The following is a 48,429-nucleotide window of genomic DNA, read 5'->3' on the forward strand; positions in this document are numbered from 1 at the left end:
ATATTGTAATTAACAACGGTTCGGAATTTATTGTAGCTATTGCCGGTGAAATGATGCGTATGCCCGGACTACCAAAGGAACCGCAAGCTAAAAACATTAAAATTGTTGATGGAAATATTGAAGGATTGAGCTAAGTGGTTTTTATTCTAAACATTTATTATACTATTACTGTCTGATTGGTGATTGGTGAATTGTGATGGGTGATGGGTGAGTTTTGAGTTAATATTTGATAATTCTAATTTCTGACTTTGGTTGCTGAGCTCGCCGAAGCACTAATTTCTAACTTTACCTACCAACAGCCAAAAGCCAAATATATATTTATCTGACAACAATATCATAAAACAAGCCCGACACTGAGAAGAGTCGGGTTTTTTTATTTATTGTGAGATTTAGGAATAATGAAATAAAAAAACTCTTATGTGGGGTAGCTTTGTTTCAAGCAGAGCCGATACACTCCATAACCCACATAAGAGCTTATGCAAAAATAATAAATATTTATAAACAAGCAAATAAAAAGAAACGAATTTGTCGTACAAACTTAGGACAAGTTAGGAAACAAAAAAACTGCCTTTTCAGCAGTTTTTTTTGTTTAAAATTATAAAGTCATGAAAAAGTAGCGATCTCGATAGGATTCGAACCTATGACCCACAGCTTAGAAGGCTGTTGCTCTATCCAGCTGAGCTACGAGACCTTGTAAATTTTTTGCAAATATAATATTATTTTAAAATATGTCAACAAATTCTAGTTTTTCTTTCCAATTTTTATCAAACCAATCTATTGGTAGAATGATGTTTCCGAAAGCATAATACTGAATTACGTAAACGTCTTTTGTTGTGCTGAGTGTGGCATGCATCCTGTCGGGGTCGAATTCTAAGTCGCTACCGTCGTCAATATTTATTGCTCCGGGAGCAGCTTTTCTTTTCCATGCTTTAAGTTCAATGGCTTTATTATTAAAATCGACTATTTCTAAGCTAAAGTATGGCTTTTGACTGTTTAAAGAATCCACCATTGCTTGCGAAAAATCGTTTCTTACAGCTTCACAATTAAGGTCTTTAAAATTGTTGAAATACTGAATAGCTTTTAGCGTATCGAAATCGTGTATTTGCTTTTTGTGCGGATGCGTAAATAATGATATGGATTTATTGTCATTATTCACAAGTATAAACGATTCGGTAGGGGAGTCGGGATAAACAAGAGATATTTGTTTAATATCATTTAGTTTCATGTTCAACAAATTACGGTTACGCCAATTCATAATATTGGTCGTGTATCGGGTACTAATAAATCCCCTTAAACCCGGAATGCTGACCACGTATGGTTGTTTGCTACCTTCCATAATCAAAAACGAACCCATTTTGTCCATTGTTTCGCTGCCTACATAATATGTTCGGGTCAATTTTTCGCGTGGAAACAGTTTAATGCGATTAAACAAATTAATACGATACACCTTTTGATATATTTCGGTCTTCACTGAGTTGATAGACAAACTCTTTATGATATTTTCTGTAGCAGCATTAGAAACCGGATATTTAACATCTAAAGTTGCAAATGTTTCCAAAAGCAAATCTACAACTTCCTTATTTGCCGGAAAAGTATCATTTATAATCCATTTGCCGTCATCTTGTCGTGTACATTTAATATAACGATCGACTCTATCGGCAAGAAAGAATTTTGTAACGGAAGCAGTATCTTCTACTACGAAGTTGTTTTCTTTGCTTCTAAATTCTCTATTGCTCTGATAATTGGCGACAATTAATATTATTATCGCTAGCAATGCTAATATCAAAAGTGGTATTCTAAATTTTTTCATATAATTGTGTGTTTTTGTTTAATTGTGTTCGGTGGTGGGTGGTGGGTGGTGGGTGATTAGAGTTTTGCCTCTCACTCATCACTCATCACTCATCACTCATCACTCATCACTCATCACTCATCACCATTTATTACATAATTTAACATATTAGTCTAATATCTATTAATAAGAGTATTTTTTCTTTCTTGCAAAATACTGAACAATAGCGGCAAGTATAACAATAGCAACAGGTATAACCAAATTAATAATTTGCCATTTCAGTTTGTTTTCCGTTTTTTGTGTATCTAAAAGTCGCAGTTCAATTTTGCGTGAGCGAAGTTCAAACAAACGACTATCGTCGCATAGGTAGTCAATGCAGTTTAGGATAAAGTCACTGTTTCCGAATTTGGTTTGAGTGTATTTATCAAACCCTAAGGGCAGTGCAACAGGACTTCCGGATGTGAATTGAACCTGATTTTTAATAATATCGCCGTCGGCAACAAAAATCATGGCTGTATTTTCACTTTCAGGTAAAAACTTAATAGAAGGAGCCGTTGCTATTTCCTGCGGTATTCTGTTCCTGAACAGTGATGTGAATTTTCCTTCAACCAACACCGAAACCGGCAAATTGCTCTGATTATATTGTTTTACGTCGGGTTGCTCGTACAGGTAGCTGAGCTTAACCATAACAGGAGCATTGTATGCTTTGCTATATTGCGAAGTGCTTAGCAGTATGGTTTTCTTCAAATCGGGAACTTCAATAGTATCAATACTGCTTATAAATTCGGTTCTGATTAAATTTACATTTCTAACAATTGGATGTTCGGCGGTTGGAACCAAAACAGGCATAAACACCCATGGTATCATTCTTTGTGTTCCGCTATTGTCAACAACGACAGGAATTGGAAGCGCATTTAGGTCGGTAACCAAGTTATGATTTATTCTAACGCCGTAGTTAAAAAGCATATCGTCGATGTTAAGGTCGTTGCTCATACCGACGGTCTGACTTTTGCTTTGCAGGCTGTCCATGCTTGCTCTTACGCCATCAATAAGCCACAACACTTTTCCGCCGTTCATAATGTATTGGTCTATAATGAATTTATCTTTTTCATCGCGACTGAACATTTCGGTAGGCTTGGCAATAATAATAGCATCGTAATTGTTCTTTACAAAATAATTAGTCGAGTCTTCATCAACGGGATGCCTTTTCGTCAGAGATGAAAACTTGCCGTCAATTTCAACTTTTTCAACAACGTAAAACTCCGACAAGTCGGCAATTGCACCTTGTCTGTATAGCAGTGGAAGTTCGCCATGTCCTTCAACAAAAGCTATTTTTTTCTTAGATTTACCAATGAGTTTACGCAAACTGTTAGCAAGATTATATTCAAGAGCTTCAACGGCACTGTTTAAAGCTAGTTCTGGGTTTTTACCACTCTGATTTTCAATAAGTTGAATTGCAACTTTTTTATCTTTATAATTTGCCACACCACCCGGGAAAATCAATTTTCTGGAATATCCGTCTTTGTCTTTTACCTGCAATTCTGTAGGATTAACACCTTCGCTGATAATCTGCTTAAAAAAATCTTCTCGCTGTTTTTGATTACTTATTTTGGACGGATCGGTAAACTCAAACTGTATTTTATTAGAGTATGCTCTAAACTGATTTAGCATCTCTCTTGTTTCTTTTTGCAATCTGATAAACCCTGGGGGAAAATCGCCGTCTAAGTAAATTTTAAAATATACAATGTCGTCTAAATCCTTAAGGATTTTTTTTGTAGCAGGAGCTAAGGTGTATCTCTTTTCTGAAGTTATATCTATTCTGAAATGAATAAAACTCGACAGAATATTTATTACAATAATAAACAGAATACCAATCAGTAGCTTAGTAATTACATTTTTCTTTATATTTTTTTTATCTTTCATTCCAATAAATTATTAAGGTTACCACTTGCGTTTTTCAATGTTAAAACGCGTAATTAGTAAGAAAAATGCAATTAACGACAGGAAGTAAATTACATCTCTCGTGTCGATAACGCCTTTGCTCATATTGATATAGTGCGTATTTATGCCTAATTGTTCGATGAAGTAAGCCACTTTATTGAAAATATTAATACCGGCAACAAAGTCGGAACCAATGTACATTACTATAGAAAGAAGGAAGGCAATAATAAAAGCAACTACCTGATTGGACGATATTCCGGAAGAAAAAACACCTATTGCTGCAAAAGAGCTGGCAAGAAAAAACAAACCTATAAAAGCACCCCAAGTTCCGCCTGTATCGATGTTTCCAACAGGATTTCCGAGCATATAAATGGAAATATAATATATGAGTGTTGGCGCTATCGAAAGTAATATCAGCAGTACCGAAGCCAAATACTTAGCCATAATTATACCCATTTCCGAAATTGGTTTGGTTAGCAACAATTCAATGGTGCCACTTTTGTTTTCTTCGGAAAAGGTACGCATGGTAATGGCTGGAACTAAAAACAGAAACAGCCATGGTGCCAACATAAAATAGTTGTCTAAGCTGGCGTATCCGTAGTTGAGTAGGTTAAACGCCGATGGCAAGACCCATAACAACAAGCCGTTAAGTATTAGGTAAACAATAATTACCAAATAACCGGTAACCGAACTTAAAAAGCCTTTAACTTCCTTTATTAAAAGTGAAAGCATGAATATAAATTTGTTTGTTAATTGTTTTAAAGTTTTGCAAATGTAATGTTTTAATGATAATTGCAGTTTATTATATTTGTTAAAATACATCAAAGCTATGTAAAAAAACGCTATACATAAGTAAATATAAGGGCTTTACATATGACCAATTAAAACAAATTTGTCCTACAACTTTATCGTAAATAATTGAAGTTAAATTACAAAGACAACAATTTTATTGTAAAAAGATAGACGGTATCAATAAAATAATTACTTTTGCCTTTTGCAAACTCCTAATTTTGTTAGGATTTTTTATTTTGTTGAATCAATAATTAAATATTAAAAAGATGAGCAATATTTTATCAAACAGAATTAATTCCTTAGCTGAGTCGGAAACCTTAGCTATGAGTCAACGTAGCCGTGAATTACAAGCGCAAGGTATTGATGTTATTAATTTAAGTATAGGCGAGCCCGATTTTGACACCCCCGAATATATAAAAGGTGCAGCCAAAGAAGCCATAGACAATAATTTTACTCATTATACTCCTGTTCCGGGGTACATGGATTTACGTCAGGCTGTAGTTACTAAACTTAAACGCGATAATAATTTAGATTATAAAGCATCAAACATAGTTGTATCGACGGGTGCAAAACAATCGTTAGCCAATGCAATTTTATGTTTGATAAATCCAGGCGACGAAGTTATTATACCTGCTCCTTATTGGGTATCTTACAAAGAATTGGTAAAATTAGCCGAAGGTGTTGTTGTTAACATTTCAGCCGATATCAACTCCGATTACAAAATTACACCGCAACAGCTTGAAGCAGCCATTACCGATAAAACCAAAATGTTTATTTTCAGTAGTCCTTGTAATCCTTCGGGTAGCGTGTATTCACACGCAGAATTGGAAGCACTTTGCAAGGTTTTTGAAAAGCATGAAAACATCTTTATTATTTCCGACGAAATTTACGAATATATCAATTACGTCGGCAAACACGAAAGTTTGGCATCTTTTAATACAATAAAAGATAGAGTAATACTGATAAATGGAGTCTCAAAAGGTTATGCAATGACGGGTTGGCGTATTGGATATATGGCTGCAACCAACGAAATTGCGGCTGCTTGCACCAAGTTGCAAGGACAAATTACTTCGGGAACTTCTTCCATTTCTCAAAAAGCAGCTATATCAGCTCTTAGTATTGGCGATGCTCCTGGTTCGGATGTTGCTAAAATGAGAGATGCTTTCAGAAAAAGACGCGATATGTTTGTTAAATTGCTTAACGAAATTGAAGGCATTAAAACTCCAATGCCTGACGGAGCATTCTACGTATTTTCGGATATTTCAGGTATTCTTGGCAAAAAATATAATGGCAAGACAATAAGCAACGACACCGAATTTTGCGACTTTTTATTAGATGTTGCTCATATTGCTAGTGTCCCGGGAGCTGCATTTGGTGCACCAAATTGTTTCAGAATGTCGTATGCAACTACCGAAGAAAATCTTATTGAAGCTGTAAATAGATTGAAAAAAGCGCTTGATATGCTTCAGTAAACTTGTTTCATCATACAAAAATAATTATGGATAATCTTATCGTTCAGGTAGAAACATTTTTTAAAGAAGTAAAAGACCAAAAAGTTGTTATTGTCGGCGATGTCATGCTCGATACGTATCTGAATGGAACGGTAGATAGGATTTCGCCAGAAGCACCTGTTCCGGTGGTTAACCTAAAAGGACGAAAAAACATGCTTGGCGGTGCTGCCAATGTTGCTTTGAATATTAAAAAATTAGAAGCCGAACCTATTGTTTTTTCAGTTATTGGTACGGATAAAAGTGCCGATACTATTGTGAAATTGTTTGAAGAGAATAATATTTCTACTCAGGGGTTAATAAAAAACAGCAATTCGGTTACTACTACCAAGTTTCGCATAGTTAGTAATAAGGTTCAACTACTGCGAGTTGATGAAGAAAAAACAGACGATATTCCAAAAGAGGTTGAAAACCAACTTATCAGCAATATACAAAACTATTTTGCAAACAATTCACCAAAGGCTATTTTGCTTCAAGATTACAACAAAGGCGTGTTGACTGCCAATGTAATTAAAAGTATTGGCGAAATAGCTGCAAAATATAATGTTCCAGTGGCAGTTGACCCAAAGAAAAACAATTTTTTAGGTTTCAAAAATGTAACCTTGTTTAAACCTAATTTGAAAGAAATTTCGGAAGGTTTATCCGTAAAAATCAATCCTGATAATATTGATTCGTTGGCGAGTGCTGCAATGATAATACATGACAAACTAAACGTTAAAAATGTTTTGATAACTCTTTCAGAAAAAGGTTCTTTTGTCAGCACCTTTGCCGAAAACAAGCAAACTTGCAGCTTGCACCCAACGATAGCACGCAGCATTTCTGATGTTTCGGGAGCAGGCGATACCGTTATTAGTGTCGCAACTCTCGGTCTGATTGCATCTATCGACTTCAAGCACATTGCAGTTATTTCAAATATTGCAGGCGGTTTGGTGTGTCAAAAGCCTGGAGTTGTGCCTATAAGCAAAAAAGAACTTATTGACGAATTGCACAAAAACAATAAAATTGTTTAATGTCAGTGCCAAGTAGCAATTATTCAGACAAATCTGTTGTTAAAGATATGTTTAACAACATTGCCCCAAAGTACGATACCTTAAATCGCTTGCTATCGTTTGGAATTGATAAAATTTGGAGAAAAAAGCTGATAAAACAACTGATTTCAAACAATCCCGAAAAAGTCCTTGACGTAGCTACAGGAACAGGCGACTTAGCTTTTCATCTATTAAAAAAACACGAAACCGAAGTTGTAGCTGTTGACATTTCCACAAATATGATGGAAATAGCAAGACAAAAAGCTAAAAAAAACAATGTAACCAATGTGTCTTTTATGGAAGCAAGTGCCGAAAATTTACCTTTTGATGACAATAGTTTCGATGCAGTTATGGTAGCTTTTGGGATTAGAAATTTCGCCGATTTAAATAAAGGTCTTACCGAGATGCATAGAGTGCTAAAAATAAAAGGTAAGGTGTTTATATTAGAATTTTCGGAACCGAATAAATTACTGCTTAAAAACTTGTACAAATTTTATTCTAAACAAATTATACCTGTAATAGGGAAGTTAGTTTCTAAAAATAAATATGCGTATAAGTATTTGCCCGAAACAATTGCTGAATTTCCAAAGAATGATAAAATGGTCGAAATAATTGTAAACAATGGATACAGTAACTGTATTTATTACAAATATACAGGTGGTATTTGCAATTTATATGTAGCGGAAAAATAATAAATACAAAATTCTAACGTTAGTAACTTGTAAAAATTGAAAATCAATAAATGAAAAAAACATACATATTAGTTTTTATTGCTCTTTTTATCACTCTCAGAACCTACTCGCAATCGAGGCAAGTGCCTAATTTGTTATATTTCGACAATGCTAAATATCATTTTGGCTTTTTATTGGGAACCAATCAGATGCTATTTACCATAAAAACCGCCGATGATTTTCAAAATGTGATGTATTACAACAATAACACTAAACAAAACATGCCTGATCTTAATTGCGATTCAGCAAGACTTTATAATGTTGAAGGCAGACCCAGTTTCGGGTTTGTTATTGGAATAATTGGCAATATGCGAATGAGCGAGCACTTCGATTTGCGACTTACACCTTCATTATCATTTGGTGAAAGAAGATTGCAGTACGATTTATTGATTTACAACGAAGATGAAACTCCATATATACACAGAGCAGATAAAGACATACAATCTACTTATATTGATTTTCCATTGTTTGTAAAATACAAAGGCGATCGTATGCATAACGTACGTCCTTACGCGTTTGCAGGAGCTAAATATATGCTCGATTTAGCTTCAAATGCTAAGAAAAAAGAAAAGGAAAACGCAGGTTACGTTTTCCTTAATAGAAATGATTTTTATGCATTTGCAGGAGCCGGCTTTGATATTTATACGGCTTATTTTAAATTTGGTGTAGAAGCAAGTATGTCTTACGGTATAATTGATGTCATCAAGCGCAACGACCAAATTTATACTTTGGGAATAGAAAAGCTATCGTCAAAAATATTCCAGCTCTCATTCACGTTTGAGTAGTTGGTACTATTCTTCCTCTTTCTTTTCAGCTTCAGTTGATTCTTCTTTTGTTGCGGTTTTTTTAGCCTTAGGTTTAGTTTCTTTTTCTACTTCTTTTTTCTCAGCGGCTTTTTCTTTTACTTCTTTTTTCTCAGTAGCTTTCTCCGCTGCTTCTTTTTTTTCTGCTACTTTTTTCTCAGTAGCTTTTTCTGCTACTTCTTTTTTCTCCGCAACTTTTTTCTCAGTAACTTTTTCTACTACTTCCTTTTTCTCAACAACTTTTTCAGCTACTTCTTTTTTTGCAGTTGCTTTTTTCACTTCTTTCACTTCGGCAGGTTTCTCAGCAACAGTTTGTTTTTTAACTTTACGCTTGCGAGTAACACCGTAGCTACCCATAATTATTTTACCCCTTTTTGTTTTTTTATCGCCTTTTCCCATAATTGAACATATTTTATGTTAAACATTTATTTAATAAGTAATTGTGCAAAGATAGTAAAAATTTATTTGGTGATTGGTGATTAGTGATTAGTGGTCAGTGGTGGGTGATTGGTGGTCAGTGAGTTTACCATCCACCAGTCACCATTCACCATTCACTATCCTCTATTCACCATTCACCATATTTAATTTTTGACTTCTAATTTTCCTATTAGAGCAAACAGTTGTTTCCTAATAATAGTTATCAGTTCAATAATGTCATCTATTGATTGTACGTATTTTTGGCGATAAGCTATTTCCACTTGAGTCTCTAATTCAGCTAAAGAACCAAGAGATATGTAGCAAAAATGAATGTATTCTTTTGTGTTCTTTCTATTAAATCCTTCTGCAATATTAGATGGAACGGAAATAGCACTTCTTTTTATTTGAGATGTTAGAGAAAATAATTCATCTTTGGGAAACTGTTTAGTTAATAAGTACACTTTATCAACTAAATCCATTGCATTATTCCAAACATCCATATCTCTAAATGAAATTACCATGCCATTGTTTTTTTATTAGTTATTAGCGTTCTATGAAACACTCCACGTATTACACACCCATCACTATCCACCCATCACCATTCACCATTCACCACTCACCAACCACCATTCACTACTTCAGCCACATATCTAGCCAATTAAAAAACTCTCGTTGCCACATAACGCTATTTTGGGGACGAAGTACCCAGTGGTTTTCTTCATGGAAATGCAAGTATCTGGCAGGTACATTATTTAATCTAGCTGCGTTAAATGCTGCAATTCCTTGTGTATATGGTATTCTGAAATCGTATTCGCCTTCAATTATCAAAATAGGAGTGTCCCACTTGTGGACAAATTTATGAGGCGAATTGGCGTATGAATGCTTTACTTTGTCATTGTTTTCCCAGTACGCACCGCCCAAATCCCAATTTACAAACCACATCTCTTCGGTTGCTACATATTGTTGTTCCAAATTAAACATTCCGCAATGCGAGATAAATGCTTTAAAGCGTTTGTCGTGGTTACCTGCCAACCAAAACACAGAAAAGCCGCCGTAGCTTGCTCCAATAGCACCTAATTTGTCTTCATCAACGTAGGGTTCTTTTGCCATTTCGTCAATTGCGACAAGGTAATCCTTCATGTTTTGTCCGCCATAGTCGCCGCTAATTTGGTCGTTCCATTCCTGACCGAAACCCGGAACGCCGCGCCTGTTAGGTGCAACAACAATATAACCATTGGCAGCCATCATTTGAAAATTCCAACGATAAGAGAAAAACTGACTTACCATACTTTGCGGACCACCTTGACAGTAGAGTAGAGTAGGGTATTTTTTGTTGGCATCGAAATTTGGAGGTAAAATAATCCATGTTAGCATTTGTTTTCCGTCGGTGGTAGTTATCCAACGTTTTTCAACGCTTGCCGATGTAACGTCTTTTAAGATTTCGTCGTTGGTTTTAGATATTTTGGTTTGCTTGCCGTTTTCGCTTATTCTATATACCTCAGTCGGCTCAAGCATTGATTGTTTTGTAGTTATTATGTCATTTCCGCATAACAAAATCGACAAATAGTCGTATTGGTCGGTGGTAATTTGTTTAAATGTTTTATTAGCCACATCTAGCTTGAAAATATGTTCGCATCCTTTATTCGGACTTATAAAATAAATATATTTATCGTCAGCCGACCAAACAAAGGAGCTTGCGTTGTTATCGAAATTTTCGGAATAATTAGTTGTGCGACCTGTGGCAAAATCGTGAATCATTATTCTATCTTTATCAGCTTCAAAGCCGTCGCGTTCCATGCTTCTCCAAACAATTTTATTGCCGTCGTGCGAAAAAACAGGGTCATGGTCATAACCCATCAATCCCTTTGATAGAACGGTCTCAGTGTTGGTTTGCAAGTCGTATAAATAAATTTCGGAGTTAGTGCTTTCCGAATACTCTTTTCCGTTAAGTTTTTTGCAGGTGTAAGCAATTTTATTTCCGTTGGGATGCCATGCAATTTGCTCCATTCCACCCCATGGTTTCATTGGTGAGTCGAACTTTTGATTTAGCATAATGTCAGTTGCTTCTCCAATTTTATCTGTGCTAAAATCGGCGACAAAAATATGGTTGTAGCTATAATCCGACCACGAATCCCAATGCCTGTACATAAGGTCGTTTTCAATGCGAGCGTTTGCCTTTGGTAAGTCGGGGTGTATATCGTTAGGAGTTTCGTCTAATTTGATACGTTGAACAAATAGAATTTTTTTCCCATCGGGCGAAATTGAAAAGCCGCTAATATCATGGTCGGTATTGCTTATTTGCACAGGATTTGAACCATCTGTCGAAGCACGCCAAATCTGACTTTTACCGTTTTTAGCCGACAAAAAGTAAATAAAGTTTTTATGAAAAATTCCGTTGCCTTCGGAACCTTTAAAATCTGTTACTTTTTTTAAGTTATTACCGTCAATATCAACGGTATATAAATCTCTGTTGCCGGAATTTTCTTTCAGATTATACCAAGAAACCCCGTAAATTAAGGTTTTATTATTTTCCGATAATTGCACATCGCTAACTCTGCCTAATTTCCAGAGTAATTCGGGAGTGTACACGTTGCTTTTGTTTTCTTGAGCAGAAATCATAATTGCCAAAATGGTTAATGTTAATACTAAAAATGTCTTTTTCATATAAGTAATTAATTTTATGTTTAACGAATTATCTTAGTTTGCTGTTTTATAGATAGATAAATTGATTTATTAAAACTTTTTATTTAAATGTAATTAGACTAATCACACATTATATTGAACTGCTAAAATAATAAAAATACATAGTTGAATGATTTTTATCATTTTAATATTTAAAGTCTTTGTCGCTCGCTTTGCAAAAGCGAGCGAGCGTTGGTGATAAGAATTTGCTGGTGCGCTTTTGTAAAGCGTGCCAGCAGAATTAATTGTTCCACAAAGTTTCGGTGCGTGTTTAATGGAGTGTCTTAATTGCCGTGCCTTTAAAGACACAGCAATAGAAACATTGCGATTAATAATGTGCAATAGCTGTAATCTTAATAACCCTTAATGCCTTACTGGTTCAAAAAAAATGCTGACAGCTAATGGCTAAAAGCCAACGGCTAAAGGCAATATTTAAATCATTTTATAAAAGATTCAAAGTCGGTTTTAAATTTCAGAACCTTAGGCTTTATTATTGTTCGGCAGTACGGATCATTTGGGTTTTGTTCAAGATAATTGTTGTGATAATCTTCGGCAGGATAAAATGTGCCGGCTTCTGTTATTTCGGTTACAATTATTTTTGATTTAAACTTATCGCTGTTTTGCAATTCGTTTTTTACTTCAGTCGCAATTTTTTCTTGTTCTTTATTGTGAAAGAAAACAGCCGACCTGTACTGAGTTCCGATATCCATTCCTTGTCTGTTTGGTGTAGTAGGGTCGTGGATGCTCCAAAAAACCTTTAAAATATCGCTGTACGAAATAACATCGGCGTTGTAAGTAATTTGGCAAACTTCGGCATGGTTAGTATTGCCTGTACATACTTCTCTGTAGGTAGGGTTTGGGGTTGTTCCGCCCATAAATCCGCTTTGTACAGATATAACACCCTTTAGCTGAAGATAAATTGCTTCAACACACCAAAAACAACCTGCAGCCAAAGTTGCCGTTTCGGTTTTTATATTGTTATCAACCATAATAGAAAAATATTATTTGCTAAAATCTTTTGGTGGCTTACGTTTTGGCGGTTGTTCGTTTATCATATATACAATACGAAACGACCAAAGGTTATTGTAGAAGTCGCGAATATTCATATATCCTGTCTTGGAATCTCTAATGTTACGAGTTGCAATTTTTTTGAGAGAGTACGAGTATCTTAGGTTTGCATGAAGATTTTTATACACTCTAACGCTAACATCACCAAAACCAACCCAGTCGTTTAAGGAAAACACTCCCGATTTCATAGTAACAGTATCAATAGGAGCTTTATGACGCCACTCGCCAATATCAACGAGTCGATTATACGAAACACCAATTCCTGCCGAAACAATATCATCGGTGTAGTAAAACATAAGGGGGACTTCGGCATAATTCAATTTTAGTTTATACGATCCGTCTAAGGGTACGCCATCTAAAGTATCCCTGAATTGCGAACCAAGCCGGCTTCCTTTTTGCGAATATAGTGTTTCTAACGAAAAAGCAAAGTTTTTATGCACATGGGCAGAAACACCCAACCCACCGGTAAATCCTATTTTTTTAAATCCGTAGGTTTCGTCTCCATCAACCTGACTAAGGTTGAAACCGCTAATTACTTTTGCTTTAAAAATTTGTGCTTCACTTATGTACGAATAAGTCAGAATTGTTACGGTTAGTAATGTTTTAATCAGTATTTGTTTCATATTATAAATTATGAAGTATTATTTTAATGATATTCAGCAGGCAAAGTTAAAGGTTTTTCATGCTTAACTGAATACGTTTCTTTTCTTTTTCGATTTTTACAACTTTTACCTTGACTTTTTGGTTGAGTTTAACAATATCGTGAGGACTTTTAACAAATTTATTAGCCATTTGACTTATATGAACCAATCCGTCTTGTCCAACGCCAATATCGACAAAAGCACCGAAGTTAGTGATATTTGTTACCACTCCGTTTAGAATAATCCCTTCTTTTAGGTCGTCTATAGAGTTGATATCGCTATTAAATTCTATTATTTCAAAATTTTTGCGAGGGTCTCTGCCTGGTTTCTCCAATTCGGAGATAATATCGACTATTGTCGGCAAACCAACCGTATCGGTGATGAAATCTTTTGGATTTATTTTCTTTCCAATTTCCGGATTGTTAATGAGTTGCTTGATGTCGCAATTCAATTTTTCCGCCATGTTGTACGCTATATGATAGCTTTCGGGGTGAACGGCACTTTCGTCTAAAGGATTTTCGGCATCTTTAATTCTTAAGAAACCTGCAGCTTGTTCAAAAGCTTTTTCGCCAAGGCGAGGCACTTTTTTCAGTTCGTTGCGAGATGTGAATTTACCGTTTTCTTCTCTATAATTGACAATATTCTTTGCCAAAGCGTTTCCAATACCCGAAACGTAGCTGAGCAGCTCTTTGCTTGCAGTGTTTAGTTCTACACCTACATTGTTTACACAACTTTCAACAACTGTAGTCAAAGCATCTTGCAGTTTGTTTTGGTTAACATCGTGCTGATATTGCCCAACACCTATTGATTTAGGGTCGATTTTAACCAATTCGGAGAGCGGATCCATAAGTCGCCTGCCTATAGATACGGCGCCCCTGACGGTAATATCGTAGTCGGGAAACTCTTCGCGGGCAACATCTGATGCTGAATAGATAGAAGCACCGCTTTCGTTTACCATAACGGCAATAATATCATCTTCGAAACGTATTTTCTTTATCAAATTCTCCGTCTCTCTACCTGCAGTGCCGTTGCCAATGGCAATAGCATCAACTTTATAGCTTTTTACCAAAGTTTTAATTTTATTGATAGAATGTTTTACATCATTTTGCGGTGGGTGAGGGTATATGGTTTCGTTATGCAACAATTTGCCTTGTGGCGAAAGAATAACAATTTTACAACCGGTTCTGAAACCAGGATCAATAGCTAAAACCGTTTTTTGTCCCAATGGTGGCGACATTAAAAGCTGACGCAGATTGTCGGAAAAAACTTTTATTGCTTCTTCGTCGGCTTTTTCCTTGAATATATTTCTATATTCAGTCTCAATAGATGGTTGTAACAGTCTTTTATACGAGTCGGCGATAGCAAGTTCAACATGTTTTGCAGCAACGGAATCGTTTTTTACAACTTTTTTCTTCAGCAATTCGTTTGCTTTTTCCGTTTCAGGATAAATACTGATTTTAAGGAAACCTTCGTTTTCGCCTCTATACATTGCCAACAAACGATGCGATGGTGTTTTATCTAAAGGCTCCTCCCATTCGTAATAATCTTCGTATTTAATACCTTCTAACTCTTTGCCCCTTACCATTTTGCTATATATTATGGCTTCCTTATTGTACAAGTTTCTGACAATATCTCTGCAGGGCTTATCTTCATTAATCCATTCGGCAATAATATCTCTAGCGCCATCTATAGCTTCTTCTGCTGATTTTACTTCTAATTCTGCATTAATAAATTTTTCAGCAACGCTGTCGTTGTACGAAAAATCTTGTTTAAAGATGATTTCGGCAAGCGGTTCCAAACCTTTTTCTTTAGCAACCGATGCTTTGGTGCGCCTTTTGGGTCTATACGGCAAGTAAAGGTCTTCCAAGTCGGTAAGAGTGGTGGCACTCAGAATTTGTTTTTCCAATTCTTCGGTAAGTTTACCTTGCTCTTTTATACTCTGAAGTATTGTATTTCTTCGGTTTTCTAATTCAATATATTTTTCGTATTGAAGTTTAATATCTCCAATTTTAACTTCGTCAAGGCTACCAGTAACTTCTTTTCTATAACGTGCTATAAAGGGGATTGTGGCGCCATCATTCAGCAATTCTATAACATTTTTTACCTGAAATTCTCTAATTCCGAGCAGATTTGCAATGTTAATGGTGAAATTTTCTGTATTATTCATATTGTAATCGATAATATTTCTGCAAAATAAACAATTTCCTTTAAAATAAATCAGCGTTTCATAAAATTATGAAATTTTCAATCTAATATTAGCCTTTAATGAGTGAAAAAAATATTTATTGGCTTTATTAAAAAAAATATATTAACTTTGAACATTAAATGATAACTATACAAATATTGTAGGCTATCATTTATTAAAACAAATTTAAAAAAATAGTAACAATTGAGTTACTGAATATTAGCAAAATATGTATTAATATATTACTTTTGCCGCACAAAGAAAAACAGAAGAAAAGTTAATAAAATGAGTTATATACAATTTGATAAAAGTCAGTTAGTGAACCTTGAGTATTCGTTAACTAGAGAGTTGGTGCGCTCAAATAGGGCAGGCTCGTACGCAAGCACTACCATAGTTGGTTGCAACACTCGTAAATATCACGGTTTATTAATAACCCCACAACCACAGTTGGATGGAGGAATGCACGTTTTACTTTCATCATTAGATGAGACTGTAATTCAGCATGAGAAAGAATTTAATTTAGGAATACACCTTTACAAAGGTGGAAAAGCAAATCCGGGAGGGCATAAATACATTGTCGATTATAATTTAGACCCAACACCTATCATTACATATAAAGTAGGCGGAGTTAAATTGACGAAGGAATTGATTTTTGTTAGCAATTCCGATACAATTATTTTTAAGTACAAACTACTTGAAGCAAACTCACCAACTATGTTGCGTTTCAGACCTTTTTTAGCGTTCAGAAATGCCAACTCTTTAAGTAAATCAAATCCCGATGTTGATTACAGGTACGAACAAGTTGCCAATGGTATCAGGTTACGAATGTACATGGGATATCCGCATATTTACATGCAGTTTTCTAAAGAAAATGAATTTGTACCCAACCCTAATTGGTACTACGATTTTGAATATTTTCAAGAACAACGCATGGGTTTTGATTATTTGGAAGATTTGTATACTCCGGGCTATTTTGATATGCCGATAAAAAAAGGCGAGTCAATTTACTTTGCAGCCAGCTTGCAAAAAGAAAATCCAAAATTATTTTCCAAAATATTTGCCATTGAGATAAACAAGCGTGTTGTAAGAGATTCATTTGAAAACAACTTGCAAAATGCAGCCAGACAGTTTATTATAAAAAGAGGCAACAAAACCGAGATAATCGCAGGTTTTCCATGGTTTGGACGTGTTGCACGCGACACTTTCATTTCACTGCCAGGACTAACATTGGTTCAAGGCGACTATAAAACATTCAGAGAAATAGTTGATTTTATTATCAGTGAAATGAGAGGTCCGTTTTTCCCCAACTTTGGCACAGGCGATAAAATGCAATTCGATTCGGTTGACGGTTCGCTTTGGTTCTTTTGGGCTTTGCAACAATATATAATTTTTGGCGGTCAAGCCAAGACTATTTGGACTCGTTATTCGGATACTATGAAACTTATACTTAATTCTTTTAAAGAGGGAACTTGGTATAATATTCATGCTATGGAAAACGGATTGCTGTACGCAGGCGAGCACGGCAAAGCCATTACTTGGATGGATGCTGTTGTTGACGGAATACCTGTTACGCCACGAGTTGGTTTACCCGTGGAAGTCAACGCATTGTGGTACAACGCAATTTGTTTCTTAGTTGAACTTGCCGAAAAAATGGGCGACAAAAAAACTGTTGAGCAATGGAAACCGATAGCTGATAAAATTCCCGAAGTATTTGTCGATGCTTTTTGGTACGAAGAAAAACAGTACTTGTACGATTATGTTCATGGCGACTTTGCGGATAAATCGGTCAGACCAAATCAACTGTTTGCAGTATCGTTACCGTATAGCCCGCTAAATGAGGATCAGCAGAAAACCGTTTTAGACACCATAAAATCGGAATTATTAACAACAAGAGGCATAAGGACATTAGCTCCGAAAAACAAAGATTATCACTCTGAGTATGTTGGTACACAAAGAGAGCGAGATTTAGCATATCATCAAGGTTCGGTATTCCCTTGGCTTTTTGGAAGTTTTGCAGATGCTTGGCTTAAATTGCACGGCAAAAGTGGTTTGGCTTTGATAAAGCGCCACTACGACTATTTTAAAGAAACGATTGATAATTACGGAGTTGGCACAATTTGCGAATTGTACGACGGTGATCCACCCCACAGAGACGCCGGAGCTATTTCGCAAGCCTGGAGTGTAGCCGAATTGCTTCGTGTTAAAAAAATCATAGATAAATTTGAAAATAAAGATAATAAATAAATTATGAAGATATTAATGTTTGGTTGGGAATTTCCGCCCCATATAACAGGAGGTTTGGGTACAGCTTGTTTCGGATTAACAAAAGGTCTTTTAAAACATGATGTTGAAGTCTTATTTGTTGTTCCAAAAGCCTACGGAGACGAAGACCAAGAAGCAATAAAACTTATTAATGCAAGCGATGTAAGTTTGATGACCAACGACGCATTGTTTTCGGAATATAACGAAAAGTTTAGCTACATGGAGGTTAGTTCCGGATTGTTGCCTTATATAGGTGAAGCGGAATTTAATAGTTACCGTGAAAAAGAAATAAAAGGCGTTGCTCAAATTGGAGAAAATCGTATTTATTCGGAAAGATATGAGTTTTCCGGAAAATATGGCAGCAACCTGATGGAAGAAGTTGCCAGATATGCTCTTATTGGAGCTACAATTGCATCACAATACGATTTCGATATCATTCACGCACACGATTGGCTTACGTACTCTGCAGGTGTTTTAGCAAAAAAAGTATCGGGAAAGCCTTTGGTTGTTCACATGCACGCAACCGAATTTGACCGTACCGGCGAAAATTACAATACCAATGTTTATGAAATAGAACAAAAAGGTATGCAAGCCGCCGATAGAGTCATTGCAGTTAGTAATTTAACCCGAAACACTGTAATAAACAAATACGGTATCAATCACGAAAAAGTTATTACCGTACATAATGCAGTTGAGCCTAGCACCAAAGATTATGTAGGAGTTGATAAACACGTTAAAGAAAAAGTTGTAACGTTCTTAGGTCGTATTACTTATCAGAAAGGACCTGAATACTTTATTGAGGCTGCCAGAAAGATATTGCAAAAAGATGATAATGTGCGTTTTGTTATGGCAGGTTCGGGCGACTTGATGGAAAAAATGATACGACGTGTTGCCGAACTGCGAATGGGTTCAAAATTCCATTTCACAGGATTTTTAAGAGGCGATAATGTAGATAAAATGTTCGGAATGAGCGACGTATACGTTATGCCTTCAGTTTCCGAACCATTCGGAATTTCTCCACTTGAAGCAATGAGGTCAAACGTTCCTGTTGTTATTTCTAAACAATCTGGAGTTGCCGAAGTTTTAAACCATGTTTTAAAAGTCGATTTTTGGGATATTGATGCTATGGCTGATGCAATATACGGATTGCTCCATTACAAAGGAATTAATAAAATGTGTTCAGAAAATGGAGCTGTAGAAGTTGATAACCTTAAATGGGAAGAAGCAGCAAAGAAAGTCAGAAATATATACGATACGCTTATTTAATTAATACGATTACATTAAACTGAAAAAATTACAGACATATGAAATACATCACTTTATATTTTCAAGTACACCAACCATCACGTCTGCGTACATATCGCTTTTTCGATATGGGAGCCGATCATTACTACTACGACGATTATCAAAATAAACGAACCACAGAAAGAATTGCACAAAACTGTTATCTGCCAACCAATGAAATTTTGTTGGAGCTGATAAAAAAGTACGGTTCTGCATTCAAAGTCTGTTTTAGCATAAGCGGAACGGCAATAGAGCAGTTTCAAAAATATGCTCCTGAAGTTATTAAGAGCTTTCAAAAGCTTGCAAAAACCGGTAATGTCGAATTTTTGGGCGAAACCTATTCACACTCATTAGCTTCGCTCAAATATCCCAACGAGTTCAGACGTCAGGTTAAACAGCATTATGAGTTAATGAAATCGTTATTTAATTACTCACCAACTGCTTTCAGAAACACCGAACTTATTTTCTCTGACCAAATAGTTGAGCAAGTGTGGGATATGGGATTTAGAACAATCCTTACCGAAGGAGCCAAACAAACTCTTGGTTGGAAGAGCCCTAATTTCTTGTACTGTAGTGCTAATAACGAAAAGATGAAAATTTTGCTTCGCAACTACCAGCTTAGCGATGATATTTCATTCAGATTTTCGCAACAAGATTGGAGCGAATGGCCCCTTACAGCCGAAAAATACCTACAATGGCTGAACGAAATAGAACCAAAGCAAGAATTGGTAAATATTTTCTTAGATTACGAAACCTTTGGCGAGCATCAAAAAGCCGAAACAGGTATTTTTGAGTTTTTAAAAGCATTTCCGCAACAAGCTATAGCAAGCGGTAAGTGGAGTTTTAAAACACCGAGCGAAGTAGCTGTTGAGCTAAGTCCTGTTGCATCTGTAAGTGTTGATTATCCTATCTCGTGGGCTGACGAAGAAAAAGACCTTACTGCATGGCTTGGTAACGATATGCAAAAAGATGCTTTTGAAAGTTTGTACAGCGTAGCCGAAGTTATGGAATACTGCGATGATGCCGAACTTGTAAACGATTGGAACAATCTTCAGATAAGCGACCATTTTTATTACATGTGTACAAAATGGTTTAGCGACGGAATGGTACATCACTATTTTAGCCCTTTCGATTCGCCATACAACGCTAGCATCAACTATATGAACATAATCTCCGATTTTATAATTAGAGTTAAAGAATATCAGAAAAATAATCCAAAAGGTAAGGCTAAAATTAAAGCTGATACGCCAATAGTTCCGGCTTCGGCATATAGTAAGAAGCCTAAGATTAATAAAGATGCCATAAAAGCGACTAGTAAAACAACTGCTGTAAAATCAGAGAAAAAAACTACTACTACAACTGCTAGCAAAACAAAATCTGCTACAACTAAAAAAGCATCAACTACAAAAAAAGCTAAGCCAAAAAAATAAAATATTTTATAGGAAATTTTTATTCAGATTTACACTTCAAAGCCATACTTTTTTAATTTTGCAAGCTAATAATTAAAAAAAATCTGAATCTAATTTAATAAATATAATGGGTAAAATTGCTGTTGTAGCTTTTGGTGGCAATGCCTTGTTAAGAGGCGACCAAAAAGGAACTATCAATGAACAAAGGGCTAATGCCAAAGAAACATGCGAAAAGTTATTGCTTTTGATAAAAAGAGGGTACAATGTTGTACTAACTCACGGCAATGGACCGCAAGTGGGAAATATTTTATTGGCAAACTCAGCAGGTAATAAAGTTTACGGCTTGCCCGATATGCCAATGGATGTTTGTGGAGCATATTCGCAAGGTTTTATTGGATACGTTTTAGAGCAGCAACTCAGAAATACCTTAGCTGAAAACAATATCAATAAAAATGTTGTTACAATAGTAACTCAGGTTGTTGTTGATAAAGACGACGAGGCTTTCAAAAAACCTACAAAACCTGTGGGACCTTTTTACGACGAACAATCGTACAAAAAAATGCTTGAAGAGCAGGGTGGAACTTATGCTATGGATCCCAGAGGCAGAGGGTGGCGCAAAGTTGTAGCATCGCCAAAACCACTCATGATTGTTAATCAGGAAGTTATAAGACAATTAGCGCTCGAGGGTAATATTGTTATTGCTTCCGGTGGAGGAGGAATACCGGTTGTCAGCGAAAATGGTTTTTTCCGCGGAGTTGAAGCCGTTATAGATAAAGACTTAGCTTCGGCGGTATTGGCTAAAAATATCAATGCCGACCAATTTTGCATTCTTACAGATGTACCTAAGGTTTGTTTACATTTTAACACTCCCGAACAAATAACTTTAAACAATTTGACTACTCAGGAAGCCAAACAATACTTGAACGAAGGTCATTTTGCCGAAGGAAGTATGGCTCCAAAAGTAAGAGCTGCAATTATTTTTGCCGAAAATACAGGAAAAGAAGCTATTATCACATCGCCCGAAACTGTCGGACTTGAAAATAGCGGAACAATAATATCTAATAGTAAATAATTTTTACTGTTATTAATTTGATATACAGAAACAAAATAAAACAAATAATTAATACCTAACACAATGCAAACAACATCTAAAATACTTATGGTTCGTCCGCTACAATTCGCATATAACGAAGAAACAGCCCAAAACAATCATTTTCAAAAAAAATCGGATCCCGTTTCCGTAGGAGAAAAAGCTAAAAAAGAATTCGACGACTTTGTTAGTCTTCTTAGAGAAAACGATGTTGAAGTTATTGTTGTGCAAGACACTATAGAACCTTGGACACCCGATTCGGTTTTTCCTAACAACTGGTTTTCGTCGCATGCAACGGGAGAATTAGTTTTATATCCTATGTTTGCCAAAAATCGCCGAAAGGAACGTAAGCCCGAAATTATGAATCTTCTTATCGAAAAACTTAAACATCAAAAAATTGTAGACTTAACGGAATGGGAACAAAAAAATGAATTTTTAGAAGGTACCGGTAGTATGATTTTCGACCGTGATAATCGCATTGCTTATGCTTGCCGTTCGCCCAGAACTTCCGAAAAGGTACTAAGCGATTTCTGCTCACGCATGAATTTCGATTCGGTTGTTTTCGATTCTACAGACCCAAACGGAAATTTGATATATCATACCAACGTTATGATGGAAGTTGGAACTCATATAGCCATTATTTGCTTGGAATCGATTAAAAATGAGAAAGAAAGGGAAAATGTAGTTTCCAGATTAAAATCGACAGGAAAAGCTATAATAGATATTACATTTGAGCAAGTAACGCATTTTGCCGGAAATATGCTCGAAATAAAAGACAAAAACGGCAATCCTATTATGATCATGTCTGCTTCGGCTCGCCGTGCACTTACACCCGAACAAGAAGAAATTATATCCAAATATAATAAAATTATTTCGCCCGAACTTAAAACAATAGAAACCAACGGTGGTGGTTCAGCCAGATGCATGATTGCTGAAATATTTCACTAAATAATGCTTGTTTTATTGTTTGGTTTTATTGTTTCTCAAAACATTATCAATTTTATTTTGATTTAAAACAGATTTATAATAGTTTTGCTGTTTATTAAATAGGATAAACAATATGTTGAGATTAATTTCATCAATAACCTTAGTTGTTTTGCTTTGTTTTTACGCCGATTATGCGTATTCACAATCTAAGCAAGCACCTATCCGCTACGAGTTGCCCATAGGGTCGGGTTATGCCACTGTCAACAAAGTTGATATGGGCGAAAAAGGTTTATGCTTAATTTATCCCACAACCGAAATTACAGCTAAAGACAGCACCGTTTGGGCTATAAACTACCGAAACAGCAATTTGGAAAACGTTTGGGTAATCAATATTACTTTTGCTAAAAACGTAAAATATATCTACGCCGAATACGACCAATTAGAGATTTATTTCTTGTTTCACGATGTAAAAGAAAGCGAAAGCGACAATCTACTCGTATACGCAGTAAATGCAGATTCACTCACAAGTAGAAGTCATACGACCAAAATACCCGATAATTCACAAATTAATTCGGTACTTTATAATAACGGAATTTTTTGGTTAAGTTATTATAAACAAAAATACGGAACAGGCATAATAGGTGTTGGTGCTAACTCTAATTTTACTAAAAATATAATCTTCCAAAACCCTGTAAACACTATTGTTTTGGATATTTCTCCCAACTATAGTAAAAATGGCTTTTGGGTTGTACACAAGGAGAACGAAAAGAATAATCGCAATACTCTGTTCTGTTCGCAATATTCCAACTCGGGTACGCAAATATCAACACAAGAAATACGAACAAGTCATAATTGGAAATATATTAATTCGGCTCAGTATGTTGCTACTTCTGAATACAGCGGACTTATAGCTGGTAGTTACGGGTACAACGACAAGGATAGTCGCAGACCGACCTACAACGACTACTATTACAGCTATTACAATCCTTTCTTTTATAGGTATAATCCGTACTATTATCGCAGCTATTACAACTACGATGCTAACACTGATAATACGCCTGTTTCGGAAGGTTTTTTTGCCGTTAGCAGAAAAAACAGTAGATTTGATAGTATTAGGTATTATCCTTTCGGAAATTTCACCGATTCGTATAAATATATCACCGATCAAGAAGCTATTGTAGCGAGTATCAAATCGGCAAAAACGGATAAACAAGATACTAAGAACAAAAAAAGTGCACCATCTTTGCAATTAAGATTGATAATGCACGACTTGTATTATGCCGATAATCAGCTTATTATTGTTGCCGAATCGTATTTGCCCGAATATAGAACACGAACAACTTCATCGTATGATTATTATGGCGGTCTTTATCCCAATACTTACTACGTATTCGACGGTTTTAGATATTCAAACGCATTTATTGCCGGATTTGACTCTGACGCCAATATGATTTGGAATAACGGAATTGAAATGAATGATATTTTGACGCCCTTACTGAATAAAAAACTCAATCTGCTGTTCAACGCCGACGAGATTGTACTTTTTTATAACGCTAATGCCAAAATCGCCTATAAATCGATAATTGGTAATGAGCAAGCCGAACCCATTTCTTACACTAAAATTCAAAGTAAATGGAACACCGATAAACTCAACGAAGAATATAAAGGCAGTATTGAGTACTGGTACGATGACTACTTTATTATTTCAGGCTATCAAAAAATATACAATAGTTATCTGCACAAATCGGATAGGCACGTGTTTTACTTGCAAAAAATGGCTTTCAGGTAAATTTTAATTAATGACGATAAAAGAAGCATATCAGACCTGTGTCAGCCAATTGTCTAAGCTCTACGGCGAAACTGAAAGCTACAATGTTATCGATATCTTATTTGAATATATTTTCAATTTCAATAAAGCCGAAAGGATTATTAATAATAATACCGAGATTGACGATATTAATCAAAAAAAAATTTCCGAAGCAATGAATAAGTTGTTAGCGTATCAGCCAATTCAGTACGTAACAGGTCGTGCTTTCTTTTGGAAATATTATTTCTACGTTAATGAAAATGTGCTTATACCACGTCCCGAAACCGAAGAATTAGTGAAACATATTATCAATAATGTTAGAAACACAAAAAATCATGAAGACAATTTGAAAATTTTAGATATTGGAACAGGTAGCGGATGTATTGCCATATCACTGAAAAAAGAATTGCCTAATAGCGAAGTTTATGCGATTGATAGTAGTGAACATGCCATAAATGTAGCCAAACACAACGCAAATAAATTAGGTGTTGAAATTAACTTTTTTAATGCAGATATATTTTCCAACCATCGTTTGTTTGAAAATAATTCTTTCGATATTATTGTCAGCAACCCACCATATGTAACGGAAAGCGAAAAGCAACTTATGAACAAAAATGTGTTGCTTTACGAACCAAAAAATGCCATATTTGTCAGCAACGAGCAACCAATTATCTTTTATAAGAGAATTGCCGACTTGTCGAACAAACTTTTAAAACCCAACGGACACATTTGGTTGGAGATAAATCCACTGTATTCGGAAGAAACTGAAGAATATTTTAAGAAAAATGTTAATAACAATTTGAGTATTTATTTGGACTTTAACAAAAAAAAACGAATTTTGCACGTAATAAACAAGAATAACTAATTAAAATCACAACAATTATGACAGAAATTATTCGTAAAACACTCAGAGATTCGAAAGCAGCTAGATGGACAGCTTTGGTAATAGTTGCCTTTACAATGCTTACGGGGTATTTCTTTACCGAAGTCATTTCACCGCTTAAACCCTTGTTAGAATCGCAGTACGGTTGGAGCAGCACTGATTTTGGCTATGTTACAGGTGCCTACGGTTGGTTCAACGTATTTTTAGGTATGCTTATTATAGCCGGTATTGTTCTGGATAAAGCTGGAATACGCTTTTCAACCCTAACTTCAGCTTCAATCATGGTGATAGGAGCATTTATTAAATTTTATTCGGTAAAATACCTTGCTACCGATACCACATTTTCATTTTTAGGAATGCATTTTACTCCACAAGTTTTCGGTGCATGTATAGGTTACGCAATATTTGGTGTAGGTGTTGAGTTTGCCGGAATAACAGTTTCGCGTGTTATTGTAAAATGGTTTAAGGGTTATGAAATGGCTCTTGCTATGGGTCTAGAAATGGCTTGTGCTCGTTTGGGTACTTTTGCTGCAATGGCTTTTGCACCAACACTTGCTAGTGCTTTTTCTATCCCTGGCGCTATTCTTTTTGGTGTTGTATTGCTACTTATCGGACTAATTTCCTTTATCGTCTACTTCTTCATGGATGTTAAACTAGACAAACAAACTGCAGAAGATGATTTGGACTTTTCTGACGAGAAATTTCAATTTAAAGATATACTTTTAGTTATTAAAAACCCTGGTTTTTGGCTAATAGCTTTACTTTGCGTTCTGTTTTATTCGGCTGTATTCCCATTCTACAAGTATGGCACCGACCTAATGTTCAACAAATTTGGCGTACCGCTCAACAACGGAACAATCTTAGGATTTATCCCTAAGGGTGCAAATATTATTCCTGCATTGTTGCCATTCGGAACACTGTTTTTAACACCACTTTTCGGTAATATCTATGATAAAAAAGGGAAAGGTGCAACAATTATGATTATAGGAGCTTTCTTGTTGGTAATTGCACACGTCTTACTTTATTTACCCGGAATGACCAGCACCTTTTTGGCATTCTGTGCAGTTATTATTATTGGTATTGCTTTCTCGCTTGTACCTTCGGCAATGTGGCCCTCGGTTCCAAAAATTATCCCCGAAAAAATATTAGGTACAGCTTATTCACTAATTTTCTTTATCCAAAATATTGGTCTTATGCTTGTTCCTACATTTTTGGGCAGAATATTGGAAAAAACCAATCCTGAAGTTACAAGCGCAATAGCAGGTGCAAAAGAAGCATTGTCGAACGGCATTGTTCCCGAAGGCGCTCAACCTATTATCGATAATATGGTACAAGCTGGTCAGCAAGTTGATATTGCAAATCTTAGCTCTTCGCAAATTGCCGATATAGTTACTGCAATGAGAGAAGGTGCTAATCCTATTATTGCTCCTTACGATTATTCCCAAACATGGTTGCTTTTTATTGCTTTAAGCGCTATAGCAGTTATATTTGCATTTGCTCTTAAATTTGTTGATAAAAAGAAAGGTTACGGACTTGAAAAACCAAACATTGTCAAACAATAATCTATTTATTGTAATATTTTTCATGATCTTGAGCAGAAGTTTAATCTTCTGCTCTTTTTTTGTAATATTTTCAGAATGTTTACAACAAAATAGGGTTTAATCAATATCTTTTTATAATTTTGCCTTATAAATCAAAAAACTAATATTATGAAATTGTTGGTAATACTTCCGCGCGTTCCTTATCCAACCGAAAAAGGCGATAAGTTAAGAGCTTTTCATCAATTGCGTATATTGTCAAAATATCATGATATTGTTTTGTGCTCTTTATATGATGAAGACATTGACCCCGATGCGAAAAAGGTTTTAAAAGAATTTTGCACAAAACTTTACTTTTTTAAGTTAAATCGTTGGGGATTGTTTGTCAATATGCTTAAAGCATTGTTTAGCTGTAGGCCTTTTCAAGTTGCCTATTTTTACCGAAGAAGTATTAAAAACAAAATTGAAACCATAATAGAAAAAGAAAAGCCCGAACACATATATTGTCAGCTATTACGAACTGCCGAATACGTCAAAAATATTGATATACCCAAAACAATTGACTACCAAGATGTTTTTTCAATAGGTATTAAACGCCGTATGGATAAGGTAAACTTATTGCTCAGACCTGTATTTTGGATGGAATATGTTAGACTGCGAAAATACGAAAACAAAATATTTTCATGGTTCGATAACAAAACTATCATTTCATATCCCGACAGAGACCTGATACCACACAAGAATTATGAACAAATACACGTTATTCCCAACGGTGTTGATTACGATTTTTTTACTGCTAATAAAATGGCAGAGCAAAGTTACGACATAGTTTTTACAGGAAATATGAACTATCCGCCCAACATTATGGCTTGCTTGTATTTGGTAAACGATATTTTACCTTTGGTAAATAAAACGTATCCCAATTGTAGCGTACTTCTGGCAGGTGCAACACCACATGCAAAAGTAAAACAGCTTAAATCCGAAAATGTTGCCGTTAGCGGATGGTTGCACGATATTAGAGATGCATACAATAATGCAAAAATATTTATTGCACCAATGCAAATAGGTACAGGCTTGCAAAACAAGTTGTTGGAAGCAATGTCAATGCAAAAGCCTTGTATTACCACAGCTTTGGCAAATAATGCCTTAAAAGCTATTCCCGACGAACATTTGCTTATAGGTAATAATGCTCAAGAGCTTGCCGATTGTATAGTTAGGTTATTAAACGATGCCGAATTATGCACAAAAATTGGAAATCAGGCTCGCGAGTTTATTTTAGAAAATTATAGCTGGGAAAAAAATACTGAACAATTAAGCAATATCATCATCAATACTAATAAGAAATAATATGAGCGACGATAAGAAAATAATTTTTTCGATGGTTGGAGTTGGCAAAGTAGTTCCACCAAATAGGCAAATACTAAAAGATATTTACCTATCGTTTTTCTACGGAGCCAAAATAGGTATTATTGGTTTAAACGGTTCCGGAAAATCGACTTTGCTAAAAATTATTGCAGGTAAGGATAAATCATATAACGGAGAAGTTGTTTTTTCGCCAGGCTATTCGGTTGGTATGCTAGAGCAAGAACCCGAATTGGATAACAATAAAACTGTAAAAGAAATAGTTGAAGAAGGCGTTGCCGATATTGTCAGTATTTTAAAGGAATACGAAGAAATAAACAATAAGTTTAGTGAACCAATGACTGATGATGAAATGAATAAGTTGATTGAACGCCAGGGCGAATTAACCGAACTTATTGAACAGAAAGACGGTTGGGAATTAGATTCCAGATTGGAAAGAGCTATGGAAGCCTTACGTTGCCCCGATGGTGACGTAAGTGTCAGTGTGCTTTCGGGTGGCGAAAGGAGAAGGGTGGCACTTTGCAGACTGCTTTTGCAAAAACCTGATATTTTGTTGTTAGACGAGCCTACCAATCACTTGGATGCCGAATCGGTAGAGTGGTTAGAGCAATTTTTGCAACATTACGCAGGTACAGTAATTTCAGTTACCCACGACCGTTATTTTTTGGATAATGTTGCAGGTTGGATATTAGAATTAGACAGGGGAGAAGGAATACCTTGGAAAGGAAATTATAGCAGTTGGTTGGAACAAAAAACTCAAAGACTTGCAATGGAAGAAAAAGCCGAAAGTAAGCGAATGAAAACTTTGCAACGAGAGTTGGAGTGGGTGAGAATGGCTCCAAAAGCCAGACAGTCAAAAGGAAAAGCTCGTTTAAATTCGTATGAAAGATTGCTTTCGGAAGATGTAAAACAAAAAGAAGAAAAATTAGAGTTGTACATACCTAACGGTCCTCGACTTGGAAATCAGGTAATAGAAGCAGTTAACGTTTCAAAATCGTTTGGCGACAAATTACTCTTCGATAATTTAAACTTCAATTTACCTCCCGGAGCTATCGTAGGTATTATTGGACCTAACGGAGCCGGTAAAACCACCTTGTTCAGAATGATTATGGGAACCGAAGCTCCTGACAAAGGCTCGTTTACCATAGGACCTACCGTAAAAATAGGCTATATAGATCAGGCTCATGCCGAAATTGACCCCGAAAAAACTGTTTGGGAAGTTATTTCCGAAGGAAATGAAAATATTGAAATGGGTGGAAGACTCATAAACTCACGTGCTTACGTGTCAAGGTTCAATTTCAGCGGCGTCGATCAAGGCAAAAAAGCAGGTGTGCTTTCGGGTGGCGAAAGAAACAGACTACATTTGGCTCTTACACTTAAATCGGAAGCTAATGTTTTACTTTTAGACGAGCCGACTAACGATATAGACATCAACACCTTACGTGCTTTGGAAGAAGGCTTGGAAAACTTTGCAGGCTGTGCCGTTATCATCTCTCACGATAGGTGGTTTTTAGACAGAATAGCCACTCATATATTAGCATTTGAAGGCGATTCGGAAGTTTATTTCTTTGAAGGCGGTTACACCGATTACGAAGAAAATAAAAAGAAACGTTTGGGCGACGTAACTCCAAAAAGAATTAGATACAGAAAATTGATATAAATTTATATATTCAGCAAATTTATTTCAAATAATTTTTAAATAATAAAAATGTCAAGTTTAACACCTCCAAAAGGAACTCGCGATTTTGGTCCCGAAGAAATGAGCAGAAGGGACTACATATTTAATACTATCAGAAATGTTTTTGTTCAGTACGGATATCACCATATTGAAACGCCGGCTATGGAAAACTTATCGACTTTGTTAGGAAAATACGGAGACGAAGGTGATAAACTCTTATTCAGAATTCTAAATTCCGGTGATTTTTTGAAAAAAACCGATAAAAAAGTCTTGGCTCAAGGAAATTACGAAGATATTATTTCAGATATAGCCGAAAAAGGCTTACGCTACGACCTTACTGTTCCTTTCGCTCGATTTGTGGTTCAGCACCGAAACGAAATTACTTTTCCGTTCAAACGCTTTCAAATTCAGCCTGTTTGGAGAGCCGACAGACCGCAAAAGGGTAGGTACAGAGAGTTCTACCAATGCGATGTTGATGTTATTGGTTCCGACTCATTGCTCAACGAGGTTGAAATGATAAAAATGGCGGAAGTTATTTTTAAAAGACTCAATATCAACGTAAACATTTTAATAAATAACAGAAAGATTTTGACCGGTATTGCCGAAGTTATTGGTCATGCCGATAAAATTGTGCCTATAACTGTTGCCATTGATAAAATGGATAAAATAGGCTTAGATAATGTTAAAAACGAACTTATTGAAAAAGGAATTAGCGAAGACGATTTCGGTAAACTGAAACCTTTTTTAGAACTTAAAGGTAGCAACGCAGAAAAAATCAATGTTCTTTCCAAATATTTAGAAAAATCGGAGATTGGAATGAAAGGAATAGACGAAATAAGAACCGTTTTCAATTATTTAAGCAGTATCAGTGTTGATTTTCCTGTTATTCTCGATGTTTCATTAGCAAGGGGTTTGAACTATTACACCGGAGCAATTTTAGAAATTAAAGCTCAAGATGTAGCGATAGGTAGCATTTCGGGCGGTGGAAGATACGACGACCTTACAGGTATTTTCGGTTTGGAAAACACATCGGGAGTAGGTATTTCGTTTGGTGCCGACCGCATTTACGACGTAATGAGTGAACTTAATTTATTTGAAAAAATTGATACCGATAAATTGCAAGTTTTACTTATCAATTTTGGCGGCGAACCCGAAATAAAAGCATTGAAAACACTTTATTATTTGCGAGACAACAACGTTTCGGCACAACTTTACCCCGATGCTGCTAAAATTAAAAAACAATTTGCTTACGCCGATTCGTTAAATGCTAAATACACACTAATAATAGGTCAAAACGAAGTTGATAACGAAGTCTATCAGGTAAAAAATATGATAACAGGTGAGCAGAAGACTGTAACTCACCAAGAATTGTTAGACGCTGTCAGTGCTTGATGTTTGCTTGTTATTAATTGTCGTCCGATAAATATCTTTAGCTGTTGGCTGTTAGCTTTTGGCTCTTAGCCATTAGCTAGATTTTGCCAACGGCTAAAAGCTAAAGGCTAACGGCTAAAAACCCCGCATCACCCATCACCATTCACCATTCACCATTCACTATTCACCCATCACTTCTTGTATTTTTTCAATTAGTGTATCCGGATTAAAAGGCTTTGTAACGTATTCGTGAACAATATCAAACTCTTCAATTAAAGTTCTTAATTCGGCATCTTCATCAATTTTTACTGCTGTTAGAATAATTATAGGAATGTTTTTAGTTATTTCATTGTCTTTTAACATTTTGCAAAGACCGTAACCATCAACATTAGGCATCATGATATCGGATATTATTAAATCGGGTATATTGCTAACAGCCTTGTCGTAGCCCATCTGTCCGTCAATTGCTTCAATAATATTAAATCTGTTCGACAAAATAGATGTTAAGTAATATCTCAATTCATCGTTGTCTTCTACAAGCAATATTGTTATTTCGTGTTTATTGTTGTTTTTATGGTGAGTAAAATCAGTTTCGTCGTACAAATGACGATTTATTGATGACGAAAGTTTTTGTTCTCCTATCTCAATACTAAACTCATTCTGCTTAAAATGATTTTTACCTATAGGCAGACTGAAAGCAAACTCAAGTTCGTTGTCTTCATTCATGTAAGCTTTGATACTCATTCTGTACAAATCGCAAAGCTCCTTAACCAGCGATAAACCAATGCCAAAACCGCTTTCGCCTACATTTTTATTGCTAAAAAACCTATTAAAAAGCAGGTTGATTTCATTTTGGGTCATAGTTTTGTACGTGTTGGAAACGCGAATTAAGTAATTATTGTTCATTTTTTTTCCGTAAAAACTGACATTTGCATTCGGCGCTGAATGTTTAAAAGCATTTGAAAGCAGATTTAAAACAATAATTTCAACAACACCCAAATCGGCGTATACTATGCCACTATCATCAATATTTACTTTGTAATTTATGCTTTTACTATCGGCAATAATAGAAAAAGACTCACAAATTAAGTTTAAATTAGCCGATAAATCAACTTGACTTACTTTGAGCGAATACTTTCCGGCTTCTGCCTTTGCTAATGTGAGCATCTGTTCAACAAGAGCCAAAAGCTTATTCGAATTGTTGTATATCAACTTCATCATATTTAACTTATCGGGGTCTTCTTCCGATTTTATTAAATTTTCTATTGGAGAGTGTATTAAAGTGAGTGGAGTGCGAAATTCATGCGAAATATTGTTTAATAAACGTGTCTTTATTCTTTGAATTTCCAACAGTTCGTTGTTTTTACGTTGTCGAGTGATAATCATATAGATTAAAAAAGAAATAAATCCCGCAACGATTATTCCGCTTAGAATAAAGGTTCGTCTTTGTATTAAATTATTTTTTAAAGCCAATTCGTTTTGAGCTGTCAGCAGTTTGATTTTATAACTGGCTTCGGATAATTGATACTGATTTTGCCTTTCAAGGATTTCTATATCGTTGTTTATACGCTTTAAACTATCATCGTAAATTGAAGCCTTTTCCTTTGCCAAATATGCCAATTCGTGCTTGCCTGTTTTGTTGTACAACTTCGATTGAAATGTGTAACTACGTTTCTTTAGTTCGTACGATGTGCTATTATATATTTCGTCGTTTATTTCATCCATCACATAATAAGCTTCTTCGTACCTGCCATTGTTAACCAATGCAAAACCCAAATCAATTTTTATCGATAATTTATGAAACAAATCTTTAGAGTCTTTGTTGATTTCATCGGCTTTTTTAAGCAAGTCTATTCCTTCATTTACTCTTTTTTGTTCTATTAATATATTGCCAATTGCTGATAGGCAAAGCGAAACCCCCAAGTTGGATTTGATGCTTTCATTTAACTTCAATGATTTTTGATAATTGTATAAAGCATTTTCGTAATCTCCGCTTTTATGATATATTTCGCCAATATTTGCATAATTTATTGCTAACCCTAAATCACTATTGAGTTCTCTTTCAATAGCCATGGCTTCTTCAAAAAATGCAAAAGCATCTTCAAATTTATTTAAAGACAAAAAAATGTTACCCAAACTGTTCAAAGAAATTGCCTTACTTTTTTTATACTTCGGATTGTGAGAAGCCAAACTAACAGCTTCAAAATGATATTCGGCTGCTTCGGTATATGCATGCGACCTTCTTAAATCGGTGCCTAAATTATTTAACGAAATGATTGTCAAGCCTGTATCCATAATCGATTTAGCTTGTTCGTAAGCATTTTTATGATACTCAAATGCCAATTTTAAATGCGATTGATTTCTGTAGACATTACCTTTTTTATTGAGAGTATTAATAGACTCTCTTATGCTATCTTTCTCAATTTCAGACAAGTATCCGTATGACTTTACAGACGGATTTTGTATAATGCTACTGGCAACACTACTTTCAGCCTTGTTGCTCTTTTTCTTATTACACGAGCAAAATGATAACACAACACTTATCACTACAAATAATACTATGGTAATGCGTTTTATCATCTTATTATTCATACTTAATTTATCGCAAATTTAATTAAATTTTAAAACCAATTAAAATTTTTATAATAATCTTTATATTATTTTTATATTATTGCGCAATTCCCCAAAAAAATAATAAATTTGCAGGAAAAATAACGACATATGAGAAACATATTTAAGATTAGTCCTGCCACATTAACTCTCAACGATATAAAAGATATACTTCATAATAATTTATTTATCGAACTTTCTGATGAATCGGTGCAACTGATAAACAATTGCCGTGATTATTTGGACAAAAAGATGGATGAGCAGGATGGACCTATATACGGTATTAACACTGGTTTCGGCTCTTTGTATAATCGTTCAATTTCTAAAAACGACTTAACCAAATTGCAAGAAAACCTGATTAAGAGCCATGCCTGTGGTTTCGGCGAAGAAGTAAATCCAATAATTGTCAAGATTATGCTGTTGCTCAAGGCTCACGCATTATCTTTGGGCAAGTCGGGAGTGCAATTGCAAACCGTACAGCGTTTGTTAGATATGTTTAACAACGACATTTTACCCGAAGTTCGTCAGCAAGGTTCGTTAGGAGCTTCCGGCGATTTGGCTCCTTTGGCTCATTTGGTTTTACCCTTGCTTGGTTTAGGAAAAGTTTATTACAAAGGCGAAAAACGCGATTCAGCCGATGTTTTCAACAGCTTAGGATTAGAAACCATTAATTTAAAATCGAAAGAAGGTTTGGCATTGCTCAATGGAACTCAGTTTATGAGTTCACATTCCGTTTATGCCTTGTTGCGAGCCAAACGTCTTATAAATCTTGCCGATGTTACGGGAGCTATTTCTATTGAAGCATACGACGGCAGATTAGACCCGTTTGTAGAGCAGTTACATCGTATTCGTCCACATCAAGGTCAAATTACTACTGCAAATAACATTCGTAATGTGTTAAAAGACAGCAAGTTGATAAAAAGGGAGGGCAAGGCAGTACAAGACCCATATTCATTCAGATGTATACCTCAGGTTCACGGTGCAGTTAAAGATACTATTGAATACGTTGAACAAGTCGTTACACGCGAAATAAACTCCGTTACTGACAATCCGACTATTTTTCCAGAAGATGACCTTATCGTTTCGGGTGGCAATTTCCACGGCGAACCTTTAGCTCTTGTCTTAGATTTTATGTCAATGGCTTTATCGGAGTTAGGTAATATTTCCGAAAGACGAGTTTATAGACTAATATCCGGACAGCGAAATTTACCCGAATTTTTGGTTAAGCATCCCGGACTTAATTCCGGCTTTATGATTCCTCAATATACATCGGCATCTATTGTTTCGCAAAACAAGCAATTGGCAACTCCGGCATCGGTTGATAGTATACCTTCGTCAAACGAACAAGAAGACCACGTTAGCATGGGGGCAAACGCTGCAACTAAAACCGTCAGAATAATTGATAATTTGGAAAGGATTTTATCTATTGAGCTGTTTGCAGCTTTTCAGGCTATTGAGTTCAAGGGTATTGAAAACACATCGTCAAGTATAAAAAAATTGCATGAAAAATATCGTCAGAGTGTTTCTTTTGTCGAAGATGACGTTGTAATGTACCAATTGATGGATAAATCATTAGAGTTTGTTAAAAACAATAATTTTGATATTTATTTGGAATAATTATACATGTTTTTTTTGATGGATTAAGGAAAGATATCTATGTTTCAGTTAAACAGCGATAAGCAAAAAGCACCACAAGAATTAGATGCACAAAACGAAGTGTTTTTACGTTTTCTTTGCATAATAACTTTTATTTACTGTGGTCTGTACACGTTTTCAAATACGTTTTTGGCAATAACTAAAGATAGCTTAAGTCAGATAATGGAAATATTTGAAGACGAAACAATGCACGAAATCGCGACTTTACTTATCGAAGCTAACGTATGGTTTTTTATTTTTTCGGCAATATTGTATGCAGTTTCTATATACGGAGCATATAAAATGCTTAAACTGAACAAGATAGGATTTCATTTTTATGCAATGTCGCAATTACTGCTACTTATTGTTTCGGTTTACTTTTTACCCGAAACTTCAAGTATGCTATCATTTATAGTTACAATATTGTTTATATACTTCTTTAGCAGGTTTTTAAAATATATGCATTAACTCTACTGAAAAGCTATATTATCTGTTAGATAAGTATCTTTAACTACGAAGCTTATATTATCTGTTGGCTTTTAGCTCTTAGCTCTTGGCTGTTGGCTTTTGGCTCATAGCCGTTGGCTGAGTAAGCTAAAAGCCCCGAAACTTCGGGACAACACGAAACACTATCTACTCTCCATTTTCGGCACTTCGATACGCCTACGGCACTCAGTGACCGAAAATGTCTAACTCAGTACTAACCCGCAACCCGTAACCCGCAACTCGATATTGTTAAAAATTGCAAGAGTATTTCCAGATATCAATTAAGGTAATAAAAAAGAAAATTATGTATTTTTTAAGCATTATTTTCAATGGCTTCCATAAGCTCATCGGTAATTTCCATGTTATGATATACCGATTGCACATCGTCGTCATCTTCAAAAACATCAATCAGCTTAAGAATTTTTTGTGCAGTTTCAAGGTCAACAATATTTGTATCCTTTGGTATTCTTTGCAGTTCTGCGTTTTCGGGCTCTATATTTAGTTCTTCTAATTTTTTCATCATGTTGCCAAAGTCTTCCATAGCAGTATAAACTGTATAAAAACCGTCTTCTACTTCAATATCTTCGGCACCTGCCTCAATAATGTTAAGTTCAAATTCATCTCTATCAATATCTCCGACGGGGATTGTAAAAACGCCTTTACGGTCGAACAAAAAACTCAAAGAACCGTTAGTACCCAAACTACCGCCATGCTTATTAAAATAACTACGTACATTGCTAATGGTGCGTTGTTGATTGTCGGTAGTAGCTTCAATAAATATTGCTATACCGCCATTGGCATAACCTTCAAAAGTAATCTCGCTGTATTGGCTACCGTCTTTGTCGCTTCCTTTATTTATAGCTCTTTGGATATTATCCTTAGGCATACTTGCACCCTTGGCGTTAGCAATAGCTAATCTCAATCTGGGATTAGTATCCGGATCGGGTCCACCTTCTTTAACAGCAACGGTTATTTCTTTTATTATCTTCGAAAATATTTTTGAGCGTTTGGCATCTGCCGCGCCCTTTTTACGTTTTATAGTTGACCACTTACTATGTCCAGCCATCTCTGTGTTTCTTTATGTTAATAATATTACAAAGGTAATGTTTTTTTATTAATTGTTAATTTCTTCGACAGTAATATTGTTTTCAATTTCTTTTGTGGGTTTAGATACGGAAATAACAATATCTTTAAGAGTAGCATTATAATCAACCAAAATATTATCGCCCGATTTAAGCTTACCTTTTATAATTTCTTCCGAAATTTTATCCTCAACATATTTTTGAATAGCTCTCTTTAAAGGTCTAGCTCCATATTGTTCGTCCCAACCTTCGTCTAAAATAAAGTCTTTAGCTTTTTTGGTAATACTGATGTTGTAATTCAAGTTACTAATTCTTGAAAAAACTTCTTTCAATTCAATATCTATGATTTTGTACAAGTCTTTTTTACCTAGCGAATCAAATATTATTATATCATCAACTCTGTTGATAAATTCAGGTGTAAAGGTCTTTTTCATTTCTTTTTCAATAATACCTTTAACAATAATATCCGTTTGCGATGACTTTGCACCTGTGTTAAAACCGACTCCTGTTCCAAAATCTTTCAAACGCTTACTTCCAATATTAGAAGTCATTATTATAATAGTGTTTCTAAAGTCAACCTTTTTACCCAAACTATCTGTTAGTTTTCCTTCGTCAAGAACTTGTAGCAAAATATTGAAAATATCAGTATGTGCTTTTTCAATTTCATCTAACAGAATAATAGAGTAGGGACGATGTCTAACTTGTTCGGTAAGCTGACCGCCTTCCTGATAGCCAACGTATCCCGGAGGAGCTCCTACCAATCGCGAAACGTTGAATTTTTCCATATATTCACTCATATCTATCCTGATAAGATTTTCTTTTGAGTCGAACAAAAATTCGGCAAGCACCTTAGCCAAATGAGTTTTTCCAACTCCGGTAGGACCTAAAAATATAAAACTTCCAATAGGTCTGTTCGGGTCTTTAAGTCCGGCTCTGTTTCTGCGAATAGCTTTCGATATTTTTTCTATTGCTTTGTTTTGTCCTACGACTTGTTTAGACAATTCCTTCTCAATGTTAAGCAATCTGTCGGTTTCATTTTCGGCTATGCGCTGTACTGGAACGCCTGTCATCATTGCAATAACTTCGGCTACGTTTTCGTAGGTAACAATCTGACGGTTCTTTTTAGACTCGTTAGTCCACTGTATTTTTTGTTTCTCTATTTTCGACTGAATAAGTCTTTCTTCATCTCTGTAAGATGCAGCCTTTTCAAACTGCTGACTTTTTATAGCTTCAAGTTTTTTCTCTTGAACAACTTCGAGTTCTTTTTCCAAATTTTGAAGCTCTGTAGGCACATTTATATTCGAAATATGAACTTTTGAACCGGCTTCGTCCATAGCATCTATAGCTTTATCGGGCAAAGCTCGATCCGACAAATACCTATTAGTTAAGGTTACACACGCTCTTATAGCTTCATCGGAGTAAATAACGTTATGATGGTCTTCGTATCTGTCTTTTATTTGTTTTAATATTTGAATGGTTTCTTCGGGCGTGGTAGGCTCGACCATAACTTTTTGAAATCGTCTTTCCAAAGCACCGTCTTTTTCAATATTTTCTCTGTATTCATCAAGGGTGGTTGCACCAATACACTGAATTGTTCCGTTGGCAAGAGCCGGCTTGAATATATTGCTGGCATCTAATCCGCCACTAACATTACCTGCACCGACAATAGTATGAATTTCATCGATAAATAAAATTACATCTTTGTTGCTTTCCAATTCGGTGATAAGAGCTTTCATACGCTCTTCAAACTGCCCCCTGTACTTAGTGCCGGCAACCATGCTAGCCATATCAATATTGACAACTCTTTTGTTGAATAAAGTTCTGGGGATTTTCTTCTGAACTATCCTTTGAGCCAAGCCTTCTGCAATAGCAGTTTTACCAACTCCGGGCTCGCCTATAAGTATTGGGTTGTTTTTTTTGCGGCGACTTAATATTTGCGATATCCTAATAAGTTCTTTTTCACGACCAATAATTGGGTCTAAAAGGTTTTCGGCTGCTGCTTTTGTTAAATCTTTGCCAAAGGCATCTAGTACGGGAGTACTTACCTTTGAGCTACTCGAACTTGACCCGTAGCTACTTGAGCGTGATGATTTTTTTGCATCAACGTCGCTTTCTTCGTTGAAAACATTATCTTCGCTATCGTTTTTACCGTAGTCGGCTATGGTAATATCTTCAACATCTTCTTTAAAACTTTCGTAATCAACCTCGTAGTCTCTTTCTAAAATTTTGGTAACTATATTATCCTTATCTTTTAAAATAGCCAACATAACGTGCTCAGTATCAATATACTCATCGTTAAAATTTCTTGCTTCCAAATATGTTGACTTTAAGGCTCTTTCGGCTTGTTTTTGCAAAGGAATATCGTCGTTTGCGTTAGAACCTAAATTGTAGTTTTTAGCGACTATAAGCTCAATTTTGTGTTTCAATTCAATAATATCAACACCTTCTAAGGTAAGAATTTCTATAGCAACACCTTTACCTTCTCTTATAAGTCCTAACATTAAATGTTCAACTCCAATATGGTCGTTACCCAAACGTATAGCTTCTTCACGGCTATATGCCAGTACATCTTTTACTCTTTTTGAAAATTTTGCTTCCATAGTATCTTATAATCCGCATATTTAATGCCAAACTAATAATGCAGCTAATTATTCCACAAAAGTAAAAATTTAATATGGTATCTATAAACTTTTTAACAATCTTTATCGTTAAACAATGGGTTAAGATATTGAAAATCTGCACAATAAACTTATTAACAATTATTTGTTCAAAACCATTTAATTAAATGACAAGTTGTCAGACTGAGATTAACAAAAAATGTGTAAATTTGTAAAATAAAGTATAAATCACAATAAACTGATAATGAATTAAATGTAGATGAAAGACAATAGAGAAGAATTTACAACTGAGAACGAAAAAATAATACCGGTAAATATTTCAAAGCAAATGAAGACCGCATACATCGATTATGCTATGTCGGTAATTGTTTCGAGAGCTTTACCTGATGTTAGAGACGGCTTTAAGCCCGTGCATCGTAGGGTATTATACGGTATGCAAGAGTTAGGATTGTATTCTAATAGGGGATATAAGAAATCGGCACGTATTGTTGGAGAAGTAATGGGTAAATATCACCCACACGGCGACAGTTCCGTTTACGGTGCTATGGTCAGGCTGGCTCAACCATGGGCTATGCGATACCCATTGGTTGACGGACAAGGCAACTTCGGCTCTATTGACGGAGATAGTCCGGCAGCTATGCGTTATACCGAAGCCAGAATGAAAAAAATGGCTGAAGAAATGCTTGTCGATATTGATAAAGATACGGTTGACATGCAGCTCAACTTCGACGATAGTTTGAAAGAGCCTACAGTATTACCTTCAAAACTGCCTAATTTGCTTATAAACGGAACTTCGGGTATAGCTGTAGGTATGGCTACAAATATTGCTCCGCATAACCTAACCGAAGTAGTTAATGGTTGTATTGCATATATAGATAATAGAGATATTACAATAAAGGAACTTATGCAGTACATTACTGCACCGGATTTCCCGACAGGTGGAACAATTTACGGGTACGATGGGGTTATTCAGGCTTTTGAAACAGGAAAAGGTCGTATTGTTGTTAGGGGTGATGCCAAAATAGAAACAGACAGTAAAGACAACGAAATGATAGTGGTAACTTCAATACCATACGTTGTTAATAAATCGGAAATGATTAGAAAAACAGCCGACCTTGTTAATGACCGTAAAATTGAAGGAATTAGAGATATAAGAGACGAAAGCGATAGAAATGGTATAAGAATAGTTTATGAAGTTAAAAGAGATGCTCTTGCAAGTGTTGTGCTGAATTTGTTGTATCAAAATACTGAACTTCAATCCAGTTTTAACGTTAACACCATTGCACTTGTTAATGGTCGTCCGCTTCAGCTAAATCTTAAAGAGATGATTGAACACTTTGTCAATCACCGCCATGAAGTTATTGTCAGACGTACACAATTTGAGTTAAATCAGGCTGAAGAAAAAGCTCATATATTAGAAGGTCTTGTTATTGCGATTGACAATATCGACGAAGTAATATCAATTATTCGTGCAGCTTCAACTCCTGATATTGCCAGAGAAAATCTAATTGAAAGATTTGGCTTTACCGATGTTCAGGCTAAAGCTATATTGGCTATGCGTTTGCAGCGTCTTACAGGTTTGGAACGCGAAAAACTTAAAGCCGAATACGAAGATTTATTAGTCCTTATTGCCAAGCTAAAAGAAATTCTTGCCGACGTTAATAAGCAGCTAGAAATAGTTAAAGACGAGCTTATTGAAGTTAGAGAAAAATACGGCGACGAAAGAAGAACAAAAATTGAGTACTCGTCAGCCGATTTCAGAATTGAAGACACAATAGCCGACGAAGGTATGGTTGTTACTGTGTCGCATATGGGATATATTAAAAGGACTTCGTTAGATGAATATAGGTTGCAGAATAGGGGAGGCAAAGGCTCCAGAGGTTCTGATTTTAGAGACGAAGATTATCTAGAACACCTATTTATTTCCAACACACACGGATATTTATTAATTTTTACCGAAAGCGGAAAATGCCATTGGTTAAGAACATTTGAAATCCCCGAAGGGTCTAAAAATTCAAAGGGTAGAGCTATTCAAAATTTATTGAACATAGATAAAGACGATAAAATTAAATCTATCCTAAATATTTCAAATCCAAACGATGAAAAATTCGAGTCTTCGCATTTTGTTGTTTTTTGTACCAAAAACGGAACTATAAAAAGGACAAGTCTGGAAGCATTTTCAAGACCTAGAAGTGGTGGTATTAGAGCTATAGTTATCAACGAAGGCGATAGTTTGCTTGAAGCAAAACTAACCAACGGCAAACAAGAAATTATATTAGGGATAAAGAGCGGTAAAGCCATCAGATTTAACGAAACAACCGTTAGAGAAGTGGGTAGAAATGCTGCCGGAGTTAAAGGAATTACATTAAATAAACATAAAGATGAAGTAATTGGCATAATTTGTGTTGATCCTGATGATGAAGACGAATCTATTTTGGTAGTTTCGGAAAACGGATACGGAAAACGATCGAAACTCGAGGATTATAGAGTTACCAATAGGGGAGGCAAAGGTGTAAAAACCATTAACATAACGGAGAAAACAGGTGATTTGGTAGCTATAAAAGATGTTAAGGATGGAGACGAGTTGATGATTATTAACAAGGAAGGAATAATTATCAGAATAGCAGTCGAAGATATTAGAATTATTGGTAGAGTAGCGCAAGGTGTTAAACTTATTGACATGCAAGAAGGTGACCAAATAGCAGCAGTTGCTAAAGTACCTTACGCAGTTATTAACTTAGATGCCGAACCTGATGAAGAAAATAATATTTATGACAACGAGGAACATGCAGAAGAAGCTGAGGCAGATTATGAAAATGAAGAATAAACTATGTTCATTAAAACATTAAACATTAAACATTATAAATTATAACAAATAACATTAAATCACAAAAATTTTAAACCATGAAAAAATTATTAATTCTTATTATCTTACTAACAACAGTTAGTGCATCTTTTGCTCAGATGAAGAGAGATAGAACAACAGCTTTCAACTATTGGCAAAAGAGACAATACGAAAAAGCTAAAGAGTATATCGATAAAGCTGTTGAGTATCCCGAAGCTGCTAGCGATGCAAAAGTTTGGTACTATAGAGGAGGCATTTACCTTGATATTTATACAAGCGGTAAAGCTAACGAAATTGACCCACAATCCCTTGATAAAGCCTACGAAGCTTTTGTTAAATCAAAAGAAGTTGACAAAAAAGGAAATTACACTAAAGACGCTAACAGGCAAATTAGCGGTATAGCAGGCGAGTTCTTTAATCAAGGACTTGAATTTTTTAAAGTCAACGACTTTAAAGGCGCTATTCCTAATTTCCAAAAAGCAATTACCCTAAATAAACAAAGCAATATTGTCGATACTATGTCGTACTACGCTCTAGGTATGTCGTATAGGGGAGAAGCTGCCAACGATCCGAGTGCTGTACAATCTGCTATAGAAAGCTATCGTTATATTGTTGATTTGGGATATAGCAGGCAGGAAGTATATTCGGAACTTAGCTCATTGTACATTTTCGACAAACAATTTGATAAAGCTTTGGAAATTATTAACATAGCAAAACAAAAATTTCCAAATGATGCTAACGTTTTAATTACCGAAGCTAACTATTATCTACAAACCGATGATTTTCCAATGGCTATAGAAAAATTGGAGTTGGCTATACAAAATGACGATTCAAATCTGCAGCTATATCACGCTTTGGGTTCTTCGTACGACAGAATGATTGATGCTGAAAAACATACCGCCGAAGAAAATGAAAATTATTTCAATAAGGCTATAAAAGCATACGAAAAAGCTTTACAACTTGATAGCACATTTTTTGATGCTATATTTAACACAGGTGTATTATACTACAATAAAGGTGGTGATATTGTTAACGAAGCAAATCAGTTGCCTATAAATGAAGTAGAAAAATACAATGAACTTATTGCAGAAGGTAATCAATATTTAGAAAAAGCACTTCCATATATGGAAAAATGCTACAGTTTACAACCAAATGATCCTGCAACAATTGCATCTCTAAAAGAAATTTACACTCGTTTGGGCTTACTCGAAAAACTAAAAGAGTTGAATGCTCAATAAGTTTTAATTATTAATGTTTAAATTTTAAACTGCCTTATCTTTTCAGATAGGGCAGTTTTTTTATATTTAAATCGCATTTTACAATATTCTATTTAACATAATATTAATTATGGGAAAATAATGCTTGGTTAAATAGCATCTTTATAGAGGCAAAATTAAGATTATTGTAGCTATAAAGCATAAATAAAAAAGGACTTGAAAATAAATTCCAAGTCCTCATAAGGTTAATATTAACAAAATTACTTACTAATTTTTATTTTAACTGGAGTTTCGTGTTGGATATTGTCACTAATTGGGCAACGCTCTTCAATATTTTTTAGCCATTTATTAATTGTATTTTCGTCGGCATCACAATCAGGATTTATACTAACATTTATTTGATTAAATCCTGCTCTCTCCTTATTATCGATACCCATAAATTTATTAGGATTTAAACTGCCGTCAATATTGATTTCTATCTTACGTAGTTCAAATCCCATTTCTTTAGCAATAACGTGACCTACAACATTCAGACAACCTGCAAATGCTGCTAAAAGAAATTCAACAGGTGTTGCACCATGGTCTGTGCCACCTATGTTTGCCGGTTCATCAACGATAATTTCAAAATGACGAGTTTTTACAATGGTTTTGGTTGGATTTTCACTTTGAGCTTTAACTCTTGCTTTCATTTCTGCCATAATAAATAAATTTTAATTGTTATTCATATATATAGATTTAACAATACAAAATTAATATTTATTCATTTTCTGTACGTGGTATTAATAAACATTAACACAAAAAAAAATACTTTCAAGTATTTTGAAAGTATTTTTTTAACTTTTAAAATTTATACACCTACGCCATTGTATTAACCTTGCGTGCAATTTTAGATTTTAAATTAGCTGCCTTATTTTTATGGATAATTCCGCGCTTAACTAATTTGTCAATCATAGATGTCATTTCGGGAATTTTTTCGGTAGCTTCCGATTTATTTTCAATATTTCTGAAGCTCCTTAAAGAGTTTCTCATTGTACGAGCGTAATATCTGTTTCTCAAACGTTTTTTATCGTTCGAACGTATTCTTTTTTTAGCTGAAATATGATTTGCCATATATTAAAGTATATTTTATTTAATAAAAAAAGTTTTGTTAGCCAAAACCTTGCAGTCCGTAGGGGAATCGAACCCCTGTTACCAGGATGAAAACCTGACGTCCTAACCCCTAGACGAACGGACCGTTTCAAATTTGAGATTGCAAAAATAGTAATTTTTTTATAACTACCAAATAATTGTTAGCTTTTTTAGCATTATTTCCAATTCTTTGTAGTAGTAGTATAAAAAACAAAGGGCTTTGAATCGTAGTCATAGCCCTTTGTTTAATGAACTTTTAACAGATGTTTGTTAATTAGTTTACTCTGTACTTGTCGTCGCCGTTTTTAAAATAATTAACAATTTGGTTAGCTGCTGCCAATCCTGCATTTATGTTTGCTTCTGAAGTTTGAGCACCCATTTTTTTAGGAGTGAAGAAATATCTTCCTGCAAATTTCTCAGCAATTTCAGCACTATTGTCAGGAGCTACGTCTGATGCATATTTGAAGTCTGGTCTGTCTGTGAATACTTTAATCAAATCTGCTTCGTTAATAACTTCTTTTCTTGCAGAGTTGATAAGAACAGCATTCTTAGGCATTTTCGACAACAAGTTGTAGTTAATTGAGTTTATTGTTTCGGGTGTTGCGGGTGTGTGCAATGAAACAAACTGACATGTTGAATATAACTCTTCAATGGTGTTAACAGGAGTAACTCCTTCGGCTTTCATAGCTTCGGGTTTAACAAATGGGTCGTAAGCGTAAACTTCCATTCCAAATCCTTTGGCAATAGCATTTACAGCTTTACCTGTGTAACCAAATGCATGTAAGCCTAATTTTTTGCCTCTAAGTTCAAATCCTGATGTACCGTTAAAGCTGTTTCTTGCAGTGTAAACCATCATACCAGCAACCAACTCTCCTACTGCGTTTGAGTTTTGTCCGGGAGTGTTCATTACTATGATGTTCTTTTCTTTAGCAAAATTTTTATCAACGTTATCAGTACCTGCACCGGCTCTAACAACTAACTTCATGTTTTTTGCCGCTTCAAGCACGCGTTTATCAACAATATCGCTACGAATTATTACAGCGTCAACATCGCTTACTGCTTTGATAAGGTCTTCTTGTTCGGTATAGTTTTCTAAAAGAACAAGCTCATAACCAGCGTCTGCAATAATTTTTTTAATTCCGTCAACAGCAACTTTAGCAAAAGGCTTTGATGTTGCTAAAAGTATTTTTTTCATATTATATTCAAATTAAAATGTTTATAAATTTTTTTGTTCAAATTCTTTCATGCACTCAACAAGAGCTTTTACGCTTTCTATTGGAAGTGCGTTGTAAGTTGAAGCTCTGAAGCCGCCAACCGAACGGTGTCCTTTAATACCAACCATTCCTTTAGTTTTTGCAAATTCCATAAAATCGGCTTCTTTGTCTTTGTATTCTTCTTTCATAACAAAGCAAATGTTCATTAGCGAACGTGAGTTTTTTTCAACTGTTCCGACAAACATTTTACTGTTATCAATAGCATCGTAAAGTAGTTTTGCTTTTTCGACATTCATTTTTTGGATTGCCTTAACTCCACCCATTTGTTTTACCCATTTTAGAGTTTCTTTAACTGCAAAAATGCTAACGCAAGGAGGTGTGTTAAACATTGAGCCGCTTTCAATATGAGTTCTGTAGTCAAGCATTGTTGGGATTACTCTGTCAACTTTTCCTAAAATGTCATCTCTAATAATAACAAATGTAACGCCGGCAGGACCTGTATTTTTTTGAGCTCCACCATAAATAATAGCGTATTTTGAAACATCGATAGGACGGCTGAATATGTCGCTCGACATGTCGGCTACTAATGGAATTGGGCTGTCAAAATCTTCGAAAATTTCGGTGCCGTAAATTGTGTTGTTTGATGTAATGTGGAAATAATCTGCATCTGCCGGTATTTTCCATCCTTTTGGAATATAGGTATAATTTTTATCGGAAGAGCTTGCTACAACTTCAACTTCGCCAAAAAGTTTTGCTTCTTTTATAGCTTTTTTCGACCATACACCGGTATCAAGGTAAGCTGCTTTTTTATTTAGCAAGTTGAAAGGAACCATAGCAAATTGTAAGCTTGCGCCGCCTCCTAAAAATAATACGTGATAATTTTCGGGAATATTAAGCAATTCTTTAAAAAGAGCTTCTGCCTCATCTATTACAGCTTGAAAATCTTTGCTACGATGAGAAATTTCCAATAAAGAAAGACCAATTCCTTCTAAATCTAAAATAGCTTTTGCTGTGTTTTCGATTGCAATTCGTGGTAGAATTGACGGACCTGCATTAAAATTGTGTTTCATAAAATATTGTGTTTTATATAGTTATATAATTAATTTGTTATAATTTATTGTATTTTCAATTCTTCTTAAATCTGGAACAAAAGTAATAATAATATTTAACATAAAGGGTTAAATTAAGTCAATTATTTTGGTTTTTTAAGGAATTTAAGACTTAAACTTATTTTATTTGCATAAAACAAAAAACACTGCACTTTATTAGTTTTAGTACAGTGTTTTTAGATACGAGAAAAAGCCTACTCGAATTAATTTCTTGGTCTTCTCACATTTCTGTATGGCGTTTGATTGGCAGCATCAGATTCATCGGATGTATCGTACGAGTTTTTTCCGGCGGGAGCATCAATTCTACCACCAGACGATGATGGTCTCACAGGAGGATCAGATGGTCTTACACCGGAATCTACCGGTCTTTCTGTTTGAGTAGGTCTTACACCAGAGTCAACAGGTCTTTGGTTATCAACAACTTCAATAGTTGGTTTTGTGTTTGTCGCATTTTCGGGTATAGAAATATGGATAGAAATTTGGCAACCTGATTGCGGACATGTAATATTAATTGTTGTGTCCATAGTTTTATTTATTAAGTTTATTGTTATAAATTATTATTGTTACTCCCCTACTCGCCTTTTTTTAAAGTAAATTAAGCCGAACACATAGAATCATCTACAAAAGCTATCTTCCAACCCGAAGGCGTATTTATAAAGTAAAACGCGCGTACGTTTACGTTATCTTTATAATAATCGGGCAGATAAACAGCCATAATTTCAGCATCGGGGTACGGTAGCGCAACTTCTTGCATTTCTAATGTTTCTGAATCTACCACTACGTAAGGAACAGCACCTACCGACCAGAAATATATTTCCATAGAGCCTTTCATTTGATTAAATTCAATTTCGCAGGGCATGGCTTCGTAGGATAATTCTTTTATTGAAAACTTGCCACCCGATTTTGCTTTAGTTTCAAAGTCGTTGAAATCTTCGAAACCAAAATTATCGGCACGCGTATAAAGATAAGCTACTGAGCCCGGATTATAATATCGGCGGATATCCATTTGCGGGTCTGTGTATTTTGCCAATCGTTTGTCGTTGTTTTTGAGTAAAGAGTTAAAATTTACGTCCCAAAAACAATCGTTCAAGAACTCTTCTAAAAACGCCACAAACTCCTCAGATTCGATATTGCCAGCACCTACTTTAAATGATTCGTACACGTATTGGCTTATGCTCTCAAATAAGTCTTCATCATCTTTTGGATATTCAAAGTAGATTACAAAGTATTCGTCGTTCTCCAAAATAGTATAAGTTTTATAAAGAGTGCTTTCGTCCAATTCTCCTTTT

The 48,429-nt window shown here is 35.2% G+C and carries 38 protein-coding genes and 2 tRNA genes; 20 read left to right on the top strand and 20 right to left on the bottom strand.

Annotated features, from left to right (window positions below; genetic code table 11):
* A partial coding sequence (locus PHP31_02900) for a formate--tetrahydrofolate ligase (GenBank protein MDD3738223.1) occupies nt 1-134 on the top strand: 134 nt, incomplete at its 5' end.
* Between the two features lie 483 nt (nt 135-617).
* Here PHP31_02900 and PHP31_02905 read toward each other — a convergent pair.
* The 4 genes from PHP31_02905 to gldF all read right to left on the bottom strand — a co-directional run bounded on the left by PHP31_02905 (nt 618) and on the right by gldF (nt 4,462).
* Nucleotides 618-691, bottom strand: a tRNA-Arg gene (locus PHP31_02905).
* Nucleotides 692-721: 30 nt separating this feature from the next.
* Complete coding sequence (locus PHP31_02910) at nt 722-1,810, bottom strand: DUF4340 domain-containing protein (GenBank protein ID MDD3738224.1); 1,089 nt, start codon at nt 1,808-1,810, stop codon at nt 722-724.
* Nucleotides 1,811-1,972: 162 nt separating this feature from the next.
* Nucleotides 1,973-3,712 (bottom strand): gliding motility-associated ABC transporter substrate-binding protein GldG, encoded by a 1,740-nt coding sequence (gene gldG / locus PHP31_02915; protein MDD3738225.1) that lies wholly within the window; start codon nt 3,710-3,712, stop codon nt 1,973-1,975.
* Between the two features lie 18 nt (nt 3,713-3,730).
* The gene (gene gldF, locus PHP31_02920) at nt 3,731-4,462 is read right to left on the bottom strand and encodes a gliding motility-associated ABC transporter permease subunit GldF (GenBank protein MDD3738226.1); all 732 of its coding nucleotides are present in this window, start codon (nt 4,460-4,462) and stop codon (nt 3,731-3,733) included.
* Nucleotides 4,463-4,788: 326 nt separating this feature from the next.
* Here gldF and PHP31_02925 point away from each other — a divergent pair, with 326 nt between their 5' ends.
* Genes PHP31_02925 through PHP31_02940 form a run of 4 tightly spaced genes read left to right on the top strand, consistent with a single transcriptional unit; the run spans nt 4,789 to nt 8,574 of the window.
* The gene (locus PHP31_02925) at nt 4,789-5,994 is read left to right on the top strand and encodes a pyridoxal phosphate-dependent aminotransferase (protein ID MDD3738227.1); all 1,206 of its coding nucleotides are present in this window, start codon (nt 4,789-4,791) and stop codon (nt 5,992-5,994) included.
* A 26-nt stretch (nt 5,995-6,020) separates the two neighbouring features.
* Nucleotides 6,021-7,040 carry a bifunctional ADP-heptose synthase gene (locus PHP31_02930; GenBank protein ID MDD3738228.1) on the top strand — a complete coding sequence of 340 codons (1,020 nt, stop codon included), beginning with the start codon at nt 6,021-6,023 and terminating at the stop codon, nt 7,038-7,040.
* A complete protein-coding gene (gene ubiE, locus PHP31_02935) occupies nt 7,040-7,750 on the top strand; it encodes a bifunctional demethylmenaquinone methyltransferase/2-methoxy-6-polyprenyl-1,4-benzoquinol methylase UbiE (protein ID MDD3738229.1) in 711 nt (236 codons plus the stop codon). Before PHP31_02930 ends, ubiE begins: the two co-directional genes overlap by 1 nt.
* Before the next feature lie 50 nt (nt 7,751-7,800).
* Nucleotides 7,801-8,574 (top strand): porin family protein, encoded by a 774-nt coding sequence (locus tag PHP31_02940; GenBank protein ID MDD3738230.1) that lies wholly within the window; start codon nt 7,801-7,803, stop codon nt 8,572-8,574.
* Nucleotides 8,575-8,580: 6 nt separating this feature from the next.
* On the opposite strand, the gene PHP31_02945 is transcribed toward PHP31_02940, so the two are convergent.
* The 6 genes from PHP31_02945 to PHP31_02970 form a co-directional block, all read right to left on the bottom strand.
* Entirely contained in the window at nt 8,581-8,991 is a 411-nt protein-coding gene (locus tag PHP31_02945; protein ID MDD3738231.1) for a 30S ribosomal protein THX, read from the bottom strand.
* Between the two features lie 182 nt (nt 8,992-9,173).
* On the bottom strand, nt 9,174-9,530 hold the full coding sequence (locus PHP31_02950) for a four helix bundle protein (protein ID MDD3738232.1): 357 nt from the start codon (nt 9,528-9,530) through the stop codon (nt 9,174-9,176).
* Nucleotides 9,531-9,642: 112 nt separating this feature from the next.
* Nucleotides 9,643-11,673, bottom strand: a complete 2,031-nt coding sequence (locus tag PHP31_02955; protein ID MDD3738233.1) for a S9 family peptidase — start codon at nt 11,671-11,673, stop codon at nt 9,643-9,645.
* A 455-nt stretch (nt 11,674-12,128) separates the two neighbouring features.
* Nucleotides 12,129-12,680, bottom strand: coding sequence for a peptide-methionine (S)-S-oxide reductase MsrA (gene msrA / locus PHP31_02960; GenBank protein ID MDD3738234.1), 552 nt, complete (start codon nt 12,678-12,680; stop codon nt 12,129-12,131).
* Nucleotides 12,681-12,692: 12 nt separating this feature from the next.
* A complete protein-coding gene (locus tag PHP31_02965) occupies nt 12,693-13,382 on the bottom strand; it encodes an outer membrane beta-barrel protein (protein ID MDD3738235.1) in 690 nt (229 codons plus the stop codon).
* Between the two features lie 46 nt (nt 13,383-13,428).
* On the bottom strand, nt 13,429-15,567 hold the full coding sequence (locus PHP31_02970; GenBank protein ID MDD3738236.1) for a Tex family protein: 2,139 nt from the start codon (nt 15,565-15,567) through the stop codon (nt 13,429-13,431).
* A gap of 303 nt (nt 15,568-15,870) precedes the next feature.
* Here PHP31_02970 and PHP31_02975 point away from each other — a divergent pair, with 303 nt between their 5' ends.
* The 11 genes from PHP31_02975 (at nt 15,871) to hisS (ending at nt 31,217) form a co-directional block, all read left to right on the top strand.
* Nucleotides 15,871-17,829, top strand: a complete 1,959-nt coding sequence (locus PHP31_02975) for an amylo-alpha-1,6-glucosidase (protein MDD3738237.1) — start codon at nt 15,871-15,873, stop codon at nt 17,827-17,829.
* A 3-nt stretch (nt 17,830-17,832) separates the two neighbouring features.
* Complete coding sequence (locus PHP31_02980; GenBank protein ID MDD3738238.1) at nt 17,833-19,113, top strand: glycosyltransferase family 4 protein; 1,281 nt, start codon at nt 17,833-17,835, stop codon at nt 19,111-19,113.
* Between the two features lie 38 nt (nt 19,114-19,151).
* Nucleotides 19,152-20,561 carry a glycoside hydrolase family 57 protein gene (locus PHP31_02985; GenBank protein ID MDD3738239.1) on the top strand — a complete coding sequence of 470 codons (1,410 nt, stop codon included), beginning with the start codon at nt 19,152-19,154 and terminating at the stop codon, nt 20,559-20,561.
* A 106-nt stretch (nt 20,562-20,667) separates the two neighbouring features.
* Nucleotides 20,668-21,612 (top strand): carbamate kinase, encoded by a 945-nt coding sequence (gene arcC, locus PHP31_02990; GenBank protein ID MDD3738240.1) that lies wholly within the window; start codon nt 20,668-20,670, stop codon nt 21,610-21,612.
* A 63-nt stretch (nt 21,613-21,675) separates the two neighbouring features.
* On the top strand, nt 21,676-22,578 hold the full coding sequence (locus tag PHP31_02995; protein ID MDD3738241.1) for an arginine deiminase-related protein: 903 nt from the start codon (nt 21,676-21,678) through the stop codon (nt 22,576-22,578).
* 112 nt (nt 22,579-22,690) lie between these two features.
* Nucleotides 22,691-24,346: a hypothetical protein gene (locus PHP31_03000; protein MDD3738242.1), complete on the top strand. Its 1,656-nt coding sequence runs from the start codon at nt 22,691-22,693 to the stop codon at nt 24,344-24,346.
* Nucleotides 24,347-24,356: 10 nt separating this feature from the next.
* Nucleotides 24,357-25,229: a peptide chain release factor N(5)-glutamine methyltransferase gene (gene prmC, locus PHP31_03005; protein ID MDD3738243.1), complete on the top strand. Its 873-nt coding sequence runs from the start codon at nt 24,357-24,359 to the stop codon at nt 25,227-25,229.
* A gap of 17 nt (nt 25,230-25,246) precedes the next feature.
* A complete protein-coding gene (locus PHP31_03010; GenBank protein MDD3738244.1) occupies nt 25,247-26,809 on the top strand; it encodes an MFS transporter in 1,563 nt (520 codons plus the stop codon).
* Nucleotides 26,810-26,956: 147 nt separating this feature from the next.
* A complete protein-coding gene (locus PHP31_03015) occupies nt 26,957-28,132 on the top strand; it encodes a glycosyltransferase (GenBank protein MDD3738245.1) in 1,176 nt (391 codons plus the stop codon).
* 1 nt (nt 28,133) lies between these two features.
* Nucleotides 28,134-29,807, top strand: a complete 1,674-nt coding sequence (gene ettA, locus PHP31_03020) for an energy-dependent translational throttle protein EttA (GenBank protein ID MDD3738246.1) — start codon at nt 28,134-28,136, stop codon at nt 29,805-29,807.
* Nucleotides 29,808-29,855: 48 nt separating this feature from the next.
* Nucleotides 29,856-31,217 carry a histidine--tRNA ligase gene (gene hisS / locus PHP31_03025; GenBank protein ID MDD3738247.1) on the top strand — a complete coding sequence of 454 codons (1,362 nt, stop codon included), beginning with the start codon at nt 29,856-29,858 and terminating at the stop codon, nt 31,215-31,217.
* Nucleotides 31,218-31,376: 159 nt separating this feature from the next.
* Here the strand turns inward: hisS and PHP31_03030 are convergent, their stop codons facing one another.
* Complete coding sequence (locus PHP31_03030; GenBank protein ID MDD3738248.1) at nt 31,377-33,788, bottom strand: tetratricopeptide repeat protein; 2,412 nt, start codon at nt 33,786-33,788, stop codon at nt 31,377-31,379.
* A gap of 129 nt (nt 33,789-33,917) precedes the next feature.
* On the opposite strand from PHP31_03030, the gene hutH reads away from it, so the two are divergent.
* Both hutH and PHP31_03040 read left to right on the top strand, forming a co-directional pair.
* A complete protein-coding gene (gene hutH / locus PHP31_03035; protein MDD3738249.1) occupies nt 33,918-35,423 on the top strand; it encodes a histidine ammonia-lyase in 1,506 nt (501 codons plus the stop codon).
* 39 nt (nt 35,424-35,462) lie between these two features.
* Nucleotides 35,463-35,909: a hypothetical protein gene (locus tag PHP31_03040; GenBank protein ID MDD3738250.1), complete on the top strand. Its 447-nt coding sequence runs from the start codon at nt 35,463-35,465 to the stop codon at nt 35,907-35,909.
* Nucleotides 35,910-36,240: 331 nt separating this feature from the next.
* On the opposite strand, the gene PHP31_03045 is transcribed toward PHP31_03040, so the two are convergent.
* Nucleotides 36,241-36,993 carry a YebC/PmpR family DNA-binding transcriptional regulator gene (locus tag PHP31_03045; GenBank protein MDD3738251.1) on the bottom strand — a complete coding sequence of 251 codons (753 nt, stop codon included), beginning with the start codon at nt 36,991-36,993 and terminating at the stop codon, nt 36,241-36,243.
* Between the two features lie 48 nt (nt 36,994-37,041).
* A complete protein-coding gene (locus PHP31_03050; protein ID MDD3738252.1) occupies nt 37,042-39,609 on the bottom strand; it encodes an ATP-dependent Clp protease ATP-binding subunit in 2,568 nt (855 codons plus the stop codon).
* A gap of 277 nt (nt 39,610-39,886) precedes the next feature.
* Between PHP31_03050 and gyrA the strand changes: the two genes are divergently transcribed.
* Both gyrA and PHP31_03060 read left to right on the top strand, forming a co-directional pair.
* The gene (gyrA, locus tag PHP31_03055; GenBank protein ID MDD3738253.1) at nt 39,887-42,454 is read left to right on the top strand and encodes a DNA gyrase subunit A; all 2,568 of its coding nucleotides are present in this window, start codon (nt 39,887-39,889) and stop codon (nt 42,452-42,454) included.
* A gap of 77 nt (nt 42,455-42,531) precedes the next feature.
* Nucleotides 42,532-43,710: a tetratricopeptide repeat protein gene (locus tag PHP31_03060; protein MDD3738254.1), complete on the top strand. Its 1,179-nt coding sequence runs from the start codon at nt 42,532-42,534 to the stop codon at nt 43,708-43,710.
* Between the two features lie 239 nt (nt 43,711-43,949).
* Here the strand turns inward: PHP31_03060 and PHP31_03065 are convergent, their stop codons facing one another.
* The 7 genes from PHP31_03065 to PHP31_03095 all read right to left on the bottom strand — a co-directional run.
* On the bottom strand, nt 43,950-44,387 hold the full coding sequence (locus tag PHP31_03065; protein MDD3738255.1) for an OsmC family protein: 438 nt from the start codon (nt 44,385-44,387) through the stop codon (nt 43,950-43,952).
* A gap of 157 nt (nt 44,388-44,544) precedes the next feature.
* Nucleotides 44,545-44,799: a 30S ribosomal protein S20 gene (gene rpsT / locus PHP31_03070; protein MDD3738256.1), complete on the bottom strand. Its 255-nt coding sequence runs from the start codon at nt 44,797-44,799 to the stop codon at nt 44,545-44,547.
* A 52-nt stretch (nt 44,800-44,851) separates the two neighbouring features.
* Nucleotides 44,852-44,923, bottom strand: a tRNA-Glu gene (locus PHP31_03075).
* Nucleotides 44,924-45,091: 168 nt separating this feature from the next.
* Nucleotides 45,092-46,012: an NAD(P)-dependent oxidoreductase gene (locus PHP31_03080; protein MDD3738257.1), complete on the bottom strand. Its 921-nt coding sequence runs from the start codon at nt 46,010-46,012 to the stop codon at nt 45,092-45,094.
* 21 nt (nt 46,013-46,033) lie between these two features.
* The gene (serC, locus tag PHP31_03085) at nt 46,034-47,101 is read right to left on the bottom strand and encodes a 3-phosphoserine/phosphohydroxythreonine transaminase (GenBank protein ID MDD3738258.1); all 1,068 of its coding nucleotides are present in this window, start codon (nt 47,099-47,101) and stop codon (nt 46,034-46,036) included.
* 242 nt (nt 47,102-47,343) lie between these two features.
* Nucleotides 47,344-47,664 carry a hypothetical protein gene (locus PHP31_03090; protein MDD3738259.1) on the bottom strand — a complete coding sequence of 107 codons (321 nt, stop codon included), beginning with the start codon at nt 47,662-47,664 and terminating at the stop codon, nt 47,344-47,346.
* Between the two features lie 71 nt (nt 47,665-47,735).
* Nucleotides 47,736-48,429: hypothetical protein (locus PHP31_03095; protein MDD3738260.1), on the bottom strand; the 694-nt coding region annotated here is incomplete at its 5' end.

The organism is Lentimicrobiaceae bacterium, assembly GCA_028697555.1.
Classification (GTDB): Bacteria; Bacteroidota; Bacteroidia; order Bacteroidales; family UBA4417; genus UBA4417.

Excerpts from the sequence above, each read along its gene's own strand:
- PHP31_02980 (MDD3738238.1), top strand. The coding sequence starts at position 17,833 with ATGAAGATATTAATGTTTGGTTGGGAATTTCCGCCCCATATAACAGGA.
- PHP31_02970 (MDD3738236.1), bottom strand. The coding sequence starts at position 15,567 with ATGAATAATACAGAAAATTTCACCATTAACATTGCAAATCTGCTCGGA.
- PHP31_03030 (MDD3738248.1), bottom strand. The coding sequence starts at position 33,788 with ATGAATAATAAGATGATAAAACGCATTACCATAGTATTATTTGTAGTG.
- serC (MDD3738258.1), bottom strand. The coding sequence starts at position 47,101 with ATGAAACACAATTTTAATGCAGGTCCGTCAATTCTACCACGAATTGCA.
- PHP31_03015 (MDD3738245.1), top strand. The coding sequence starts at position 26,957 with ATGAAATTGTTGGTAATACTTCCGCGCGTTCCTTATCCAACCGAAAAA.
- PHP31_02940 (MDD3738230.1), top strand. The coding sequence starts at position 7,801 with ATGAAAAAAACATACATATTAGTTTTTATTGCTCTTTTTATCACTCTC.
- PHP31_03080 (MDD3738257.1), bottom strand. The coding sequence starts at position 46,012 with ATGAAAAAAATACTTTTAGCAACATCAAAGCCTTTTGCTAAAGTTGCT.
- PHP31_03050 (MDD3738252.1), bottom strand. The coding sequence starts at position 39,609 with ATGGAAGCAAAATTTTCAAAAAGAGTAAAAGATGTACTGGCATATAGC.
- PHP31_02925 (MDD3738227.1), top strand. The coding sequence starts at position 4,789 with ATGAGCAATATTTTATCAAACAGAATTAATTCCTTAGCTGAGTCGGAA.
- msrA (MDD3738234.1), bottom strand. The coding sequence starts at position 12,680 with ATGGTTGATAACAATATAAAAACCGAAACGGCAACTTTGGCTGCAGGT.
- PHP31_03045 (MDD3738251.1), bottom strand. The coding sequence starts at position 36,993 with ATGGCTGGACATAGTAAGTGGTCAACTATAAAACGTAAAAAGGGCGCG.
- ettA (MDD3738246.1), top strand. The coding sequence starts at position 28,134 with ATGAGCGACGATAAGAAAATAATTTTTTCGATGGTTGGAGTTGGCAAA.
- hisS (MDD3738247.1), top strand. The coding sequence starts at position 29,856 with ATGTCAAGTTTAACACCTCCAAAAGGAACTCGCGATTTTGGTCCCGAA.
- PHP31_03090 (MDD3738259.1), bottom strand. The coding sequence starts at position 47,664 with ATGGACACAACAATTAATATTACATGTCCGCAATCAGGTTGCCAAATT.
- PHP31_02975 (MDD3738237.1), top strand. The coding sequence starts at position 15,871 with ATGAGTTATATACAATTTGATAAAAGTCAGTTAGTGAACCTTGAGTAT.
- PHP31_03065 (MDD3738255.1), bottom strand. The coding sequence starts at position 44,387 with ATGGCAGAAATGAAAGCAAGAGTTAAAGCTCAAAGTGAAAATCCAACC.
- PHP31_02995 (MDD3738241.1), top strand. The coding sequence starts at position 21,676 with ATGCAAACAACATCTAAAATACTTATGGTTCGTCCGCTACAATTCGCA.
- PHP31_03060 (MDD3738254.1), top strand. The coding sequence starts at position 42,532 with ATGAAAAAATTATTAATTCTTATTATCTTACTAACAACAGTTAGTGCA.
- ubiE (MDD3738229.1), top strand. The coding sequence starts at position 7,040 with ATGTCAGTGCCAAGTAGCAATTATTCAGACAAATCTGTTGTTAAAGAT.
- PHP31_03010 (MDD3738244.1), top strand. The coding sequence starts at position 25,247 with ATGACAGAAATTATTCGTAAAACACTCAGAGATTCGAAAGCAGCTAGA.
- PHP31_03040 (MDD3738250.1), top strand. The coding sequence starts at position 35,463 with ATGTTTCAGTTAAACAGCGATAAGCAAAAAGCACCACAAGAATTAGAT.
- gyrA (MDD3738253.1), top strand. The coding sequence starts at position 39,887 with ATGAAAGACAATAGAGAAGAATTTACAACTGAGAACGAAAAAATAATA.
- PHP31_02950 (MDD3738232.1), bottom strand. The coding sequence starts at position 9,530 with ATGGTAATTTCATTTAGAGATATGGATGTTTGGAATAATGCAATGGAT.
- PHP31_02930 (MDD3738228.1), top strand. The coding sequence starts at position 6,021 with ATGGATAATCTTATCGTTCAGGTAGAAACATTTTTTAAAGAAGTAAAA.
- PHP31_02910 (MDD3738224.1), bottom strand. The coding sequence starts at position 1,810 with ATGAAAAAATTTAGAATACCACTTTTGATATTAGCATTGCTAGCGATA.
- PHP31_02955 (MDD3738233.1), bottom strand. The coding sequence starts at position 11,673 with ATGAAAAAGACATTTTTAGTATTAACATTAACCATTTTGGCAATTATG.
- PHP31_02965 (MDD3738235.1), bottom strand. The coding sequence starts at position 13,382 with ATGAAACAAATACTGATTAAAACATTACTAACCGTAACAATTCTGACT.
- arcC (MDD3738240.1), top strand. The coding sequence starts at position 20,668 with ATGGGTAAAATTGCTGTTGTAGCTTTTGGTGGCAATGCCTTGTTAAGA.
- rpsT (MDD3738256.1), bottom strand. The coding sequence starts at position 44,799 with ATGGCAAATCATATTTCAGCTAAAAAAAGAATACGTTCGAACGATAAA.
- PHP31_03000 (MDD3738242.1), top strand. The coding sequence starts at position 22,691 with ATGTTGAGATTAATTTCATCAATAACCTTAGTTGTTTTGCTTTGTTTT.
- gldF (MDD3738226.1), bottom strand. The coding sequence starts at position 4,462 with ATGCTTTCACTTTTAATAAAGGAAGTTAAAGGCTTTTTAAGTTCGGTT.
- gldG (MDD3738225.1), bottom strand. The coding sequence starts at position 3,712 with ATGAAAGATAAAAAAAATATAAAGAAAAATGTAATTACTAAGCTACTG.
- hutH (MDD3738249.1), top strand. The coding sequence starts at position 33,918 with ATGAGAAACATATTTAAGATTAGTCCTGCCACATTAACTCTCAACGAT.
- prmC (MDD3738243.1), top strand. The coding sequence starts at position 24,357 with ATGACGATAAAAGAAGCATATCAGACCTGTGTCAGCCAATTGTCTAAG.
- PHP31_02985 (MDD3738239.1), top strand. The coding sequence starts at position 19,152 with ATGAAATACATCACTTTATATTTTCAAGTACACCAACCATCACGTCTG.
- PHP31_02945 (MDD3738231.1), bottom strand. The coding sequence starts at position 8,991 with ATGGGAAAAGGCGATAAAAAAACAAAAAGGGGTAAAATAATTATGGGT.